This window comes from Mesotoga sp. BH458_6_3_2_1, assembly GCF_003664995.1.
Taxonomy (GTDB): Bacteria; Thermotogota; Thermotogae; order Petrotogales; family Kosmotogaceae; genus Mesotoga.
The window spans coordinates 1-57,671 of the sequence record NZ_JFHL01000013.1; the positions used below are offsets into that span (position 1 = coordinate 1).

Genomic DNA, 57,671 nt, shown 5'->3' on the forward strand with positions numbered 1-57,671 from the left:
AGGGCTTCTTTCCTAATCCACTCTTTCGTCGAGAAGTTCCTCAGACTTTCAATAAGCCTATCTATCTGGCCGCTGTTCTGAAGATCATCTACCCTCCCCAGATTAACCAGAACTTTCTGTCTAGTCTTATTCCCCACTCGTATATTCTCTACGAGCTGCAGGTAACTCCTGGTGGAACCGTCCTTGTTTTTGAAGTGCTTCAGTCTAAGAAACATGGCACCTATATTATATCACTAAAACTAACGACAAGTCAAGTAATAACAAAGTGACAAGCAAACCCACATGGCACCGCATTTCAAAAACGATTCCAGTGTCTACCACGAACTTATGCACCTTTCACAACTTATTCCTACCATTTATTCACTTTTGCTGTCAAAGTTGAGTCATTGCGGATGACATGTTCATAGTAGTTTCGTTGCCAAATAGATTTCCCGGGCGTGCCGCGAAGCTCGTTCGCTCGAACCGTTGCGGTTGCTTTGAAGCTCTCACGGGCGAACAGCCGTTCGCCCCTACAAAAGAACTGCATAATCGTCTGGAATTATAATCTGGTACCAGTCTATCGTAAGTCCCTCACTGCATCTTCCCGAAACAAATGTGCCTTTGCGCAAATCAATCCTATTCGGTTTTCATAACCCGGTTTTGATAACCCGTTCTTGCTAACCCGCATCTTATAACCCGATATTCACGTTTTTCTTGTCGGAGGACGGAGAACCGTTGACGGTCAACGTGGTTTCATAAGCGTTCAGCGGCTCTTTCGCCGCGCAGCGGACATTGCGACCTGGCGTGGTCTTCGCCAGCCTTGCGTCCTGACATGGTTCTGTCAGCATTGCGACCGCCGATGTTTTTCGGCGCATTGCGTTCAATGTTTTATTCCAGCATCTCCTCCTGCCGAGGCAACCTTGCGTTTTCCAGATGCTGTCTCTCATGCATTACTTCACCAAATCGATCTTGGTATAATCTAGAATCGCGTTACTGTCTGGATTTATGCGACTTCTTCTGGGGAGGTGCGATCTTGAAATCGAAAGTGGGTTACTCAACTGTCTATGCTATTCTCGGAATTCTCTTGGGAGCTCTTGCTCTTCTTAACTATCTCTTCCCGCTAAATCACATGCCCTCTCCAGACGGACCTCACAGCGTGGGGTTTCGTTCTTTCGAAGTGACGAATCCTGAACCGATAGGAGTTTCTGGAATCGATTACTCTGATTCCGCGAAGATACGTCTGGATATTTGGTATCCTGCAGATGGGGTTTCCGGTTATGAAAGAAAGGGTTGGATAAACAATGATCCGATTATCTTTGAAGGGTTCGAGGTTATGACCGGTTATCCAAAGGCTTTATTCGAACATCTATACAAAGTACGAACCAACTCATTCATAGGTGCACCGCCACTTATGGATTCGTCTAGTTGGCCTATTGTTATATTGCTTCTCGGTTGGTCGTCAATAAGTGAATTACATACCTCTCTGGCCGAGTCTTTGGCTAGCAGCGGATATCTTGTCGTAGGAATAGAGCATCCGGGCGCCTGTGCAGTAGTGACCTTTTCGGACGGTAGCGTCTATTATTTTTTGGGAAACGATCTTCTCGACGGATTGCTTGAAGGCACTAGAGAGAATAAACTCAGGCTTCTGTCAGAGTATCTTTCTCGTGACATAGACTACGTAATTGAGTTTCTAAAAGAGATGAATGAAGATCCTCATTCAGATTTCTTTGAAAGGTTGAATATGGAAGACATTGGTCTCTACGGCCATTCCGGAGGCGGGTGCGTCGCCATACGGTATTCGCTTTCAAACGAAGGAGTTCCGATGGTCTTGGCCGATCCTACCCTTGAGGGTTTCACCATTGAGGAACTGGGTTCAGGGCTTTCAAATCCAGTATTGCTGATGACTTCAAGCGAATGGGAATCTGGCGTCAATGGCGGATTTCTTTCAAAGATTTCGGAAGCCTCGGCAAAACAGAACTATTACTTGAGTATAAGTGACATGAGACATGTAGACTTCGCAATGGTCAGAAATCTCTCACCACTAACTTACTTCTTTGGCGAGACAGGAAAGTTCATGAACAACAAAGATGCGATGAATCGTCTTGACAGCGCGGTGAAGTTCTTCTTTGATAGTATTTTTTTCGGCAGAAGCGTTGAGGAACTTTTCAAGCTCTCGGATTCCGTGCCCGAATTCTCTTTAGATAAGATTAGTCTCTTCCAGTGAAGTTTGCTTCTCTTTCGATCATTAGTTCGGCCATCTCGAAATCGAGAGGCGTAGTTATCTTTGGGTTTGGAACGATCGAGTCAACAGTAAGCACTCTGCCACCAAACCCTACGAACAGCTGTGCATCATCAGTTGAGATATGAATTCCGTCTGTGACCGCTTTTCTGTGCGCCTGCAGGATTTCTTGAAACTTGAAGGTCTGTGGGGTCTCTGCCCGTCTAAGATTACTTCTATTTGGAACGTCGACCACCACTTCATCTTCCACCAGATATACCGTATCTGCTGTTTTTTCAGTTACAACTACTCCCGTTCCAGGAGTGACAAGCCTAAGAATCTCCGGAATCTGCTTTTTCGAAAAGAAAGGTCTTGCTGCATCGTGAATCATCACTATATCTGGTTTGATTGTTTCGCAGAACAAAAGCCCGTTTTGAACGGACTCTTGCCTTGTCTCTCCTCCAGATACGACACTTACTGAGTCCATTCCTCTTTTCTCGAGAATCTTCCTCGCCTGACCTAACCAGTCTTTGTGAACGACCAATACAATGAAATCAACAAAAGCAGATCCGTGAAATACTTCCACGGATCTGACGAATATCTCTTTTCCTGAAAGAGGCATAAACTGTTTTGGAAGAGAGGAATGCATTCTCAGCCCCAAACCGCCAGCTACTATTAGTGCCCCTGTTTTCATCTAAGTAAATGAACCACAAGTCCACTGCGCAGTTTTGGCTCGAACCAGGTCGATTTCGGAGGCATTATCCTTCCCTGATCGGCGACGGCCAAAAGTTCCTCCATCGAAGTAGGGAACATCGAAAACGCAACTGCCCAGCCATTTGCTATTCTGTTTTCAAGAGCACTCAGACCCCTAATCCCGCCGACGAAATCGATCCTCGAATCCTTTCTGGGATTATCGATCCCAAGAAGAGGACTTAGAAGGTTCTTCTGAAGTATATCGACGTCCAGGCTTGAAACGGGGTCCTTCGCGTCAAACGTGCCTTCTCTTGCGGTGAGTCGGTACCACTTTCCCAAAAGGCACATTCCAAAGTCGTGTCTCTTCAGAGGTTTAAAAGGACTCTCCGGAGCATCTTCAACTTCAAAGGCAAATTCGACTCTCTCTAAGAACTCCGACTCGGACAGACCATTCAGATCCTGAACTACCCTGTTGTAGTCCATTATCTCAAGATGAGAATGGGGAAATGCTACTGCCATGAAGAAGTTGTACTCTTCATCTCCAGTATGCTCCAGGTTGGATTCCTTCAGTAAATCCCTCACTCTGGAAGAAGATGCTGCACGATGATGTCCATCGGCAATATACATGCACTCGATTTCTTCAAATGCGCTCCTCAGCTTCGCCACCTTTTCCTCTTCCCTGACGGCATACAGCCTATGTTCAACATCGTTTTCATCGATGACTCGCATTGAGAGAGGCAATTGCTTGCAGTACTCCTGCAAGAGATAATCAAGCTTTTCATCTGCTCTAAATGTGAGGAAGACCATTCCCGTATTTGCGTTGACAGTCTTTATATGATTCACCCTATCTTCTTCTTTGTCCTGTCTTGTGAGTTCATGCTTCTTGATGAGATCTTTCTGATACTCTTCCACACTAGCTCCGCCGACTACTCCAATCTGTACATGATCTTTCATCTTTTGCCAGTAAACGTAATAAATCGGTTCCTCCTCCTGTACGAGGATTCCATCATTCAGCATTCTTTCGAAGTTCTCTTTAGCCTTCAAATATACCGACTCGGCATAATGATCTGATTCCATTGGAAGATCAATCTCGGCTCTGATGACATGCATGAAGCTCTCAGGGCTTCTCCCAATCTCTCTGGCTTCTTCAAACGATATCACATCATAAGGTGGGCAGTTGACCTTTTGCTCCATTCCATCAGCAGGTCTCACCGCCCTAAAAGGTCTGAAATCAGACAAACTCTATCCCTCCTCAACAAATCGCGTATAGTAATCTCTCTGGAGATCAAATATCTCTTCTCCTTCATCATCATATCCATGGTGAGTATAACCTATAACATGCAGCACGCCGTGTATCAAGATATAGTAGAGTTCTTCTTCAAAGGAGTTATCAAACTCGGCAGCCTGCTCTGAGATTCTGTCGAGCGAAATTACTATATCACCGATCGTCTCTTCCTCCAAACCGTACTGAAAAGAAAGAACGTCTGTAGGTTCATTTTTGTGCCTGAATTCCTTGTTTATTCTTTCAATTTCGGAATCATCTGTAAGCAGAATGTTCAATGTTCCAATATCTCTGTCTCCAAGCTCTGCGCTGATAACCTTATCCACGATGCTAGTTATTTTGCTCTCTTCTATCTTCTTCAGTGTTTTGTTTTGGATCAGAATCTCCACTGATCGACACCACCTTTTCAGTAGCCTCTTTCGGATACTCGATTCTCTGTTGATTCATGCTCATCAAAACTCTCGTGAAGGCTTCAATAATCTTTTCCAGATCATCCAGATCAAGACCACTCTGGTCAAGTTGTCTTTCATTGTAGATACCGTTGACAACCTCTTCAACAAGCTCCTGGGTTTTTGCGGGAGTGGGCTTCTTTATGCTCTTGAACGCCGCCTCGACCGAATCGGCCAGCATGATTATTCCAGACTCCTTAAACTGGGGCTTTGGCCCCGGGTACCTAAAATCATCGCTCCGCTCTTCTTGACCCAATGTCTTTGCCTTGTGAAAGAAGAATTTCTTTATTCTTGTCCCGTGATGTTCTTTGATAACGTCCTCCAGAAGAAGCGGAAGCCTGTACTTTCTAGCCTGCTCAATGCCTTGTTTTACGTGTTCATTTATCACAAGATTCGACATTGAAGGGGTAATATTATCGTGTGGATTCGTTCCTTCTTGCTGGTTTTCAGTAAAATACTGCGGTCGCTTCGATTTACCTATGTCGTGAAAATACGAAGCAACTCTCGCTAGTATGGAGTTCGCTCCGATTCTCTCTGCAGCGGCCTCCGAAAGGTTAGCAAGTGATATACTGTGATAATAGGTTCCAGGTGCGTATATCGATAAATTCTTCAGCAGTGGGTGAGAGAGATTCCCCAATTCTATGAGACCCGTGTTGGAGTAGATTCTGCTTGCGTATTCCAGATAGGGGACTATTCCAATAACGATTACCGAAGAGAGAATCGGATTGGCGAAAGCAATCAGCAGATCCACAGCATGTATAGGCTCTCCTTGGAGTATTATTCTGATTGCGTTAATCGCTAGGAATATCAAACTAACTTCAAATCCAGCTCTGGCAATTTCGATTCTTCTCTCTATTGCCCTTGTTGTAAGCGCTGTCGCCAGCACTACTACTGACAACAAGATGAAAGTCTCAAGTGAGTTATCGAGATTGGCAGATGCAAGGAACGACATAAACAGCCCGCTGCCAATTCCTTCCTGATAACCTATCAGTACGGTCACCATTGACACACTTAGAAATATAGGAGTCATCTCCGGCAATAATGCCTCATCTGCAAGTGAGGGCACGAAGGAGTTTACAAAAACCCCAAAAGCGACCACCGAAAAGAATGTTATCCTGTATGCCCTGTGAAGATTGAAGTACCTGTTACTCCTCACTGACCTTTCGGCAAAAATATACCAGAGGATCGCCGAGCCCACAAAATAGAGGAAGGGTTTTGAGGGAAGCGTAAGAAATGGCAACCGGTTCAACAGCGCAAGAAACACGGGAAAGACAACGAAATTGGTGAGATCTTTGACATTCAGTAGTCTCTCTAGAGGGAACTGGACTTTGGGGATATCGCTATTCCTCGACCTTTTCTTCTCGTTCATACTCATCGTAAGCCTTTATAATGTCTTTCACAAGGGGATTTCTCACTACATCCTGTTCTGTCAAGTAGGAAAACCCTACTGTAGAGATCGATCCCAAAACTTTCTGCACAACAACTAGACCCGATCCCGAATCCCTGGGAAGGTCAATTTGAGTTATGTCCCCTGTAACAACCACCCTTGATCCAAAGCCTATCCTGGTAAGAAACATCTTCATTTGCTGATAAGTCGAATTTTGAGCCTCGTCAAGGATTATAAAAGAATTGTTTAGGGTCCTTCCCCTCATATATGCAAGAGGAACTACTTCGATTATCGAGCTCTCTCTGTAGTAAGCGAGTTTCTCTGCAGGAATCATCTCCATAAGTGCATCGTAGAGAGGCCTTAAATAGGGGTCAACTTTGTCGAGAAGGGTCCCGGGAAGATAACCCAGCTTCTCACCAGCTTCAACGGCGGGTCGAGTCAGAATTATCCTCTGAACCTTGCCTGATTTCAGAAAATCAACCGCCATTGCCACAGCCAAATAAGTCTTTCCAGTTCCGGCGGGACCGATAGAGAAGACTAGTTCCTTCTCCTTCATAATTTCCATATAATTCTTCTGCCCGATTGTTTTGGGCCTTATTCTATTAGAGAGTAAAGCTGTCTCCTTTACTTCGTTGTAAACCCCCTTGAAACTCTCTCCATCTTCGTCGTGCTGCAGGTGTTGATCAACAATATACTCGAACTCCCTCCACTCTACAAGATGGCCGTCTCTGTTCATTTGAACTAGTTCATCTACAATCTTTCCGGCTATGTCAATTCCAGTACCGTCTTCGCCTTTTATCCAGATCTCATCACCTATAATAGAAATCCTTACATCAAGTTTTTTTTGAATGAACTTTGCTTTTCGATCGTACTCTCCGAAAAGCTCGGCGACTTCAACCCCCATGGGAAGACTGAGCTTTCGTACCGCCAAAAGAACACCTCCTACTCCAGAGATTATACATTAATATTCCGAGATAAGGAGGAATTCACGGATCGGTAACTCACTCATCATCGTCGTTTGGAGTAAGTGCCTTTGCAGAGCTATTTAGCTCTGCAAGCAGATCTCTGATTCTTCTTGTTGTGAGGCCAAATTCCCTGGCAATCTCATTAATGTCATTTTTCAGGACCTCTGAACGTTGCAGTAAGAGCTCTTGTGAAACGCTCTTGTAGACTTCCTGAAGAAAATCTTTGTAACTTGTACCATTTACCATTCTAGCAACTATTGCCTCCTCGGCCAGAACCTTGACGTTCTTCGACATGGAGGAATTGACGGAAGCTTGAACAACATCATTCACCGCCAGATACTCCTCAATCATGTTGATAAGTTCTCTCACATTTCCGGGATAATTATATGATAGGAATCTCTCCTTCAGGTCCTGCGGGATATTCTCAAACTTCACGAGATATCCCTTTTTCTCAAGAATTTGATCGAAGATCAGTGAGATATCGCTCTTCCTTTCTCTCAAAGGCGGGAGATCTATCTTCACAGCCGAGAGTCTGTATCTTAAATCATTTCTCATAGCCGAATCGTCGTACCTGTTGGTTGCAGTTATGAAGCGGACATCCACCTTTATTGGCCTGGTCGCACCTATTTTGAAGAACTCCCGGTTCTCTGTTATTGCAAGTATCTTGGCCTGCAGGTTCAGCGGCATGTCTCCAATTTCATCTAGAAAAAGAGTTCCGTTATTTGCCTGTTCAATAAGACCAACTTTTTCGGAAGTCGCTCCGGTGAAGGCCCCCTTCTTGTACCCAAAGATCTCGCTCTCCAGTAAGTTCTCAGGTATCGCGGCGCAGTTTATCGAATAGAATGGCCTGGAACCTCTGGGAGAGAGCTTAGCTATTACTTCTGCAAGTAGATTCTTTCCCGATCCAGTTTCTCCGAGAATCATTATTGAACCGTCGTAAAACATGGAGAGAACAAGCATTTTCTTCATTTGAATGACTCTGCTGCTATTCCCAATCATCTTATCTAGATGGTCATTGACATTCGAGATGATTTCTTGCACTATCTGCCTCGGACTCTTGTAACTGCTTACCACTCTATAATATCCCTTGAATTCCTGCAGTTCTTCAGAATAGCCCCTAATAATAAATGCCCTAATCGGGTTGTTGTTAATCAGAATTATGTTCGTAAATGCAAAGATCCAGTCATTAAGAACATCTTTGCTGTACTTGCTCGCGTCTATGAAAAGAATAGTCGGCATTTCCTTACCCAGACCGACCAGATAATCGAAATCAACGTCAAATAGACTCTCAAAATACTTTTCACACTGCATTGATTCAAGATTTTCGCCTACCATAATGGTTCTGTAAAGCAAAACTACACCCCCCGGGTTTTCGTGAAGCCTCTGTGATTATACAATGCGCCGTTGTGCTCAAGGAAGCAAAAGAGTGTGCTGGGTCACTTCGACGTCAAAGATAAAGCGAAGCACTTCTCTCTTTAACACAAGGTTGATGCGATATAATTATAAGAAAATAAGGAGGTAAAAATGGATTATAAAACCAGTTACCATAGATGGCTTGATAGCCCAGTAATCGATGAGGCTACCCGTAGAGAATTACTTTCAATCGCAGAAAATGAAACCGAAATAAAGGAACGATTCTACAAGGAGCTGGAGTTCGGCACTGCCGGGCTTCGAGGAAAACTAGGTGCCGGTGACAACCGAATGAACAAATATACCGTCGCCAGGGCTACACAGGGTCTGGCGAATCTCATTCTCTCGGGAGATCCAGAATACAGGAGAAGAGGCGTGGTAATTGCTCATGATTCTAGACATATGTCTCGAGCATTTGCCGAGATCGCGGCATCGGTGCTTACTGGAAACGAAATCAAGGTTTATTTGTTTGATGACATAAGACCTACACCTTTGCTCTCCTTTTCGGTTCTACAGCTCTCGACAATATCTGGAATCATGATTACAGCCAGCCACAATCCAAAAGAGTACAATGGCTATAAGCTTTACTGGGAGGACGGGGCCCAGGTTCTCTCCGATATTGCAGATCGGGTCTATGAAGAAATGCGAAGTACAGAGCTTTTCCTCGGACCAAAGATGATTGAACTTGATGAAGCTCGTACTAAAGGCCTGCTAGTTGAAGTAGGAGAGGAGCTTGACGATCTCTACATATCGAAGGTATTGTCCCTAACACTGAGAGACTCGGAAGAAGAACTGGACAAATCAATCAGAATAGTCTACACGCCTTTGAATGGGACTGGAAATGTTCCCGTGCGCCGTGTCCTGCGTGAACGAGGCTTCAAAAATGTATTTGTTGTTCCGGAGCAGGAGGAACCAGATCCCGATTTTTCGACGATCGGTTATCCAAATCCCGAAGACTTGAAGGCATTTACACTTGCCAGAGAGGTTGGGCAGGAGAAGCGGGCCGACATTCTCCTGGCAACCGACCCGGACGCCGATAGGCTTGCAGTAATGGTGAGGGAGAATGGCGATTTTGTTCCCTTAAACGGCAATCAAACTGGCGCGCTCATTGTTAACTACCTCCTTCTCTCCATGAAAGAGAAATCCTCTATGCCCGAGGATGGATTTATCGTGAAATCCATTGTTACAGGTGACATGGCCAAAACCATTGCGGACAGCTACGGAGTGAAAACTTATGAGGCTCTCACTGGGTTCAAGAATATCTGCGGTAAAGCCCTCGAAGTAGAAGAGAGGAGAGAGGGCAAATTCATCTTCGGCTACGAAGAAAGCATTGGATATGTTGCGGGCAATTTCGTGAGAGACAAGGATGCAGTTTCTTCATCAATGCTTCTTTGCGAAATGGCAGCTTACTTCCTGAGGAGAGGAAAGACCTTGCTGAACGTTCTTGAAGAGCTTTTCGTCAAATACGGAGTATTTGCTGAAAAGCAGATCTCCATGGTTCTAGAAGGTGTTGCGGGACAAAAGCGAGTGAGGAAAATAATGAAAGAATATCGAAAGGAATACCCAACTGCAATCGGCGATTCAAAGATTGTGAGATACATAGACTTTTTCAGTGCAACCGACAATGACATTCTCAGCGGAAGAACTGTCGAAACAGGGGTTCCTACATCAGACGTTATCAAGTTTCAGTTCGACGACGGCTCATGGTATGCAATAAGGCCTTCCGGGACCGAACCGAAACTCAAGATATACATCTATACTGGAGCGAAGGATAGAGACGAAGCCTTTGCCAAATTAGCATACATAGAGAAGTCAGTGCTTGGCAAGATACAATCCATATAGTGAACTTTTTTCTCTTTGACCGGAGGCGGCAACTTGAGAATTTCTAGGAATCTGGTAATGATCACCCTGGCCATATGGACCTTTTCATACATACTCGGAGTTATTCTCACTGAGCGTTTTGTTACAGATCAAAGCGGATATCTATTTTCAGCTGTTTCTAGGAGTCTTTTGTGGCCAATTCTGATTGTAAGTCACTTTCTCTTCCTCAGAAAGATTGAAAGGGCGGATTTTGATTATGTATGGCTTCTATCTCTCTATGCCATGTTCACCGGCTGGATACTCTTCTCCGTCGGAGGCGTTAAAGGCCTATCTCTGATTCTTTCGATTCCGATCGTTTTTCTTTCGGGTCAGTTTTTTAGACTGGGTAGAACCAGCTACGGTGATGTTATCAAGCACATTAAATCAGGCTATCTGGGAAGTCTTTCCTTTTCGTTCAGTCTTGTAATTCTGCTCACCAGTCTTTCATTCTTCTATTCCAAAGAAACGGCCTCAATTCTTTTGCTGTTTCTACTGATAATTCCTGCCTCACTTCTCACTCATTTCAGAGCAGACTTTTTTTCAGGAATCATCTTCGCCTGGTTCTCTTTTGCAATAGGTTTTATCAATATTGGATTTGCCAATCACGTTGCAGTGGCGGGGTTTTCACTTGGACCGATCTTTCTGCTCCTCGCAATCTTCTCCTGTATTCTCGCAAGTGAAGATCCGTCAAAAAGGGTCTTTGCCACCGTCAATCCGCGTGAGCCAGTAGATGAAGCCAGTCTTAGAATTGAGACCGATCCAGATGAATCTAGATTGAAATAGTGCCTCTTATTACAGTGACGGCCTTTCCAAGAATAAGAATCCTGCTATTTGGAAGCAGCTCGAGATCGAGTTCTCCTCTTCTGGAGGAGAGCTGACAGGCTCTGAGGTTTTTTCTCCCGAGTTTCTCGGACCAGAACGGTCCGAGAACCGTATGTGCCGAACCGGTAACCGGGTCTTCGTCGATTCCCACCCAGGGAGCGAAGTATCTCGAGTAGAAGTCGAACTTTTCGTCACCGGGCGAAGAGACGATCAGTCCCTTCACCGTGTATCCAAAATCACGGTTCTGAAGAAGACTGAAGTCAAACGACAAGTCCTCAAGTTTCGATTTCGAGGAGATTATGTAAAGCAGTTTTTCGGTAAGACTGGAGTAGTAGCACTCACCTTCCACACCAGTAATCCTCCCAAGCATTTCATCGATTCTAACTCTGTAAGGGTTATCAGAAGGGAAATTCATCTCTATCTTCCCATCAACGTACCTAACCCCCAGTTTCCCACTTAGTGTTTCGTAAGAGATCTCACCCTTGACTCCAAGCTCGGTGAAGTGTATCCAGGCAGTGGCAAGCGTCGCATGGCCGCACATCTTCACTTCAACCTTCGGTGTGAACCATCTCAAGCCATAAGTGTTTTTCTCGTCACCCGGTCTTACAAATGCGGTTTCCGAAAGATTCATTTCCGATGCTATTCTAGGATATAGTCTCTCATCGATCTCCTCATCAAGGAGACAGACCCCAGCGGGATTCCCGCCAAATGGAACCGCCGTAAATGAATCAACCTGGTATATCTTGAGCATCCAACCACTCCCTTCTAAAAGATTATACGTCAATTGTTAAACTAAAGATAACCAAGTTCAGCCCTGAATGGCGATCCACCAGAATATTTCTCCCACATTCATGTGCACCGAGGGGTGTTTAATGATACAATCTTATTGAGACAAATTCTCAATAAGGGTGATGTTGATGGTCGTTCCTCTGTCAAGAATGTGTGAAGGAGAAAAGGGCAAGATAAGAAAACTGGAGCTTCCTCCTCTTACAAGAGAGAGACTGTGTGGTCTCGGTTTCGTAAGTGGTGAAGAGATCCAGCTGGTAAAAGTGGCCCCCTTCGGAGACCCAAAAGTATTCAGAATAAAGGGAACAGACATTACCCTGAGAGAGGACATTTCGATGTGGATTCTTGTCGAAACCTCCTCCGTGCCGCTTTCATATGCTACAAATGGAGAATACTTCGTAAGTATCATTAATGGTGGAATGGGCTTCAGGGAGAGACTGCGGATGGTTGGAGTAGAAGTAGGCAAGAAAATCACTGTTACCGGCAATATCGGAAAGAGAATCGAGATAAACGCAAATGGTATCCGTTCCGCACTTTCGCGAGGCCAGGCAATGAGAATCATAGTTAGGGAGAGATAAATTCAGTCGTGGAAAATCATAGAGACGGAATCGAGTCAAGAAAATCTACAATAGCACTTCTAGGAAACCCAAATGTTGGGAAAACAAGTATATTTAACGCTCTTACAGGTTCAAGACAAATAGTTGCAAATTGGCCCGGCGTAACCGTTGAAAAGAGAGCCGGAGTAATGAAGCATCACAATCACACCGTAGATGTTATTGATCTGCCAGGCACTTACACTCTCGGTGCCACTAGTCTCGATGAAAAAATAGCTAGGGATTTCCTTGTGAATGAGAAGCCCGGTGTCGCAATGGTCATAGGTGACGCCGTCAATTTAGAAAGAAGTCTCTATCTTCTTCTTCAAGTGCTTGAGCTTCGCGGAGATGTTGTCCTTGCAGTAAACGCAGTCGACGAAGCGAGAAAAGCAGGCTTTGAGATCGACAGAAACGAGCTTTCGAAACAGCTTGGCATTCCGGTTGTCGTTACCTCGGCAGTCACAGGCGAGGGTATCGAAGAGTTGAAGAATACTCTTGTGAAGAGCACCAAGAGCGGTAGCCACGTCCACTATCTTTTCTCTGATGAAGTGGAAGCTCAGCTCAGGGATCTATCCGAGAGAATAAGGGGGAAACCTTCTCTGGCCGGGATTGACGAACGTTGGCTTTCGATAAAGCTCCTGGAAAGGGACGACGAAGTTCAAAAAATAACGGGAATAACTCTGGACTACGACTTCTCTGTGGAGATCGCTGAAACTCGTTACAAATATATAAAGAGAATCCTTTCCACATCAGTAAAAGGTAAAGAAAAGATAGGCTGGAATTTTTCCGAAGCAATAGATCACGTTATGACTCACAGATTTCTTGGGATTTTAATTTTCCTTGCGGTTATGTACATCATTTTCCAGCTGACCTTTACTATCTCAGGACCGTTATCGATTATGATTGAAGAACTGCTCGGAGGCCTCGGTCGCGCACTTGGTGGCTTAATCGGCATAGATTGGCTTCGTTCTCTCGTTGTTGAGGGAATAATTGGAGGCGTCGGAGCCGTCTTGGTTTTCGTGCCTAACATTTTCATTCTTTTCCTGGCGCTTGGAATTCTTGAAGAGACCGGCTATTTGCCTAGAGCAGCCTTTGTTATTGATAGAATAATGTACGCAATGAAACTCAGCGGGCGTTCCTTCATATCTATGCTCCTTGGATTTGGATGCAATGTCTCATCTATTATGTCGACAAGATCGATCTCCGAACCAAAAGAGCGAATAGTAACCATTCTTGTTTCACCTTTTATCTCTTGTAGCGCGAGGCTTCCCGTCTATGTTTTGATTGCAGGCACTTTCTTCGGCGCAAGAGCCGGTGTAGTGATTTTCTTCCTGTACGTTTTGAGCATTGTTATAACGGTCCTTTCCGCGCTGCTGATCAACAAGCTCTTCTTCAAGGGTGAGCCCTCCACATTGATAATGGAGCTTCCACGTTACAGAAAACCGAGGCTCAGTTCAATAATTCTCTATACCTGGAACAAGGGGCGTCACTTTCTCGAAAAGGCCGGTACGATAATACTTGGCGCCTCTGTTGTGATATGGGTTCTCAGTTACTTTCCCTCAGAAGGGACCGGGAGTTTCGCAGCTATGATCGGGAAATCACTTGAACCGCTATTCATACCCCTGGGTTACACGTGGGAAATGATAACCAGTTTGGTTTTCGGAATAGCAGCAAAGGAAGTCATCGTTTCATCGCTCACAACGTTCTTCGGAAATCCAAGCGTTACGGGAACCTCTCTTGGCGTTATAAGAACGTTGATTACACCCGAAGTAGCTTTGAGTTTTCTTGTTTTTGTACTTCTGTACGTTCCATGCATGCCAACACTTGCAGTGATAAAGAATGAAACCGGAAGCTACAAGTATGTATTCTTCTCCGTCTTCTACAGTCTTGCAGTTGCTTATATCGTTGCACTAATCGTAAGATTGGTTGGGGGACTACTATGAGAGGAAGGTCGATAACATTCTGGCTCATATTCGGTGGAGTACTCTTTGCAGCTCTCGCGATGAACTCATTCTATGGATTGCTTTTGACTGATCACGATCCGTTTCTTGCCATCATCATTGGCATAAACTCCGCTATCTACTTTTTCGGAATTGCCGAGAAGAAAAGCGATGTCAGAAAACGGTATTCGCATCTGTTGGTTGGAAGTTTCTTCGCCTATGTGCTCTCAATATACCAGGTTCTTGTGGTGTTTAGTGTCTGGCTGGAGGGGTTACTGATCTCAAGTTGCCTATTGACTATCGAAGCATTGAACCTCCCTCTCATTATATCCGGCTTTGCAATATCCTTTCTTTTTGACTTCGCAAAGAAGCAAATCGAGACAAACAATTTCTAAGAATTCGCCTTGTGGAAACTCTCAAACACTATTTGAGCTTAATATGGTAATATGATTTGTGTTGTGGAGGTGATTGCATGGCACTCGTTTACGTGGTCGATGACGAGCTGAATGTCAGGCGAATTGTCAAAAAGACCATGGAGAACGAAGACAACGAAGTCCATACTTTCGTTACAGCTGAGGAAGCCCTGGAAGAAATAGAGAAGCGGAAGCCAGACCTCCTATTTACTGATTTGAGTTTGCCTTCAATGAATGGAATTCAATTTCTCAAAGAACTGAAGAATAGAGCTTACTCAATACCCGTAATAGTTGTCTCCTCGGATACATCTCCCGAATCGATGAGAAGTGCATTCAAAGCAGGTATAGTTGATTTCCTGACAAAGCCTTTTACGCCCCAGGAAATCAGAGATGCTTTCGAACTTGCCCTCAGAGAAGAAGACAGCATATACAAGCGCGCACGAGAAATAAGAAGGTTGATCGAAGAAGGCGAGACGGGTAGTGCGGAATCGCTAATGAGCGAACTGTTCTCAGATTTTCCCGGCTCTCCGTTTCCACACTTTCTTTACGCTCTGCTGGTGGCAAAGGAAAAACCCAAAATAGCTATTAAACACCTTAAAGCCTCGCTTTCGCTTGATGAAGATTTTAAGGAAGCTTCAGACGAACTGAAGAAACTGGAGGAGTAGGAATGCCTTTCATGAAGGGTGCGATCAAGAAAGACGAGTACTATGTTGTTATCTTCGGATGTGGAAGGCTGGGATCTAGAATGGCCAACTGGCTCTCATCAATGGGCTGCAGTGTGGTTGTCGTGGATAGGAACGAATCTTCTTTCGACGCACTATCTTATGAATTCACTGGGTTCAATATACTCGGGGACGCGACAGAACTTGATGTTCTGAAGGAAGCCAAGCTCGACAAGGCCGATGTAGCTTTGGTACTTACCACAGATGACAACACGAATTTGATGATCTCGATGTCAGCAAAGGAGTATTTCGAAGTTCCCCGGGTTGTTGCGAGAGCTTATGATCCAAATAACATCCAGATGTTCTCGGACTTTGGAATAGAAGTGATCTGCCCGACTCTGTTGGCCGTTGAAAACGTCAAGAATGCGCTCTACTTCATCAGCGGTGATGAAAAATGAAAATCGTGCTGATCGGTGGAGAGAAGATAGCCTACCATCTGGCCAGAAGGTTCTTGAGCAAAGGTCATAACGTGATGATAGTGAACAAGAATGAGAGGTTCTGCGACGAAATGGCTAAGAAGCTCCGAGCAGTCATCGTTAGGGGCGATGGAAGCAAGAGATACGTTTTGGAGCAACTTGAGCTTGACCGGTCAGACCTCTTTGTAGCCTTAACGCCGTACGATCAGGACAATCTAGTTGCTTGTCTTACGGCCTCGAGAGTGTATGGAATAGAGAGACCGGTTGCCATGGTAAATGACCCGGACAACAAGGCCGTTTTCGAGAAGATGGGTATTAAGAGCGTTGTCAGTCCGACCGAAATCCTCGGAGTGGCTCTTGAAGACAGTCTCTTCAGAGAACATATCACGAACTTGCTCCCCTCATCTGAAAAGGTATCAATTCTCAGAATAGAAATGACTGAGAAGTCTCCCATTCTTGGAGAAGCGATCAAAGACATTCCGCTTCCAAACGAAAGCGTCATAGGGGCAATAATCAGGGACGACGAAGTAGTTATACCGAGGGGAAACACTGTGATTGAAATGGGTGATGTTCTTCTAGTGTTAAGTAGCCCAACGGTCCAATCTTCTGTATTCGAAACTCTTCTAGGAGAGGTGTAGATGTTTCAAAATCTTTTGAAACAGAGATATAGACTTGTCTTTGGATACCTCGGGAATCTCTTTGTATTCTTTCCCATTGTTTTGTTGATCCCTTTACTATATTGCATCGGGAATCCCGGTGTCTTCGTCGAGAGTCTCGCCTTTATAACCACAGCTGTGCTGAGCTTTGCCATGGGGCTGATGCTTAAGCTGACTATGAGAGTACGTCCCGGGTCACCGATAACCGTTCAGGAAGGGGCGATAGTGGTCCTTTTTTCATGGGTGATAGCTATTCTCCTGTCCGCTCTCCCGTTTATCATTGGCGGTCATCTGAATTTCACCCAGGCAGTATTTGAATCGACCAGCGGCTGGACCACCACAGGTTTGACCCTGGTAGATGTAAAAACGCTTCCCGAAACCTTCCTTCTTTGGAGAAGCATTATGCAGTATCTCGGAGGTGCCGGTATTGCGATTATAATGATGTCTGCAATTCTTGGACCGGCAGGGCTTGGCCTCTACAAAGCCGAAGGACGGATGGACAATTTAGTTCCTAATATCAAAAGCTCAACGAGAACAATCGCGGTGATATACGGTTCATACGCTCTGGCTGGAGTAATAATGTACAGATTAGCAGGCATGAGTTTCTTCGATGCGGTTAACCACTCATTGACCGCTCTGGCAACGGGAGGATTTTCGACCAGAACTGGGTCTATCGGAGAATTCAACAGTATTTCAATTGAAATCATAACTATCGTCCTTATGTTGCTTGGAGCTACTGGATTTGGAATTCATTACACGCTCTGGAAGAAGAATTTCAGAGCTTTTTGGAACAACGGTGAACCCAAGCTGATGTTCATTATTCTCGCACTTTTCACTCCACTATTGATGACTGGAACTCTAGCTGTGTTTTACTCTTCGGGAGCAGAACAATTCCGACACAGTCTTTTTCAGGCTGTGTCTGCGCTCACTGGCACGGGCTTCTCCACCGTTGACTTTGTGCCCTGGAACCACTACGGAATCTATTTGATTGTTCTGCTTATGATATTCGGGGGAGATCTTGATTCAACCTCGGGTGGTCTTAAGCAGTACAGATTGTTCGCCCTAATCAAAATACTCTGGTTGGAAATAAGAAGGTATTTCCTTCCGAAGGATGCGATCCTGAAGCAAGAGATATGGAAAGGCGAAACTCGAAGATACATAGACAACTCTCTTGTGAAAGAGATTCTACTCGTCTTCTCTCTGTACTTCTTGACCTATGCCGTAGGTACTGGAGTACTGATGTCATATGGTCATTCGATGGCTTTTTCGGCCTTCGAATACGCTTCGGCTTTGAGTACCGTGGGGCTCTCGGTAGGGATAACAGTCCCGGGCGCACCCACAGGAATCATCTGGACCGAGACAATTGGAATGTTTCTTGGAAGACTCGAGTTTCTAGTTGTCATATATGCTATAACTAAGTTGTTGAGAGACGGAAAGATTCTATTTAGAAGACGGAGGAATGCATAAAGTCATGATTAGCAGAATAAAAGGAACTCAGGATATTGCCTTTGAAGATATTGATTACTGGCACTTCGCCGAAGAGATAATCAGGAATATCTCTCATAAGTACGCATTCACTGAAATTCGAACCCCCATCTTCGAAGCGACCGAGCTTTTCAAGAGGAGCGTTGGCGAATCTACGGATGTCGTTCAGAAAGAGATGTACACATTTGAGGACAAAGGCGGCAGATCGATAACTCTGAGACCTGAAGGAACTGCAAGTGTCGCGAGAGCTTTCATTGAGAATTCCTTCATAAATCTTGGGTCACCTGTCAAACTCTTCTACAGCGGTCCGATGTTCCGTTATGAGAAGCCTCAGGCGGGAAGGTTGCGCCAGTTTCATCAGTTCGGTGCCGAGATACTGGGTTCAGAGAGCCCTCTGGCCGACTTCGAGATAATCGAGATGGCCTACAGCTTTCTCAAAGAACTGAAGATCAACAATGCGAAGCTTTTCATAAACTCAATCGGTTGCCCTGCTTGTAGAGAGGATTACAAGACCGCCCTCAAAGAATATTATAGCGACAAACTTGCCGGGATGTGTCCCGATTGTCAGCGCAGATATGAGACGAATGTTCTTAGGTTGCTAGACTGTAAGATCGATAAGGGACTGGTGCAGGGAGCTCCGGGAATTTTGGATTACCTTGATAGCGATTGCAGAAGTCATTTCGAGGAACTACAGTGGTATCTGGAAAGAGCCGGAATTGATTATGAAGTAGATCAGTTTCTTGTGCGCGGACTTGACTACTACACTCGAACTGCCTTTGAGATACGATCTTCTTCGCTCGGGAGCCAGGACCAACTGGTAGGTGGAGGACGTTACGACGGTCTGGTCGAATACATAGGAGGCAAGAGCTGCCCTGCAGTCGGTTTTGCAATAGGCCTTGAGAGAATTGTAATGCTTCTCAAATCCGAAAACGTGAGAATCAATGGACCCGAAACTTCTGAAGTGGCTATTCTGACTTTCGGAAGAGAGGAAAGCGTGAGGGGATTTGACTACGCCAAAAGGCTCCGCAAGATGGGTGTATCGACGTTCGTTGATGTGATGGAGAGAAATATGCGCAACAAGATGAAACATGCGTCAAGAATAGGGGCTAAGATTTCTCTTCTGATTGGAAAGGAAGAAATCGAAAGAGACATAGTGACAATTAAAGTGATGAATGATGGTTCTCAGTTCCAAGTTGATAGTGATTATATGGCAGATTATGTAGTAGATAAGTTAAGAGATATTTCGTAAAACTGGTAACTTAAGTTGTCTGAGAAAGGAAAGAGATAATAATCGTCTCTATTTACCTATAATCCCTTGATTTATCTTCCTGGAGTGTGATATGATCTACTTGAGTAGGAAATCATGCCCAGGAGGTTTTTGCTATGAACAACGAAGAAATACAGTCCTTTCTAAGTAACGACCCGACGATTCAAGACCTTCGTCGTTATGCGAAGATGATGGGAATCAATCTAAAAAGAACAATGCGTAAGAAGGATATTGCTCGTGCTCTGAAGAAATTCGCTCAGAAAAACAATCAGTACTCTAGCAGCGTTACAGTTAAGAGCCCCTCTGAGATTCTTCGTCCTTCAAAACCCGTCGATGCCCGAATTCCTTCATCTTACTCTCGCGACTTTGTCTCGATTCACCCTATTAATCCCTATTGGGTGTACGTAATGTGGGATCTATCGGAATGGACGGCCAGAAACCTCGAGAATTCTTCATCAAAGGTTCTTGTGAGAGTCAGTGATATCACCAACATAATCTACGATGGAAAAAACGCTCACAGATTCAGAGAAGCAGAGATCTCGGTAGATGCCGGTAACTGGTACTTCCAGGTCGATTTTCCAGATGCAGATTATATCGCCGAGATTGGCTACTATATTGACGGACATTTCAAGAGCGTATTGAAGTCCAGAATTGCGAGAACTCCCAGAAACTCGCCAAAATTCACAGACCATGAAATCTGGGTAGATTTGAAGAAGGGGTCGAGAAGAGAAGAAAAGGCTTCTCACGAGAAATTCACTTTCGGGAAGCACGCTAAGTCTTCCGGACCATCCGATAATCCCTCTTCCGATGAGTTCATAAAGACCATCTCGAAGAGCAAGAGTGGAAGGTGATTGTATGGGAAAGGGAAGATTCATTCTCATGCTCCACGCACATCTGCCATTCATTAATCATCCCGATTTTCCAAGCTTCATGGAAGAGAGATGGTTGTTCGAGGCGATTACAGAAACCTATATTCCGCTCTTGCAAGGTTTCAGAAGACTGAAGAGAGATGGAGTGAATTTCAAAGTAACAATGAGTATAACTCCGCCTCTAATGGAGATGTTCGCCAACAAAGACCTGCAGAAGAAATATCTCAATTATCTGAGTTCGTCGATCGAACTTGCTGGAAACGAAATTTCCAGGACCGTTTCGGAACATCCAGCCGCCAATAGGCTGGCAACACATTATCTTCGGGAACTCGAAGAGATAAGGGCCGTCTACAATGAATGCAATGGAGACCTTGTCGGAGAATTCGCCCAACTTCAGGAAACCGGAGAGCTCGAAATTGTTACCTGTAACGCTACACACGGCTTTCTGCCCTTGATGACGAATTTCCCCGAAGCGATAAACGCTCAAATTGAAATAGGTGTTGACTCATACAAGAAACACACAGGAAGAGAACCTAGAGGAATTTGGCTCGCAGAGTGCGGCTACGTTCCAGGCTTTGATTCTTACCTGAGAGAGCATGGCCTTTCTTTCTTCTTCGTGGATTCTCACAGTCTATGGTACGGTGATCCCGCTCCGAGGTATGGGGTATACAGACCGGTGGTCACTCCGGAAAACGTCTTTGCCTTTGCAAGAGACCCCGAATCGAGCCAGCAGGTGTGGAGTGCCGAGGTAGGCTACCCTGGAGACGCGAGGTACCGGGAATTTTACAGGGACGTGGGTTTCGACCGTGAGGAAGACTATATCAGACCGTACATAGATCCTAGCGGAGAGCGGTGCAATACCGGAATAAAGTATTACAAAATTACCGGTAAAGATGTTTCTCTAAACGAAAAAGGCTATTATGACATCGAAGATGCCAGAAGGGCAACTGTCGAGCATGCAAAAGATTTCGCCAACAGGAAAAGAGAGCAGATAAGAAGGCTTTCTTCTCAGTTCGATGGAGAAGAACCCGTAATTGTTGCGCCATTTGACGCGGAGCTATTCGGCCACTGGTGGTACGAAGGTCCCCTCTTCATCGAGGAGCTATTCAGAGAACTAAACGGGGATATTACGGTTGTACCTTCGACCCCGCCAGAAGTTATCAAATCGATGGAGCAGGCTCAGGTAGTTACTCCAAACATCTCCACCTGGGGAGCCAACGGTTACAACGAGGTTTGGCTCAACGGAAGGAACGACTGGATTTACAGACACCTGGACGAGGGCGCCAAGAGAATGATTGAACTGGCTAGAAAGTATGACAGAACTGACGACAGTCTGAAGATAAGGGCTTTGAACCAGATGGCAAGAGAGCTTCTTCTCGCTCAATCAAGCGATTGGGCATTCATAATAACTACCAACACAACTGTGGAATACGCAGTCAATAGGACCAAGACCCATATTGACAGGTTGCTCTCGTTGCACAGTGAAATCGAAAACAACTCTATTGATGAAGAAAAACTGAAGACACTTGAATGGGTTGATTCTATATTTCCGAGTATAGACTTCAGAGTCTACGCAAAGCAGGTTGGTTAGTTAAATCTGCCGTTTTTCTTGACATTGCGCCAATTACAAGAGCATACTTGCTATGGTATAATTCGTGAAGCCGGGGGAGGCATAAACCTCCCCCTATTGGTTGTAGAGTATTAGGTGCTTGGAGGGAGTTGAAAAGTAAATGCCAAACAGGAAATCGAGAGGAAATTCTAATTTCATGAAATCTATTCAGCGGCCGGTTGTCTGGGCAGTGGCCATACTCTTTGGAGTTGGAATAATCTGGTGGTCCGTTGCGCAGTATCTGGGAGGGGGCTCCCAGGGTAATCAACAGAATGCCGGCTCCGAAATTTCTTTCAGTGAAAGTGTGGGCGGTCTCACGAAGGACGGCACACCGCTCTCAGATTCTAACTACTGGATCACCTATTCAGAGTATGAAACGTCAGTACGCGATACGCTTACGAACCTAAGGAGTCAGGGGTACAATCTCGATCCATATTTTGATACGGAAAACTATCCCAGCGAGATGGGAATTAGATACGATATTTTCCAGTCACTTGTAGACCAGAAGACGCTACTTCTGTACGCGACTGAGAATGAGGTTCTCCCGACTACGGAGCAGGTAGATTCCGAAACCAAGAGAGTCGTAGATCAATACGTTGCCGACGAAGAGACAAAATCTGCGATTATCTATCAGTATGGTTCGGTTGATGCCTTTACTGAGTTAATAAGGGACTACGTGGCGACACAACTGCTCACAACAAATGTGACGAACAAAGCTATCCCCGACATGAATGAAAGATTCCAGAAATACGTTGAGGAGAACCTGGAGGATCTGAAGCTAAATTACGAACGAGTCGATGCCAACCATATTCTGGTCACAGATGAAGCGAGCGCGTTAGAGATTAAGACAATGATTGATAACGGAGAGATTTCATTCACCGATGCAGCGACAAGCTTCTCAATCGATACAGGTACCGCAGTCAATGGCGGTGCTTTGGGCGAGTTCAGTAGAGGACAGATGGTTAAGGAGTTTGAAGACGCGTCTTTTGATGCAACACCCGGTGTTGTAGTCGGACCTGTCGAATCACAGTTTGGCTATCACCTTATACTCGTGAACAGCAAAACCACTTTCGACAGTTTTGAGGAGTTCGCCAGTACATCTTCTTATCAATCAGAGCTCACCCAGTTCGAAAACGAAGAGTTCAACGCATGGATTTCCGAATACAGGGACAAGAGCAATTTGTCGCAAGAGATAAATGACCCCGATCTGCAAATGTACGCTAGATATGACGAGGCGATGGCAGATCCAGAAAAAGCCTCCGAGCTTCTTGAAGAGCTTGAAAGAGACTACTTTGATGAATCTGGGAACATACTTGTCGGAGAGTCTTTCCTTCCTGTTGTCTTCTACACTGAGCTTGCTGAAAGCGAGATAGGAAATCTCAGGAATCAGACACTTGACCTTGAGGATCTCCAGGATCTTCTTTTAGCGCTCCCGGCAACGGCGACATCCATGTCGGCTGAGCAAATCGAGATCGAGCTTGAGACGATTCCTTCAACAGAGACAGAGATTAGAGGTATTCTCCTTGAAGCAAAAAGAGCCAGAGAGTACATCAGCGAATTTGGTGTCGAGAGTCTTGAAGAGGTCGAAGAAATGCTTACCGAGAAACGCAAGACTTTCGATGACAAGAACTTGCGGTTCGAGAATTCCGTTAAATACCTGTATTCTGTAATGCCCAATTCGACTAGGGTCGTAAACTACATGTACCAGGTTGACGGTGACAATCCTGAGGTAGCCTACATGTACAACGAGAATTCTTACAACATGAATGTGAGGCCGCTACTGGAAAGCCCCGAGCTGCTTGACAGTTACCTTCAATACTATGGTCAGTATTTCGGTGCTCAGGCGAGGTCGCTTCTAATTGACTCGCCGGTTCAAAGCATAGAGAGCGATCTCAATCAGAAAGTCATTAATTCTACTGAAGCGGCAACCGATCTTAAGATCAGCGCTCTGTATCTACTTGTCGATATTTACGAGAAAATGGCCGTATCACAGGAGAACGAGCAGATGATGCAGATCTACCTCATGAGTGAAAAGCATTATCTCGAAAAGCTCCTGGAACTCTACCCTGAGGACGAGACAATTGGATCGCTAATCGAGACAATCGAATTCCAGATTTCCGAGCTGAATGCTCAAGCCAGCGCCGACGCGACTCAGACGGACGAAGCAACGGACGTTGACATGCCTCTCGACACAGGTCTAGACACCGAAATCGGCTCAGACGGACTGAATGTTCCATTTGAAAACGAGACACCTTCACCAATAGGAGATGTCGATCTGGACGTAAGTTTCGAGAGTGAGGCTAGCGGGACAGTTAACTAGTCACGAAAAAGGGTGGCGAAAGCCACCCTTCTCTGGCTGGGGCGGCAGGATTCGAACCTACGGATGTCAGAGCCAAAATCTGATGCCTTACCAACTTGGCTACGCCCCACAGCAAATAGATTCTAACATCGACTATTTGTGGTGTCAATGATTTGGAGTGATTCTATGGCTAACCACGAGATTTTCGTAAAGGAATTAGGTAAGAAGATTCCGGTAACCGAAGAGACTACCTTCTATGAACTTTCCAAAATGTGTGACAGCTTCCACAGAGCTCCAATAATGGCCGCAAAATCTGGCAATTCTCTTATAGAGCTTTGTAGAAAAGTCAACGGTGAGCAGGAAATCGAGTTCATTGATCTCTTTTCGATCGACGGGATGAGAATCTACACGAGGGGAACTCTCTTTATTCTCTTTATTGCGATCAGGGAGCTATTCGGAACTGCCCAGCTAAACGTTCACCACTCAAGGGGCCCTGGTCTTGTGTGTGACATCGAAGGGGTCGAAATCTCTCCTGAAAACTTGAAGAGGATTGAGACGAGGATGAAAGAACTTGTCGAAGAGGATGCAGTTTTCGAGAAAGGGACCCTTGGTAAGTTCGAGGCGATAAGGTCATTTGAAGAAGACGGGCAGATAGATAAGGCTCTGCTTTTCAAATACAGGAAAAAGTCCACTGTCAATATCTACAGGTGCAAGGGATACTTGAATTATTTCTACGGTTACATGCCTTTTTCAACCGGCACAGTGAAGAAGTTTGCGCTGATCCCTTACGGAGATTACTTTATTCTCAATCTTCCCGGTACGAGAGAACCCGTTAAACTACCGGAATTTGTAGACCAGCCTAAGATTTCCAGCGTCTTTCTTGAGCACGAGAGATGGGGAAAGATCCTCGGTGTGAAGACTGTGGGAGAACTGAACGAAATAATATGCAGGGGACCGAAGGAAATCAGAGAGATAGTGAACATTGCGGAGTCCCTTCATGAGAAGAAAATCGCAGCGATTGCAGATCGCATTTCCGAACACAGGGAGCCTAGCCTTATACTAATCGCTGGACCCTCAAGCTCGGGCAAAACGACCTTTTCTCAGAGACTGATGCTTCATCTGAAGGTCCTGGGCATGAAACCTGTCCAGATATCTGTGGACGACTATTTTGTAGATAGAGAAAAGACTCCAAAGGATGAGAACGGAAACTATGATTTCGAATCGATATATGCTCTAAACATTGATCTTTTCAACGAACAGATTTCGCAACTTCTCAATGGAAAAGAGGTATTGCTTCCAAGGTTCGATTTTATCCTGGGAAAGAGCGGATTTCACGACACACCGATCAAAATCACCGAGGGCCAACCTGTAATAATCGAAGGAATACACGGTTTGAATGAGTTGCTAAGCAGATCGGTCCCTCGCGAAAGAAAATTCAAGATCTACGTCAGCGCTCTTACTCAGATGAACCTCGACAATCTGAACAGAATACCAACTACAGACGTCAGACTGCTGCGCAGGATTGTGCGTGACAACAGGTTTAGAGGGCACTCTGCGCTTGACACAATAAGAATGTGGTCCAGCGTGAGGAGAGGAGAGGACAAGTACATATTCCCCTTCCAGGAAGAGGCAGACGTAATGTTTAATTCCGCGATTGTTTACGAGCTGGCTGCGTTGAAGGGATTTGCGGAACCTTTACTTGTTCAGATAGATGATTCAGTACCCGAGTATCTCGAAGCAAAGAGGCTTTTGAGGTTCATAGATTACCTGCTACCTATGACAAATCTGGAAGATATTCCAAGAACTTCAATAATTAAGGAGTTCATAGGTGGAAGTGTGTTCAGTTCCTGAAGAGGTGGGGGCATGCAAGGAGTAGACGTAGAGACCAGAAAGGCGGTCCTAAACAGACTGAAAAGAATCGAGGGCCAGATCAGAGGCTTGCAGAAAATGGTTGAAAACGACAGGGTTTGCGGAGACATCCTTACCCAGGTTTCGGCCGTGAACTCCGCTTTGTCAAGAGTATCCGAGATGATTGTCAAGGGCTACGCGAGAAAATGCGTTATCGAAGCTAATGAGTCTGGACAGATCGAGGAGCTTGACAATCTCATTGAAAACATAATTAAGCTCAGAGGAGTCTAGATGATCGAATACGGTGACAACGTACTGATTCTGCTCGAAGATGAGGAAACGAGGTACTTCTCTGAGGTGAAGAAGGGCGGCATTCTCAAAACGCATTTTGGAAATCTCATTATGGATTCCCTGGTTGGAAAGGAATTCGGAGAGAGAATAAACCTAGGTCTTCGAAATGCTTACCTTATCAAACCATCTATGATCGACGGGATTTTTTCTCTGAAAAGATCTACTCAGATAGTTTATCCAAAGGATATGGCATTCATCTTATTGACCCTGGACATAAAACCGGGAGATGTAGTCTACGAAGCCGGAACCGGAACCGGCGTGATGACTTCAATTTTGTCCCGGCAGGTGGGCGAATCGGGCAAGGTCGTATCCTTTGAGAAAAGATCGGATTTTCTTGAGAAGGCTAAGAAAAATGTCAGCCGTCTGGGCTTCATCGAAAGGGTATCCTTCGTAGCAGGGGAGATCGCTGAATGCGATATAAGGCAAAGGGCTGACGCCTTCTTTCTCGATGTACCGGAACCTTCTACTTCTCTTGAAACTTCGATAATGATTCTCAAGGGAAGTGGACGAATTTGTGTAATCTGTCCTACAACCAACCAGGTTCAGGAAACGATAGAAATTCTCAGAAATCTCGGAGTTATTGATATTCAGGTGTGGGAGATAATGGCCAGGAACTACAAGACAAATCCCGAGAGGTTTCGACCGGAAGACAGAATGATTGGTCATACAACATACCTGGTGTTCGGCATAAAAGCTGAAGGGAGGAAGTTTAATGTCAAGAGGGAAAGCCCTTAAGATAGTTGCGTCGATTTCAGTACTGGTCTCAGTATTTTTTCTAGGGGCGTTTACGTCCATGACGGAAGATGAGGTTTTCGAGAAATTCAGTCCTGTATTTCAGATACTCAGCTACATAGATCGCAACTATTACGATATTGAAAAGGTAGATTATGACGCGATTTTAAATGAGACTCTGACAGGAACAATGCGTGGCCTTGACGATCCTTTTGCATGGTATTTCGACCCTGTCCAGACAAAGGAAAACGAACTGGATACAACCTCAAAATACGGTGGAATAGGGTCTACCGTTCAGTATAATATTGAATTCGACTGTCTTGAAGTAGTGGCGCCTATGGCTGGGAGCCCTTCTGAGAAGGTCGGTTTGAAGACGGGCGATTTGATTCTCACAATAGACGATGTCCCCGTATCTGATGTCGGTTACTACGGCGCCGTCAACATGTTGAGAGGCGACCCCGGTACTGATGTGATGCTGGAGGTCTATAGAGAGTCCGTCTCAGAACCCTTCTTCGTGGAAATTACAAGGGCGTTTATAGAAATTAGGAGCGTGAAGAGCGAACTGCTAACTGTCGAAGACTTAGAAATCTCTTACATACAGATAACAGGCTTCAACGCACCCACTTACGATGAATTCCAGGATGCTCTAAACCTTAGCAGAAACAGCAAGGCCTACATAATTGATCTCCGAAACAATCCAGGCGGACTTCTGCAAAGTGTTCTGAACATCTCGTCACTCATGCTGCCCAAAGGGCAGAGAGTGATAACGATAAGGTACAGAGATGGGCAAGAAGAGGTATACAACTCCTGGGGATCAAGATACAACACCTACTTCGCCGATAAACCAATTGTGGTCCTTGTCAATGATGGAAGTGCTTCAGCTTCAGAGATATTGACTGGTGCTCTGAAGGATCACGGACTTGCAACGGTTATTGGTACCAAGACCTTCGGAAAGGCCGCCGTTCAAACTGTATTCAATCTTTCAAACGGTGGAGAAATCTGGCTCCCCACTGCCCACTATTTCACTCCAGATGGAAATGATATCCATCTTCAGGGGATAGAACCTGATATCGTTGTAGAGCCCGGAGAAGACGTCCCCGGAGAAGATGGACGAGAGCTGACACTGTCGAAGGCATCAGTAGATGTCGAAAATGACCTTCAGCTATCAAAAGCTCTGGAGACGATACTTGAGCAATTAGGAGCGAAGACTGAGAATTGAAGATCGCAAGTCTGCCAATCATAATCTCGCTGATTGCTCTAGTTTGCGGGCTTTTAGTCATAGTCTATGTCAATTTTGAAGCTATTCAGAATGTCGGGAGACGCAGTGCAGCTCCCGACTTCTTTCTTAGGAATAGATTCTTGCCCGTTCTCGAGGGTTTCAAAGACCATCTTGAGGCCGTGAGAGAATTCAGTTCAGTGCTTGAACAACTCGAGAGGGAAAGAGTTGGTCCCTGGATTATGTCGACTGAAAACGGTGTCAGGACATTTATATCTCCCTATTCCGAGGTCTTCTCGAAACTGCAGACTTTGTTTGTTATAGAGACTGGTAAGAAGGGCGTCAGAGAAAGAGAGACTGTTGACATCTTAGGAAACACAGTGACAAAATGGGAGTCTATTGACTACGGAATCTTCATACTAAGCTACGTCCCGGGCTACACATTAGTAATGGAGTCTGACTATAACTCTTTCCTGGAAGACGGTTTTGAATTTGACCGCGTGCACTTCATAAACGCTTTCAGCCCGGGAAGGTTCGTCTCGGATGTTTTCTCAGGTGCAGGACCGGTTGTAGTCCTTAGAGAAGGTACTTCTGTTAGTCAATTGTTCCTGCAGACAGTAGAACGCTATTCAATACCTTTTCTTCCCGTCAGGCATTTCCTGATAAGAAAATGAGGATCTGACAAACGCCGATTCAAAATACATGCAAGCCGTACGAAAGTTGGTATACTAGAGTTGGCTCTTCTATGGACAAGGGATAATTGACGGTGAGTGATGATTAGTTGCAGAGATTGAGCGAGTTCGTAATAAAACACCGCGCGGCAGTAATAGTGTTTTTCTTCATCCTTGGTGCATTCGGTGCCTATCTTTCGATGAAGCTTAGCGTTGATTCAGATCTGCTAAAGATACTTCCGCAGGACGATCCGATTGTGAAGCAGTACAATCGCTTCATTAGCGGTGACACATCTGGAGGTGTCACCTACGTAGTTCTTCAAACGCAGGACAAGACAGAGAAGGGAAAAGAAAATCTGGCGGCTGTTGCAAGAGAAATCTACGATCGAGCGGCTGAATTTAAGAACATCGAATCCTTCGTGAGATTTGATCTCATGTCGGATCTCGGACCGCTGGGACTGCTAATGGTCGACCCGGCCGAACTTGCTTCGATGAGAAACCGTGACCAAGATCTCACAAGGACAGTGCAGATGCTTGTCAACCATGATTTTTCTGCCATTCGCAGCCTAGGACAGATGCTAATTGGATTTGAAGAACTTAAGACTCTCGTCGGTGATGACTCGACTGAAGATGATTTCTTAAACTTCGTAAGAATACCTGAGTCTGTTCCAGTAAATGATCCAATGGTTCTGGTGATGGGCATCAGGCTAGATGGACCTTCCTCAGACGTTTCGTATGTGAAAAGAGTTATACCGGGCTTGAGGGAGTGGGTAACTGAGATTTCCAAGTCATACGGTGTTTCCTATGGAATGGCAGGAGACCACTTTGGGACCTATGACTCGCACAAGCAAGTTAACGATGACTTCATTCTCACCACAATACTCTCACTGACTGGAATCTCTCTTCTCTTCTTTTTTGCGTACTCGAGTCTGAAGATCACTCTGTGCGTCTTTTCTTCTCTGGCAATCTCTATGTTCATTACGCTTGGCCTTTCATATATGATCTTCGGTTCGTTGAATATTATCACCACTTTCGTAACGGCCATAACCCTTGGACTGGGAATTGACTACGGAATTCACATGATCACGAGATTATCGGACGGAGCTACAAGAGAAAAGGATCCGGTATCCCTTCTTCATAACTCTTACAAAGCGCTCATAAAACCTCTATCCGCAAGTATGATCACGACTGCGCTGGTTTTCGCGATTCTTGCTGTTATCAACTCACCAGCGATTAGGGAACTGGGGATTCTCTCCGCAATCGGTATTGTCGTCTTCTTTATCGTAATGACAGTCTATCTCCCGGCAATTTCGATCAAGACCGTAATGAATCCGGGAAAGAAGGCAAACATTCATCTGCTAGACAGATTCTTCCTGAGAATAGCGAAGGTAATATTGAGATTCGGCATCGTTTTCGGAGGAGTTGTCTTCATGCTTATCCTTATGCTCAGCTATCTTGGTCTGAACAATATCAGAAGCTTTTCCTATACTCCACCCGGATTAATGTCAACAGACTCAGAACAAATCGCAGTTCCCACCCTAATTGAAAGAACCTTCGGTGGAAGCATTATAAACACAGTGCCATTTATACTTCCAGATATTGATTCTCTAAGAAGGGCGCATGAGGAAATCGATCACAACCCGAACTTCAAGAGCTCCTTCTCAATACTCTCTGTTATCGAAGGAGGAGAGGGAGATTACATTAACCAGATGCAGCAAGTTACAAGGGAAATCGATGCGCTGAGAAACTCACCGTTAATTGAGGCCGTCTTCAAGAAAGCAAATTATTATGACTTCGTTGTAGAACTGCTTGACAAAGCGGAATCCATCGAAAGCTCGAATGATCTTATTGACCTTGCAACCGAGATAATACCGGAAAGCCTGAGGGATCAGCTTCTCTATAAGGCTGCCAATGGTGAGACGTATTTCGTTCTGAACTCCGAACCATCATCGACAATCTATAGAAACAATGTTATCAAGATTATTTACGACAGTCTCAGTCCTGAACTCAGAGATTCTTTCGGAGGATATCCCAAGGTCTTCCATTACCTGATGGACCTTGTGAGAATCGTCTCCCTTCCGATATGTCTGATTGCCTTCGTAGCAATCTTTGTCGTCGTTTCTATCGAAAGAAAGTCCGTTATAGATGGCCTCAAGACATTCGTTCTAATGGTTGGAATTCTGATGTCGATGTTCGGTTTGATGGAATTGATGGGAATTGAAACGACTTTTGTCACTGTAATCTCTGCACCGTTGATAATTGGAATTGGTGTAGACTCACTTGTTTACGTTATACATAGTTCTAGGGATAAGAAGAACGCAGAGCTGGCCAGAACCTTCAAATCAATAACCATGTCTTCGGCAACGACCATGCTAACCTTTTTCTCGTTCATTTTTGCAAGGGGAAAACTCCTGAGCACATTCGGCATAAGCCTCGGTTTTGGGGTTCTTGCCGCACTTGTTGTTGCAACCTTTCTAGTTCCTGTGCTACCATGGAACAGCAAAAAGAAGATCGGAGGTTGAGATATGCCATTACATCTTCTGGTGGCTTACTATGTAGTTGATCATGCGTTTGTAAATAATCGAAAGCTTGCAAAGATGGACGATAAGAAGTTCTGGATGCATTTCATCTGGGTCGTTCTGATCTTCCTTGCCTTTACTTTCGATGTTTTTCTATCGAGTCCTCTTGGAATACTTTTACTGATACTTTCTATCGGCCTGACAGTTACTGCTGACATGGGCCGCAAGAGGTTGTCAAACCCTTTGATCGAAGTCATTGCGTTCTTCCTGCTGCTTTTTTTCACCTTACTGGGAAGAAGCTTCCTTGTTGAATCATTTGTAACTGTGGAGTTTTCCTGGTATCTTATGGGAATGCTTATGGTAACCGTAGGTGTCACGTACTTTCTTCGAGGGACCATACTTTCGGAAGAGGCTACCGACTCAATTGGAATCGCTGAGAGAATGTCCATATTTATCTTCATTCTTGCAAATCACTGGACTTGGGCGATTATTTCCGTTGTGGCCGGATTGGCTTTCCGTGCAGTGTTTTCTAAGGACAGCAAGAAGGAGTGGATCATCAGCCCAGTTGTAGGAATAGTTATCTCCTTTCTCTGGCAACTGTTAATGAGGAGTCTCCTGGCTTGACCTATGCGATTGGAGATATTCACGGTTGTCTGTCGCCGCTGAAGAAACTCATCAAAGCAATCAAGCTGAAAGATGACGACACCCTTGTCTTTATTGGAGATTATGTAGATCGTGGTCCCAATCCCAGAGGGGTCCTAGACTTCCTAATTGCACTTTCAGTTAACCATCGCTGCAATTTCATCAGAGGAAACCATGAACAGATGTTCCTCGATTACTTGAGAGGCGCCGAGGGGTCCACAATATGGGCATACAACGGTATGGAAACGACAATCAGGAGTTACGGCAGCATCAGGTCGGTTCCCGATTATCATATCGAATTTCTAAATGAAACTCTCTTATACTACGAAAAGAGCAAGTTCCTCTTTGTGCACGCTGGGGTACGGCCTGGCATCCCGCTAAAAAAGCAGAGTCCAAATGATCTTATGTGGATTAGAGAGCCCTTTCTCAGGAGTTCCAATCCACTGAAGAATCGCACGGTGATCTACGGCCATACTCCTCTGATAAGTGGTCCTCTCGTTCAAGAAGGAAAGATCGGGATCGACACCGGATGTGTTTACGGCGGCTACCTTACCGCTTACAGGGTTGAAGACAACTTCTTTTTGTCGGAAAGGTCATGATCTGATCTCACCTACTCAGAATTAAAAAGAGCGGAAGATTTCTCTTCCGCTCCGTAAAACGACTTCTAATATTTCAGGGATAAATGCCTCTCAGTTTTGTAGCATGTGCAACTTTCTCAATAGAATCAACGTAAGCAGCCGTTCTCATGTCGATGTTGTACTTATTCATTGTAGATGCTACCGAACCGAACGCCTCTCTCATGATCTTGTGGAGAGCTCTCCTCACGTCTTCAACATCCCAGAAGTAGTGCTGCAGTCCCTGAACCCACTCGAAGTAGGAGACCGTAACTCCACCGGCATTAGCGAGGAAGTCGGGCACAACAAAAGTGTTTTTCGCCAGAACGATATCTTCCGCATCCGGGGTCATAGGACCATTTGCACCCTCAACAATTATCTTGGCTCTGATATTCCTTGCATTCTTCTCAGTTATCGCATTCTCGAGAGCCGCAGGAACAAGGATGTCAACATCGAGCCCGAGAAGATCTTCATTGCTTATCTTCTGACCCTTTGGATAACCGTCGATTACTCCGTTGTTCTGATCTCTGTATGCCATAAGATCGTCAATATCGAAACCGTCAGGATTGTATAGTCCACCTGAAACGTCACTAATGCCCACAAGCTTCGAACCCATCTCTTCTGATATCAGTTTCGCAGCGAAAGAACCAACGTTGCCGAATCCTTGAACGGCTACCCTTGATTCCTTTGGATCCATATCTTTGTACTTCAGCGCCTCTTCGGCAACTACCCTGACTCCTCGGCCGGTAGCTTCCGTTCTCCCCTTGGAACCTCCAATTTCTAGAGGTTTTCCGGTGACTATCCCTAGGACGGAATGACCGACATTCATGGAGTAAGTGTCCATGTACCAGGCCATTATCTGGGCGTTAGTGTTCACATCCGGCGCAGGAATGTCTTCTCCTTCACCTATTATTATCTGGATCTCGGAGAAGTATCTTCTAGAAAGTCTTTCAATCTCGCTTATAGAGAGCTCCTGAGGATTGACGCAGACGCCACCTTTTCCGCCTCCGTATGGAATGCCAACCACGGCACATTTCCACGTCATCCAGAAAGCAAGAGCCTTCACTTCATCAAGAGTAACGTTCTGGTGGTACCTAACGCCGCCCTTTGCTGGACCTCTCGCGATATTATGCTGCACCCTGTGTCCCGTGAAAACCCTGATCTCTCCGTTGTCCATTCTGACAGGGAAATTGACCGTGAGTTCTCTCTTCGGAAAAGACAAGACTTGTCTCATGCTCTGGCTAAGATCCATTACATCGGCAGCTTTATTGAATTGCTTCAGTGCATTTTCAAACAGACTATTTTCTGCCACAAGATTACCTCCTCGAAAATTGGTGTCATTCACTTGAATTTTATGACCGGATTGAATACTTCTCAAACCCAAGCAAAGGCAAAAGACAGCATTTACGACTAATTAGCGAATCCTAAGTAGCCTTTTCGGTGTTAGTATCCGTTATGCTAATTACCAATAAAAAAGGCGAGGATAACCTCGCTCTGGTACCCCCAGAAGGAATCGAACCTTCATTTGCGGATTAGGAATCCGCCGTTCTATCCGTTGAACTATAGGGGCACAATGAGCAAATTATAGCATCACGTTTCTTCCTTTTCAATCACGTTCTGATAAAATTGATTCAGTCAGGGAGCAGGAAAGCTGCTTCGGAGATCAATTTCACTTTAGGTTGATTATCGTCATACCGATGATTTCGAAGTGAAAACCAATGCTTTCCGGTATCTCTAATTCATGAGAGGTGAACCTAGTTGAACAAAGACGTTGCACTAGAATCTACTGTCATAGCTCATGGTCTTCCTAAAGGAATAAACTTCGAGACTGCCCTGAACATGGAGAGAGCCGTAAGGGAAAACGGAGGCACTCCGAGGACTATCGGAATACTAGGTGGAGAGATAGTTGTCGGTCTCACAAATGAACAGATAAGGAAACTTGGTACGGCATCGAATGTCTTGAAAGTCGGTACTGCTGAGATCGCCTATGCGACAGCAATGAAGAGAGACGCAGCAACGACGGTAAGCGCCACTATGGCAATTTCGAGAATTAGCGGAATCTCAGTTTTTGCCACCGGAGGAATTGGCGGAGTTCATAGGGACATCGACTGGGATGTGTCTCAAGACATAATTGAACTTTCGAGAACGAGAATGATAGTGGTCTCTGCAGGCGTCAAGAGCATACTGGACGTTCCGAAAACGCTTGAGTTTCTCGAAACCTTTGGAGTAACGATAGTAGGTTACCGAACCGATTCCTTCCCCCTTTTCCACTGCTCGAAAAGCCCATACAAAATCAACTTGACGATAAGTACGCCTGAAGAGGCCGCTCAGATTCTGAAAGAAAAGGAGAGACTAGGAATTGAAGGAGGAGTGCTGGTCGCAAACCCAATACCAGAAGAAGATTCAATGGACTTTGATGAACTCAGAACCCTTATAGAATCGGCTCTTAAATCTGCAGAGACGAATGGCATTTCCGGAAAGGCGCTTACTCCATATCTTCTTGGCAGGCTGGCAGAGCTCTCAAGTGGCAAGACACTCGATGCGAATATTTCCTTGTTGATAAACAACGCCGCTCTGGGAGGTCGAATCGCCGGTAGTCTGGGAGCAGAACAATGACAGATTACTCGCTGAAAGGCGGCCTGGCTTATTCGGTGGAAGATGGAAAATACCTCCGAAGAGACTTATACATAAGTACGGGAGTTCTCTCCCCGACTCCCTCCGAAGGGGCACTGGAAATAGACATTACCGGAAAGTTCGTTTACCCGGGATTTGTAGATTCTCACGCTCACCTCATAGGTACGGGAAGAAAGAGTCTCGAAGTAAACCTAGAGGACTGCAATTCAATTGAATCACTTGCAGAAAGACTGGAAGTCGATCGTGAAGTGGTGCGGGCGCGCGGTTGGGATCAAGAAGTGCTCGGTTTCATGCCTGTAAGGGAGGTACTTGATTCCATCACAACGAGGCCCGTGATACTGACCAGAAGGTGCGGTCACATCGCCACTGTAAATTCGCCTTTGATCAAGCTCTTCAGTCTTGAAGGGCTTCACGGACTGGACGGATCCGATATCGAGCTCGGACTCCTGAAGGAGCGAGCCCTGGAGGAACTTGATCGTAAGATCAAACTGTCACCCGGAGAAGTGGAAAGGGCAATTCACGCAGGAACGCAAGCCTTCCTCAAGTACGGAGTAACAGCTGTTCACAGCGACGATTATCACGGAATCGATTACGAACTGCTTATGCAAAGCCTCTCCAGTACAACTAATATGAGGATTTACGAGAAGTTCTGTGTATCAAAAGAAGAACAACTTGACTTGATCAAGCTTGGGCAGCAATTCGAAACCCCTTTCTTCAATCTTAGAGCCGCAAAGCTGTATCTTGACGGCTCCCTCGGTGCACGAACAGCGGCGATGATCTCACCTTATCACGATTCCCCTGCCGAAAGGGGAGTCTTATATATGACCGCCGATGAGTTAAGAGTAATTGTTAAGAAAGCCGACAGAGAGGGAATCCAGGTTTGCGTCCATGTGATAGGGGATCGGGCGCTTGAAGAGGCTTTGAAAGCCTTCGAAGGTTCGGTAAGCGAGTCGTTGAAGCACAGATTGATTCATGTCCAAATTGCTTCTGAAGAACAAATAAAACGGATGGCAGATCAAAAGCTAACGGCCTCGATTCAGCCGATATTTGCTGATTCCGACAGAATCATCGCACCTGAGAGATTCGGTCCGCTCCGCATGAAAGACGCCTACCCATTCGGAAAGCTGAGAGACATGGGAGTGACACTCGCAATATCAACCGACTCCCCTGTTGAGGGCACTTCAGTGATTCGCAATCTCACTTCGGCCGACAGATTTTTTTCAAGAAGAGATAGCATCCAGATGTACAGTTCAAATGGACATATTCTCGCAAACAACACCGATTCAATTTCCCTCAAATATGGGGATAGGGCAGACCTATTTGTAATAAATGTCGACTTACTGAAGGCAACTCAAGATACTCCCGCAGAAATGACCTTTGTTGACGGGAGGTTGGTTTACAGACTTTGAACAAAAACGGGCTCCGGAATCAAAGTCCGTATTCTACATAAATAATTCTTCATCTTTATTTACGATTAGTCACTTATATGTTAAATTTAAGCAAACTATCTTGAAGAATAGCAGTAAAACTGCTAGAATTAGTACAGAAAAAGGCGGCATATAGCCGCCATGTCTGGTGGGCTCGGGTGGAGTCGAACCACCGACCGCCCGGTTATGAGCCGGAAGCTCTAACCAAACTGAGCTACGAGCCCAGGCACAGAATTGATTATAATATTCCTCATGGCTTGTGTCAAGAGGTTCAGGAGATGGTCCAATGCTAAACAGCAGCTCTGTGGGTCTTCAGATATCTGCAGATCCGGTTCAGGAAATGACTGTGAAGTATCCTCGAGTTCTTGTGATAAAAGCCGCATTTTCTCTTTTGAAAGACGGAAAGGCGATTGAACATAGAGATCTGGAGAAAACACTGCAGACCTTGCTATCGGGATAAGATTCGAACTTGGCTTTGAACTTACGATTTCTTCTTGCGTTTGATGTGAAATGAAAGATTCATTATGTCGGAGGGTGTCAAGCCCGGGATCCTCGTTGCCTGACCTATAGAAGCAGGTCTGGTCTTTTTCAGTTTCTCTCTTCCTTCGGTTGAAAGATTGGAAACTTTATCATAATCGAGATCTGCGGGAATAAGATCCTCATCGATTTCTTCAAGTCTCCGGACCTCCTCCTTAAGCCTTTCTACATAACCGCGGTATTTGATCTCTATCTCCACCTGTTCGATCACATCATCATCGAGAATCGGTTCGGGATCATATACCGAGATATCTCTGTAACAGACGCCAGCCCTCTTCATCAATGCTGAAAACTTCGTGGCAAAATCCAGTCTTGTGCTTCCCTTGCTCAGCAGCATCTGATTCAGACCTTCGGACGGCCTAACCGTCGTCTTGTCAAGCCTGTCAAGCTGCGCTTTTATCTCCAGTGTCGATCTGACCACTTTTTCTCTAAACCACTTTGGAATCAGGCCATATCTCCAACCATACTCCGAGAGCCTAATGTGAGCGTTATCATGCCTTAGAAGCAATCTATATTCTGCCCTGGATGTGAGCAATCTATAAGGTTCATCAACTCCTTTAGTTACAAGGTCGTCGATCATGACACCAATATAAGCTTCTGAGCGGCCGAGAACGAGCTGCTTCTCTCCCATCAATTTCGCAGATGCATTTATGCCTGCTATCAGCCCCTGTCCTGCCGCCTCTTCATAGCCACTGGTACCATTCACCTGACCGGCGAAATAAAGATTCTCGACCCGTTTGCTCTCAAGTGTGGAAAAGAGCTGAGTCGGATCTATATAATCGTATTCCACTGCATAAGCAGGCCTGACTATCTCAGCTCTCTCAAGTCCCGGGATCGTCCTTATCATCTCCAGCTGAGTTTCATAGGGAAGGCTTGTGGAAAGGCCATTCAAATAGCATTCGTCACTCAGGGCGCTTTCAGGTTCGATGAAAAGCTGGTGGCTTTCTTTAGAAGAGAATTTGATTACTTTGTCCTCTATTGAGGGACAGTATCGCGGCCCTCTGGAATCGATAAGTTTAACATCACCATATAGCGGAGAGAAGTGAAGATCTCTCCTGATGATGTCATGAGTTCTTTCATTTGTCCTGGTGATCCAGCACGGATGCTCGTCGCCAAGAACGAATGGCTCAGAGAAATACGAGAAGGCCAGCGGACTCTCGGCTGTTCCCTGACGTTCCATCCTGCTGAAATCGATGGACCTACCCGCGATTCTTGCGGGAGTACCGGTTTTGAAGCGTCTCACTTCGAATCCTATCGACTTAAGAGAATTAGTCAATTCTGTGGCGGGGAACTCGCCCAGCCGGCCGGCCGGGAATTCATGCGGCCCAATGAATATCTTCCCACCCAAGAATGTGCCGGAAGAGAGTATCACTGAGCGGGCAGAATATCTGAGCCCGAAGTGAGTCACTACACTCGTAACACGACCCTTCTCGGTTTCAATAGCCTTCACGATTCCACTCTGCAACTGGAGGTTTTCCTGCATTTCCAGCGCTCTTTTCATAATCTGGCTGTATCTGTTCTTGTCCACCTGCGCTCTCAACGCCCTAACGGCAGCTCCTTTACTGGTGTTAAGAACCCGAATGTTGAGTGATGCCCGATCGGTCGATTTTGCCATCTCTCCGCCAAGAACGTCGACCTCTCTCACAACAACCCCTTTCGCCGGACCTCCCATTGCCGGATTGCACGGAGTCCATCCAACGGTATCAAGGTTGATATTTAGAACAAGTGTTCTCATACCCATCCTGGCACTGACAAGAGCAGCTTCAATTCCTGCATGGCCGGCACCTATGACAATTATGTCGAATTCGTAATCTCTTTTATTTGATCGCATAACATCACTCCTCTATCATTGTATTGTACACAGAGAGGAGGCACTAAATTGAGAAAAGTCTGTTTCGTTGATACTACGATGAGGGACGCTCATCAGTCACTTCTGGCCACAAGGGTCACAACTAGCGAATTAGCGAAGATTGCCCCTCTTGTCGATCAAGTGGGTTACCATGCCGTTGAAGTCTGGGGTGGAGCGACCTTCGACTCCTGCGTGAGATACCTTGATGAAGATCCCTGGGAACGACTCGATGTCCTTAAGGAGAAATTCAAAAAGACGAAGCTTCAAATGCTTCTCAGGGGACAGAATCTACTGGGTTACAGGAACTACGCGGACGATGTTGTGGAACTCTTCGTGAAGACTATGTCAAAACATGGCATAGATGTCGTAAGAATCTTCGATGCTCTCAACGACTTCAGAAATCTCGAACAATCAGCAAAAGCAATTAAGGCAAGTGGGATGCATCTCCAGGTGGCAATGTCATACACAACCAGCCCCGTTCACAATATCGACTATTTCGTGGAGATATCCGATGAAGCCGTGGAGCTTGGCGCAGACTCCCTTTGCATAAAGGACATGGCCGGCCTCTTGAAACCTGGAACGGCAACCACGCTTGTGAACGAGATTAAGAAGAGACATCCAATCCCTCTGGAAGTGCATTCTCATTTCACTACGGGAATCGCAGACATGACTTATCTAAAGAGTGCAGAGGCCGGAGCTGATATTCTCGATACCGCGACCTCTTCAATGGGATTTGGAACTTCACAGCCCGGTGTTGAAAGTATCTGGACGGCTTTGCACGATGTCGGGCTTGCAGATCGACCCGACTATCCGCTCCTGAAAGAGATAAACGACTACTTTGCCGGTGTTAGGAGAAACCACAGTGGTACCGACGCTGGCTTCACGATAAACACCTCAGTATTGGAGAATCAGATTCCCGGAGGAATGTACTCCAATCTGATCAATCAGCTTAAATCACAGAATATGAGTGACAAATTCGAAGAGGTTCTTGATGAGGTACCGAGAGTCCGCGCCGATCTCGGATATCCCCCACTAGTAACTCCAACGTCTCAGATAGTAGGTGTTCAGGCAGTCTTAAATGTGATGAACAAAGAGAGATACAAAACCATAACGAAAGAAGTCGAGAGATATATAAAGGGCTTCTACGGCTCTCCACCTGCAGAAATTGAGAAATCCTTGAAATCCCGTGTCATGGGAGTCGAAGAGTCGATTTCACACAGACCTGGCGACACTCTCGATCTCGAAGTGGAAAAGGGCAGGAGCGAGCTAGGTCTTTTGGCACAAAATGATGAAGACCTTCTGATCTACCTACTTCTTGGCGAGGTTGGGAAGAAATTCCTCGCTCAAAGATACCAAAACTCATTACGGGTCGACTTTGACGTTGCGAAAGACTTCAAAGAGGGAATAACTGTATATCCGGTTTGATTTGTAGTATTAACAATATTTACCTGAGCTGACGCACCTTTAGAGCTATTGGCGGAACATTAACAAGGATTGGACGCCTTCACGAGGAATGAAGGCGTCTTTTTATTCCGTAGCAGCAGTAACACAGCTTAAATAAAACGGAACTTTCTGATACAATTTATTCAGGGAGTACCCCTATTCTACTAAAGGAGGGTTCTAAAGATGAGAAAGCTTACAGCTGTTCTTGTTTTGCTAATTGTGATGTTGTCGTTTGTAAGCGCAAAACTGGTAATTTGGTCCTCGGAAAATCAGATTCCGGCACTTGAGAAGCTCGCCGCCGATTTCGAAAGCGACTATGGCATCCAAGTGGAGATTCAGCAGGTAAATTTTGGAGACATAAAGTCTAAGTTCCTCACAGCGGCTCCTGCCGGAGAGGGTCCCGATATTATTGTCGGTGCCCACGATTGGGTCGGGGAGCTTGCGATCAACGGTCTTATAGAACCAATTCCATTTCTTCCCGAGGCCGATCAATATTACGATGTTGCACTAGATGCATTTAGCTACGGTGGAAACCTCTACGGTGTCCCCTATACTGTTGAAGCGATTGCAATCATCTACAACAAGGATCTAGTATTTGAAGCACCGAAAACAATCTCAGAGCTCGAAGAACTGGCTTTCGAAGCTTCAGACGATGAAGTCGTGGGCTTGATCTACGCAGTTGGAGATTTCTATCACTCTGCTCCTTTCATACTGGGAAGAGGCGGCTATATCTTCAAGGAAACCGCTGCGGGCCTTGATGTAACCGATATTGGCCTGAACAATGAGGGCGCGGTTGCGGGCGGAAACCTAATAAAGTCTTGGTTCGACGAAGGTCTAATCCCTGGCGGTCCAAATTACAACCTTATGGACTCTTTGTTCAAAGACGGACTGGCCGCATTCATCGTTAACGGTATATGGGCGACCCCAAGCTACCGTGATACAGGTATCGACTACGCTATTCTTCCTTTCAGCGAAATCACATTCGATGACGGTACAACTCCGAGACCATTCGTCGGAGTACAGGGCTTCATGATAAACTCGAAGTCTTCAAGCAAACTTGAAGCCACTGAGTTCGTAGTAAACTACATAGGGAGCTTCGACGGTCAGTACGGCATGTTCCTCGGGGAAAGAAGGGGAACTGCAAGGGCAGACGTCTTCTCCTTCATTGAAGCCGACGCAGGTCCAGAGCTTTATGACGTTCTTCAGTTCTCTAAGAGCGCTTCCGTAGGAACCCCAATGCCTAACGTGCCCGAGATGGCTAGCGTATGGGGAGCCATGGCAGACGCACTCGGACTTGTAATCAACGGACAGGATACCGTGGAAAATGCTTTCAATTCGGCAGTTGAGAAGATAAAGACCACTATAGGAAACTAACTAGTATTACTTTTCGTATAGTTCGCATCTCTAAACTTGGTTAGGCTGAGCGCGGGTTACCTCCCGCGCTTTGGTTCTAATTGCCTGGAGGGATTACCTTGAGTGTAAGGCGATTTGTAATCTTTCTCTTTCTTCTCGCCATTCTTGCAATATTCAATGCCTTTTCTTTGTGGAGCATATATCTGCTGTACGCCGATGGAAATTTTGGTTTGATGGTCACTATGGTCGTCTTGACCTTGCTCATCGACATAATCGCTTTGAATCCGAAGGGTTATCCGTACAGATACATGATTCCCGCTATGATCCTACTCTTCATCCTCACCCTATATCCGATGTATTACACATTCAGAACTGCCTTCACAAATTACGGGACCGGACATCTCTTCACCAGGCAACAGTCGATTCAGAAACTTCTCAGTGATTACTTCTACATCCCTGAGAATCCAGAGGAATTCGAGTTCTCGATTTATATTGAACTCGATAACTACAATCCGACAGACAGATTCATCACTTTGCTCAATTCCAAGGAAAACGGGAGCCTGTTTGCCGCTCCGCGTCCCCAGGCAATCAGTAGAGACGCCGAGGGCAACATATCGCTTGCGACAGCCAAGATGTATGAGGTAAGCGGGGACAGCTTCTCGATTGGGAGCGTCAACTACACTCTATCAAGATCCCCAGACGACAGGATACTCGCAATCCGGGCAGATTCCGGTGAGCGGTTCATATACTTCTATTCTCCTCAGGACAGTTCTACGAGGCCAAACGCATCATTCTATTTCAGTGAAATAAGAGGAATTTGGCTGCGAAATGCGGAGTTCACTGACAGTGAGGGGAATCAAGTAAGGCTGTTCCCAAACTCTCTCTACACTACCTTTGCAACAACGGAAAGGAAATACGCTTTGAGGGCCGAAACGACCTTCTCGGCTGGAAGAGCCGTTCAGGAGACCGTTGTGTATAACAGACAGACAGAGAGAACTCTCGTTGAAGAAGGTGGGTTCTTCTACGATATAGACGAAAACGGCAATGAGTTCGCCGTTGAGGGATACATATCGGATGTCGGCTTCTGGAATTTCGTGAGGATGTTCCAAGACCCCAAGATAAGCGGTCCGTTCTTTCAGGTCTTTGGTTGGACCTTCACCTGGGCGGGTTTGAGTGTGCTCTTCTCATTCACAATTGGGCTCGCTCTAGCTATTACGCTAAACGATCGAAGACTGAAGGGGAAAAAAATATACAGAACACTGCTAATAATTCCCTGGGCCGTACCCGCGTTCATTTCCGCTCTGGTATGGCGCAACGGTTTCTTCAACGAGACCTATGGTGTGCTGAACAGGTTCATAGTCCAGGGGCTATTCGGGATGGAACCCATAAAGTGGTTGAACGATGCCTTCTGGGCGAAAGTCTCTGTCTTGCTGGTCAACACCTGGCTGGGATTTCCTTACATGATGACTGTTAGCCTGGGAGCTCTTCAGAGCATACCGGAAGAGTTTTATGAGGCTTCCTCGATAGATGGTGCAACGAAATTCCAGCGATTCAGAAAGATCACCTTCCCCCTGCTTATGGTTACCATTGCTCCTTTACTTGTTGGTAGCTTCGCATTCAACTTCAACAACTTCACGGGAATCTATCTTGTTACGCAGGGTGGTCCGGCCATTGTGGGAGCTTCGACACCGGCGGGAGCAACGGATATCCTGATCTCATACACATTCAAGCTGGCCTTTGAGGGGAGAGGTCAGGATTTCGGTTTTGCAAGCGCTATCTCAATAATCATATTCATAATCGTAGCAGGCTTCAGCTGGATAAACTTCAAACTATCCGGTTCCTTTGAAGAGGTGAGCAGATAATGGCCGTTGAGAGAGGGAAATATTGGCTAAGACACATCGTCTTGATCGTCATCGTTGTGGTGGTCCTCTTCCCAATGGTCTGGCTCGTAAGCACATCGATAAGGAGAGATCAGGCAGCATTCTCATCGAACCTCTTCTCCAGCAGGGTTACTTTCCAGCACTACAGAAATCTCCTCTTTCCAGAGAGAAGTGTGGGAAGGTTAATTCTCGATCTGCAAAGCGCCACATACGCCACCGGAGATTACAGGGGAAGAAGTCAGGAGGACCTGAAGAAAACTGTGGAGAGGTATCTCGCCAAGTTCGACTCACTAATGGATGAAAGTGTTGACAAGGTTGCTGCAGTCGAAGAAGGCACGACCTCTATAGAGAATGCATTGATAGATAAGGAAAGCAAAATCATTGAGGAAATGAACGAACTGAGACTCAAAGACAAGAACCTTTTCGAAGAAAGGCTGAAAGAGATCGGCGATGTCGGTGAAGTTAAGACAGCATATGCGATCGGCGAAATCCTTCAAACGACGTCCCCATCTCTGGAGGGGGACTATCGATTCTATCTGGATTTGCTTGGTGAGAGAGCAGCCCCGATCTCTGATTCTCTTGAAAGATACAGGGAACTCTATGATGAAGTCTTTGTTCACAGGAACGAGACACTGAGCGCAATCGAGACTCTCGAGTTTGAGAATAAAGTCGAAGTAGTCCATTCCCTGGAGTCAATTCAAAACTACATATCTCTCTCTGAAATAGATTACTCGGAATGGAGAAAGGTTGAATGGCTAAGAGTAATAAACAGATATCTCAGGGACGTTGAATCATCGCTGCCAGAAGACAGGGCCGCTGAGTTGAGTCGAACTAGAACAAGTCTCTACGATTCTTTCAAGTCGGCAGGTGAGGCTTGGGAAGCTGCAACAGCGGCTGCTGAAAGCGTATCTGAGGAGTTGTCCTCTCTTGCAGGAGAAGCTTTTGGAGCAAAATACTATGAATACATCGAGGCAAACGAAAGGCTGTCGGTTGTGGAGAGCAAAATAGAGTCGGCTAAAAAGTCACTTGTCGTCTCAGAATCTGCATTGGCAGAGCTGGAAGACTCGCTGCAGGTTGCCATGCCTACACTGGTATCGGAAACGAGAAAGCTGTCTGCTTTGATTCTTCCACTGCAAATCGTAATCTCGAAGGGTATCGAAAACCGAACAGCCGTCACAGAAGCTAAACTCACGGCTTCATTGAATGAGGTTATTTTTGCAAGGGAGACCATCGATACTGTTCAAGGACAGTTATCGGAAATGGAGAATGTCCGGGAACTGTCGGCAGTTCTTTCCGAACTGTCAGGAGAAATGGCCTGGTTCTCAGACAACAGAGAAACTCTTTCAAGCGCCTCAGGAAACTCTGAAGTCTCAAATGGGATAGATGTAATAAATACCGCTCTTTCGAATCTCTCGCGTATCCTTCCGGTACTAAAGGCTAGTGTCTCGGAGTACGTTGAAGTCTCAGAAAACACAACAGAACTCAGGGCGGAACTGAAATCTTTGGAAGAGGAAAGCGAGCTTCTCGATGAAAAGATCTCCTCACTTCAGGAAGAAGCAGACATAGCAGAGGATGAATACGCAAAGGCTCTGGAAGCGATAAACGTAAGAACGGCCATGTTGTCTGTGGAAGAGGAGATCAACTCGCTGGATGAAGCCAGAGATTATGTACTGAGTCTCACAGATGTTTTGAATGACTATTTCAAAATAAGGTCTTCAAACCGCTACAGGGCACTTGCCTGGTACGATGATTTTGCCAGGGCTAACGTGGAGGCAAAAGAGGGAACAGACCTGTTGAATCAGCTGATTTCCAGCATGAGGTCTATGAAGTATGAACTCGCTTTGAAGGTAAACAACTACATAGATCTTAGATTTCTCGGAACTTCAGTAACGCTGGAAGACTTCGGAAAGATGCAGGAGACGTACAATTCCCTCTTTCAACAAGTAAACGCCAAATACCAGCGTGCCTCCAGGCTTATATCCGATCTGATCGAGAAACCTGCCTCTTATTCATCTTCATACTCCGAAGATTTGAGAGAGATAGACAAGGCCCTTTTCAGAACCAATCAGATCTGGGCTCAAAAGGAGAGTACCTACTTTTATTTTGTCAGATGGCTGTTGAATTCGGTAATCGTTGCTCTGTCCGTGTCGCTCATCAGCGTCGCTGTTGCCTCTCTTGCAGCCTATCCGTTCAGCAGGATGCGATTCCGTGGAAGAAAACAGGGGCTACTCGGTCTGCTGTTGATCCAGATGTTCCCGACGATAATGTTCATGGTTGCACTATACGCATTGCTACAGTTCATGGGGAGCGTGATTCCCTTCCTGGGGCTTAACACACTCGGTGGGCTAATTTTCGCTTATTCCGGCGGAATAGCCTTCAACATCTGGCTGATCAAGGGGTATTATGACACAATCTCAAACTCGCTCGAAGAGGCCGCAATGATCGATGGGGCCACAAAATTCCAGGCCTTTTCAAAGGTGATTTTGCCGCTTGCCAGACCGATTCTGGCTGTTGTGGCTATTCTTACATTTATGAACATCTTCAACGAGTATTTGATTGCCAGGATACTCCTCCAGGATATGAACAAATGGACTTACGCGGTAGGGCTCTGGCAGTTTTCGGGAAGATTCGAGACAAGCTGGGGTCCATTCACTGCAGCGGCTCTCATCGGGGCAGTTCCGATGGTGATCTTCTTCCTGGTGTTACAGGATTACATCGTTGGAGGGCTTACACAAGGAGGAGTGAAAGAGTAGTTTCACTCGACGTGTTCTTCCCTGCAGACATATAATGAATCAGCAATGACGAATTCTGAGCCCTTTCCGGCTGTAAGGCCGGAATCGGGCTCTTTCACAAGAGCAGTTTCGAAGACAAGTGCTGGTTCTGCGTTTGTCTGTAAAAAAGCCGAGGCAGAGATCGTATATAATTGTAGAAATGATTATGAACCCAAGCCAATATTGATTTTCGGAAACAAGCATTTCTTAACGAGTCTCGCCTTGCTTTGGTGTGCAAAGAGTGGAAGGAGTTTCCAATGGAGTTCATCTATCCACGATACGACAATAATTCTATAGTAAACCTATCGGCGGCTATTCTTAAGCATTTCGGTGCTGAGATACCCTCAGGGGTGAAGGGGTACTCTTTCACTGAGAACGGACTGAGTCTTGAAGGAATAGAGAAGCTTGCCGTGTTCGTCGTAGATGCAGTCGGTTACTTCAATCTCTTGAAAGTGCTTGAGAGCAACCGCTTCAAATACTTCACCAGAGAGGACGTGAGAATGCTTACATCAGTCTTTCCTTCGACCACTTCGAGCGCTCTCACCTCGATATTCACAGCATCGGTACCGGGAGAACACGGAATACTGGGTTACCTGCAAAATATACCTGAGTACGGCGGGCTTGTTAATATGATCGAATTGACTCCTTACACTCAGGACAGAGACAATCTAACCAGACTGGGCTTCGATCCTCTTAAGTACAATCAGAGACCAACCGTCTTTGAATCTCTTAAAGAAGTGGGAGTAAGAGGATACCACCTTACTTCGAAGAGCTTCGTGAACACAGGCTTGACGAGGATGCATTCGCGCGGAGGTATAGCACGGGGCGTTCACGGCCTCGGCGATATGTTTGAAGAGTTAGATGGCATTCTTTCATCGGAAGAAGGTTCAAACTTGACCATCGTCTACTGGGGACTTATCGACACATACGGGCACAGATACGGACCAAACTCCCTGTCGTATATTTCAGAGACCGCACTACTGCTCTCCGCAATTGAAAGGTTTTTCCAAGAGAGGGTTCAACAAAACACGGCTTTCTTAATCACGGCCGATCACGGTCAGCTTGAGACCCCCTGGGAACACGAGATCTGGTGGTCAAAGTTCGATCCTGTCTTTGAGGAGATGTACTCGATGCCCGGAGGCGAGCAACGGATGTCTTACATCTATTCTCTCGACAGAGAAAGGACCAGGATGAAGATGGAAGAGGAGTTTGGAGACTATGTAGAGATTATAGAACCATCGGGAATAAATGAGATTAAGCTCTTTGGAAAACCTCTGACTAATACTCTCAGAAAGAGAAGAGGTGAGTTGATAACTATCTCTAAGGGCGATTATTCGTTGTGTTTCAAATACACCGGGCAGGAACACTCTCTCAAAGGGAGGCACGGGGGACTGACTCCTGAGGAAATGTTTGTTCCACTGATTCTTCTGAGAAAAGACTAATGTTATCCTTCGGACTTCTTCTCCCAGTTTATCTCGGCTATTGACTTCTGAAGATATATCGGCTCCAAACTGGAGTACTTTATTGTATCCCCGCCAGAGAACTTCTCGACCGCAACGTCCCTCATTACAGAGGGATCGCAACGCTCCACATGACTAATTCTGAAGCCGTCAAATTCAGGATCCATATCGCCATCTAGGAAGAGCTCGATCTCTGAAGCATCGATTCGGGATACGAGTTCTGCGGTACTTGTGAAACTCGTCGCTCCAAACGGAATTCCCTTTCTGTACTCTCTCCAGTAATAGTGCCCCTCTCTTCCACGTCTCAAGACAACGAATCTCTCGCTATCGATCGGCCTTGCAAGAATGTCAAGAGAGTTGAACTGGACGGTGGGAAGATCAAAGGGAAAGGCCATTCCTTTTGCCGTTGAGATACCGACCCTCAGTCCCGTTAGCGAACCGGGCCCTACCCCAACTCCAATAAAATCGAGTTCCGAGGCCTTGAGATTCAAGTTGTCTATTGACTGTTTAATAATTACGGCCAGCATCGAGCCGTATCTGTCGACCTCTTGCGCTTTTATATCAATAACTGCCCTGCCATTACTGACAGAGAGAAGAAGGGTTCTTGAAGAAGTGTCGAAACATATGTACCTCATCGCATCTCCTCAATTGAGATTCTTGAAGCCCTCACCGAAGACTTCAGAATTGTTTACAATTATCACAAAGGCCCGTTTGTCTGTAGCTTTCACAATGTGCCTCAACTGTCCGATCTCTCTCCGCCTTATCGAAACCATAAGGACCGGCCTCTCCTCGCCGGAGAAACCACCGGTGGCCTTAAGCATTGTCGTACCGCGCTCCATCTCTTTGATGATTCGATTCTTGATCGCTTCACTTTCCTTGCTTATCACAAAGGCCGTCCTGGTGTTCCCCACACCCTCGATTATTCCGTCTATTGTCTTGCTAGTGGTGAAAATCGTGATAATTCCGTACATAGCCGCAATTGGGCCGAACACAACGACCGCAAGCATGGTTATTAACGAATCGCTTATCAGTAGACCCGTACCGGTACTGAAGCCCAGATACTTGGAGAATATCATGGCAAGGATATCCGTACCACCGGTCGAGGCCCCTCGCCAGAGAACCAAACCCATTCCCGCGCCTGCAATTACACCGCCGTAGATTGCCACTAGAAGAAACCCATCTTGAGTCGTAGAGGCATCGAAAACGGGGAATTTCATTCTCTGAAGGATATCGACACTCAAGGACATTAGAACCGCAGAGTATATTGACTTTATTCCAAAACCCACTCCCAGAATCACGAAGGCAAGAAGAAAGAGAGCGATGTTGTACACAAACATCTGGGCGCCCACCCAGAGTCCAAAGACCCTGAAAACAATTATTGCCAGCCCACTAACCCCACCGGCAATGATGTTGTTTGGGATCATGAATGACACTATTGATACTGCGGTCAGTACTGATCCGACCGTGATCAGAAAGTAATCAAGAAAAGTCTTCCTGCTCAATTCAATCTACAACCCTCGAATTCTTGAGCTTTGCAATTTGCTGTAGAAGTTTCTTCTCCTTGCTTGAAGGTTTGCCAATATTGACTCTTACAGTTACCAGGAGATCTCCGCGCCTACCTCCAGATACACTGGGAACGCCGAGATTCTTCATTCTGAAGACCGTGTTGGGACTTGTCCCCGCCGGGACTTTTAGGGTCTCCGTTCCTCCCTCGGGAAGCTGAACCTCTGACGTGGTACCCAGAGCCGCTTCAACATAGTCTATCTCTTTGCTGACATAAAGATCATTCCCGCTACGCCTAAATTCTGTGGGCATTTCGACCCTCACACTGACGTAAAGATCGCCATACGGGCCTCCATTCTGTCCTGCATTCCCATGACCACCAATCCTTAGGGTTGCACCATTTTCAACACCGGCGGGAATAGTCACACTGACCTTGTGTCTCTCCTTCTCAAAGCCTCTTCCACCGCAAACACCACATCGCTTGTCTATTATTCTTCCTGAACCATTGCAGGTGTTGCAGGCATGAGTATTGCTGAACATACCAAAGAATGATCTATGCTCTTCCTTCACGTAACCGCTGCCGTTACACGTAGGACAGGTTCTATAACTTGTGCCACCCTCTGCACCCGTTCCGTTACAGCTTTGACAGACCTTGTTCCTGTCGTACTCGAGAACTACTTTCTTCCCCAGGATTACGTCTCTCAGCTCAATAACGACCGACGCGTGAATATCCTCTCCCCTGACCGCTCTCGGACCCTGAGATCTGCTCGTAGCACCGGATCTGTTTCCTCCAAAGAAAACGTCGAAGACATCCTGGAAATCCCCAAAGATGTCATCGAAACTCCCTCCGGCATTACCCGGAGTCCTCCCCGAACCGCGGCTGAAGGAAGAGGGGTCGCCAACATATCCGAAACGGTCGAACATTGCCCTCTTTTCCTTGTCGGAGAGAACCTCATACGCCTCCTGGATTTCTTTGAACTTCGATTCTGCATCCTTCTTACTGGATCCCTTATAGGCGTCAGGATGCCATTCCTTGACCAGTTTCCTGTAGGCCTTTCTTATATCTTCATCGGAAGCGTTTCGAGAGACTCCGAGAATCTCATAATAATCTTTTCTTGACTGAGCCATCTATATCACCACCGAAGGCTCTCATTCGAACTCGGAAGAGTTGTTTACGGCAACAACGACTCTAGCAGGCTTGAGAACCTTACCATTCAATTTATATCCGCTTTTCACAACACCAAACACGGCCATGTCCGGAACCTCTTCTGAAGAAACGGTCCCCTCGACCTCATGGGAAAAGGGGTCAAAGGGCTTACCGATCTCGGGGATTATTAGGGAGAGCCCTTCGTCAAACATTAGCCGCTCGATAGATTTGTGAATCAATCTGATACCCGAGACTAGACCCTCGCTTGAATCTTCTGTGTTTTCCAGGGCACGTCCAAGATTATCGTATACATCTATTAGTTTGAGAATCGTCCTCTCTTTGTGTCTCTTTGAATTCTCTTCAGACTCTCGAATCAGGGCATTTCTGTAGTTGATGAATTCCGCTCTAAGTCTCGCATTCTCTTCCTTAAGAGCTCTTATCTCATTCTTCAAAACTTCTGACTCGTCTATCTCTGACTCTTCTACAGAGGCATTTGGCTTTTCATCGCTCACTTCTTGGGCATCCTTCATTCCTTCTATTTCTGACTCTTCGCGGACTTCGGATTCCTGTATCTTGTTCTCTCCAAGTCTTTCTTTCTCATCGAATTCCTTTCTGATTTCTTCAAGATTCTTCTCGTCTCTGTCTTGCATCATATTGCTTTCCTCCTATCTATTCGAAAAAACCTCTGATAATCTATTTATTGAAAAGCTCAAGTACGCGTTTATCTTCTCGTAGTAGGTCAGCTTTGGCGAAATAATGAAGACATATCCTATCTTCTCATTCTTTCTTGTATATGGGGAGGCAAATACTGCGAAGTTCTTTAGTTCATCCCTTCCAACTTCATCGCCTATGAAGACCCTGTAATCATCAAATTCACCAAAGGAACTCAGCAACAACTCAAGATTCCTCGGATTTTCGACAGATTTTACCAGCCCAGAGATATCTGAAGAATCTAGATGGTCGTTCGAAATAATGAACTCGAGGCCGTACTTGTAGTACTTCTCTTCGTCTTCCTTCTCAAAAATGCTCTGTAAGAAGTGTATAATATCCTGCAATCTTCTGTCGTGCCACTGGTCGTATCTAAGCTCGACATTCTTGATTCCCTTTCTTATCTCACCGATCGTCTTTCCCACAACGGCCATATTTACGTACTTCTGAAAACTCGAAATATCGAAATCGCTGGTTCCCACAAAGACAGTAGTATTGAGGCTGACTCCAAGATCGGTGACTATTGACACATTGAGGTAGCCATCGGTTATCTTCGAAATCGCTACGCTGTTAACAAGTAAGCTATCAAACTTGGGTTTCTCAATCACCACGAATCCCGACACGGCACGGGCAAGTATCCTTGTCATCCCCTGCAAGAGATGCTCCACATCACCGACAATGCTTGTCTGTCTTATAGCTATCGCAACATTGCTTTCCTGAAGATCATCCGTGATAGTCCTTACCGAATCAAGGTAGAACCTAAACCCCTTGTCCGTCAGAACACGGCCCGCAGAGGTGTGCGGCTGGTATATGTATCCGAGAAACTCGAGTTTTCTCATATCATTTCTTACTGTTGCAGAACTGAACTTGAGATTAGAGTGCTCCAGAACCTGCTTAGAACTCACAGGTTTTCCAGAAGAGATGTATTCTCTAGAAACGCAGTATAGCACCCTTATCTGCCTGGGATTCAGTTCTGGGCCACCTGTTCGTTTTTTCGACACTTAGCACTCCCTCCCATAGACTGCTAATAAATGTTACCATATGCCGCCTCTGTTGTCAACTTCAGAGACCGATGATACAATCAATAAGAGCGAAAGGGGTGTGATCAATGAGGTTATCTCAGGTCATAGAACTCCTCGGCAACAGTGTTCTTCAGGTGGTGAATCCCGGCAACATCGATCCGGAATTTGATCATATTGAGAGTGACTCAAGGGTTCTTAGAGAGAAAAACCTCTTCATATGCATCAAGGGCACGAGTTTCGATTCACATCTGATTGCGAGGGAACTTCAGAGGAAGGGCGCGGTCGCTTTGATTGCGGAAATGCCGATAGAAGACGAGGAAGTGAGTGTTCCTGTTGTTTATGTTAAGAGTTCTCGTTTTGTAGAGGCATTGCTTACCATGGAAGAGTACAGCCATCCTTACAGAAAGCTAACCACTATCGGTGTAACTGGCACAAACGGGAAGACAACCATCACGACCCTGATCTACCATGTTCTCTCTTCATTTGAAAGAAAGGCATCATTGATAGGCACCGTAAGAAATGTTGTGGGTGAAAGTATATATTCGAACCCAAAAAACACGACTCCCGGGCCCGTTGAACTGGCGAAACTTCTCCAGCTTTCCGCCAAGATGAAGAGCGAGTATTTCATAATGGAGGTCTCTTCTCACTCGCTTTCAATGAACAGGGTAGAGGGAATGCGCTTCGATGTTGGAATAATAAGCAACGTGACCAGAGATCACCTGGATTTTCACCCCACCTTTGACGACTACTACAGGTCTAAAATGAGGATGTTCTCTTTGTTGAAGGCAAATGGTATCGCCATCGCAAATGGTGACAAGGTGAACATTGCAGACATCCACATTGCCAGAAACAGAATCACTACTTACGGTTTTGGCGATGAGTCGGATTACAGGATCGAGAATCTGGATATTTCGCGAACGGGAATGGATTTTACGATACAAACTCCTTACGGCTCCTCGCACAGAATATATTCGAGACTGATTGGAGAACACAATGCTTACAACATTGCGGCCGCCATTGCCGCTCTAAATTCACTTAATTACGACCTTGATCACATAGCAAAAGCAATCTCCTCTTTTGGAGGCGTCCCTGGAAGATTCGAGTTTGTCGAGGAAGCAACTAAATACGGCTTCGATGTTGTAATTGACTTCGCGCATACGCCAGACGCTATGGAAAAACTTCTGAAAACTGCCAGAAGGCTGACTCCGGGAAGGCTAATTCTTGTCTTTGGAGCCGGTGGTTCGGCCGACAAAGGAAAGCGGCCGTTGATGGCAGGGGTCTCTTCGAAATTCAGTGACGTGGTTATTCTAACTTCCGACGATCCAAAGCTTGATGACCCTGTAGAAATTCTCCAGGATCTTGAAAGCGGTGTGGACAAGTTCAAGCCGTATCTGGTCATTCCCGACAGACGGGAGGCAATATCAGTTGCACTTACGCTGGCGAACCGCCAGGATATGGTTTTGATAGCCGGACGCGGTCATGAAGACTTTCAGATTCTACGCGACAGAAAGGTTCCCTTCAACGACAAACTTGTAGTGAAGGACATACTTGAGAGTAAGTTCCGGAGGCACATTAAGAAGTGACACCGAAATCGGCGGTTGAAGAGTTTTTGATTCACACAGAAGAGAGACCGATAGTAATTGATTCAAGAAGAGTGTCGGACGGTGATGTCTTCGTGGGGCTGGAGGGCGAACGTGTGGACGGTAACGACTTCGTTGACGAAGCCCTTTCGGCAGGAGCTTTCCTGGTCTTCGCTAATAGGTCATCTGCAAGCAGTAGAGTAATAACGGTTGACGATACTAAAGAACTATTGATGGAAGCGGCGAGAAAAGTCCTGTCTCGAGCAAAACTCAAGAGCAGGATCGGAATCACTGGTTCCAACGGGAAGACCACAACGAAGGAGATAACGGCGCATCTTCTTTCAAAACTTGGAAAGACCTTCAAAACGGCCGGTAACTTGAACACTGAAATTGGGCTGCCTTTGTCGCTACTCGAAAACAGGAGAAGGCTCCTCTCATCTCAATATGGAGTCTTCGAATTCGGGACAAGTGCTAGGGGAGACATAAAGAGACTTGTCGATCTGGTGGAACCAGATCTTTGCGTACTTCTCAACGTCGGAACTGCTCATGTGGGGAACTTCAAACACCCAGAAGAACTGCTGCTGGAGAAGCTCTCAATATTCGATTCGAGAAGGCTTTCCAAAGCAATACTGGGAGGGTGTGATGAAAGGCTTAGAGAGTTTGCCGCCAGCTTAACGGTCGAGAAAGCCCTCTTTGGAAGAAGTGACGCCGACTTTTCCATAATTGACTTCTCATACGACGGGTGCGACACGATGCTACACTTCGACTGTCAAGGTGATCGTTTTGCCAGACTAAAAGGCGTTTGGAGCTATGGCCAGCTAATGGATCTTGGTGCCGCTTATCTTGTGACACTGTTTGCGGGCCTCCCCGAGCCTTCTATCTTCCTTAATGACTTCAGATTACCTTTCAAGGACAGATTTTCTGTCGAGACTCTCCATGGAATCACCCTGATAAGTGATTTCTACAATAGCAGCCTCGAATCCTGGGAATCGGCATTGCTATCGATTGAGAAACTCCGGCACTTAAGGAAGATCGCGGTTGCAGGTTCAATACTAGAACAGGGTAAAGAGGAGACGCGAACTCATGAGAAACTTGGAAAGCTCTTGAAGAGTTTCGACAAAACGGTCCTGTTCAATCAGGACAAAGCAATCGAAGGGGCTTCAAAGAATATTGAGCCTTCCCTGGTGAGCAGCGAAATTAAGGAAGTGGCTTCCTGGCTACAAAGAAACGTCATGCCAGGAGATCTGATCTTCTTCAAAGCCTCAAGAGCAGTAGCTCTGGAGAGAGTTTACGAATCATTTCTGGAGCTGATTCGAAATGCCTAAAGAAGCCTTCTCCTTTCTTCTGACCTTCCTGTTGAGCGCACTTGCCATCGAACCCTTCAAGAGATACCAGCGAAGGAAGAGGATCGGTCAATATATTCGAGAGGAAGGGCCGGATCTTCACAATTACAAAACCGGAACGCCCACGGCGGCGGGGATCATTCTCCTTCCCATCGCGCTCGCTGTAGCTTTGATCTTTTCCTTCAGAGTCGAGATCCTGATCGTGATACTCTCCGGCGTGCTCTTTGGCATTATTGGACTTGTAGACGACCTTTCGAAGATCGTTAAGAAGAACGCGTCTGGCCTGAGCGGCAGAAAGAAACTACTGCTGCAGTTGTTGTCGGCCTCTATAATTGTCTTTCTTATCCAGCTTGTCAATCCGCACACTTACATGGCGCTTCCGCTTCTCGGGAAGATTGACTTCGGTTTTGCCTACTATCCTATCTCGGCAGTAATAATAGCTGGAATGAGCAATGCAGTTAACCTCTCTGATGGAGTTGACGGACTTGCCGGTTCGATGTTTATTTTCTCACTTGCTCCGATGCTCATGCTTCCTGTCTGGCAAAACGGAATAATCGCACCGATTTGCGGTGCTCTCGCAGGGTTTCTATGGCACAACTGGTTTCCAGCCACTGTTTTTATGGGAGATACCGGATCGATAGGATTGGGTGGAATGATAGCTGTCATGTTTTCCGTGGACGGCCGGGAAGGCTATCTCCTCTTCTTTGGCATGATGTTCCTTGTCGAGATGTTCAGCGTCATCATCCAAGTTTTTTCCTTTAAAATCTTTGGAAAGAGGGTGTTCAAAATGTCTCCCATACACCATCACTTCGAACTTTCAAACTGGAAAGAAAGTAAAATTGCCTTCAGATTTTCGTTGATCGCTTTCATTGGAGCAGTCTTTGGACTGCTCACCTGGTAGGTGCGTTTGATGCTGAAAGGTAAGATCGGGTTCGTGGGATTCGGGATATCTAATCAGAAGCTCCTAACTACTTTTGTTGAACAAAGGGATCCACTAGCTCTGTTTGTTTCCGACAGTGGCACTATAGTGCCAGAAGCAAAGACGCTCATGAAAGAACATTCTATAGAATTTGAAGAGGATGGGCATACAGATAAGCTGTATGAGTGCGATTCTTTCATCGTTTCACCCGGCGTTTCACCCTTTTCCGAAGTTGGCAGTAGAATAATCAACTCGGGCAAGTACTTTACGACCGAGCTTGAAGTCTCTCTAGACAGACTGTGGTCGAAGCCCAGGGGAACCGTGATAGGTATTACCGGAACAAATGGAAAATCTACAACCGTAACTATGTTAAACCACATCATCTCCGGAAAGAGACGAAAGGTCTTTCAGGGAGGAAATCTGGGAGATCCTCTTGCCGGAATTGCAGGCGAAGACTTCGATTACTACGTTCTCGAAGTCAGTTCATTTCAGCTTAGATGGTTTGCAGAGGAGCAGAAGCGTTTTCATCTCTCTGCGATCATAAATCTGGGAGAAGACCATCTCGACTACCATAAAGGCATCGATGATTACTTCAAATCCAAGCTCCGGCTTGCAAAAATGACCGAGGGTGTGACTCTTCTTCCAGAGAGAATTCTAGATAGTCATAAAGAGTCTCTTGCCGGCTGCAAGCTTCGATTGTTTTCGATGTCGGACTCGGGAGACGATACTTTCGACAGGGAAAACTTGAGAATCTCCGGTGCAGAGTTCAAGACGGCAGATCTTCCATACCTCGGTCTACATAACTTCGAGAATACACTGGTAGTTCTGATGATCTCACAACTCATCGGCCTATCGGCCGAAGATGTTTTCCAAGAGCTGAAAAGCTACTCTTTTCTCTCTCACAGGCTCGAGCTAGTAAGAGAGTTTGAAGGTGTGAAGTACTACGACGATTCGAAGGCGACCAACGCCCACGCAGTCAGTGCCGCTCTGAGAAATTTCGAACTGTCGAAAACAATTCTGATTCTCGGGGGTCAGGAGAAAGATGAGACATATGTCGAGTTGATCGAACAGTTAGGTCAACTGAAACACGTTGTCATGATGGGAACCTCAATGAGGACATTATCTGCTAAACTTCAAATGAGGGGAATCCCCTTTTCTGATGCGGGGAACATGGCCGACGCAGTTTCCATAAGCAAACGGATTTCCCAAGACGGCGATTGCGTGGTTCTGAGCCCGGCAGGGTCTAGCTTCGATCTTTACAGGAATTACGGAGAGAGAGGTAATCATTTCAGAGAGATTGTAAACGCATTGGAGTGATCATGAAGAGAACGTATCTAATGCTGGCGCTGTATTCAAGTGTCTTCATTATATTTGGACTAGTC

At 45.9% G+C, this 57,671-nt stretch carries 49 protein-coding genes, 3 tRNA genes and 1 pseudogene (1 of these 53 running past the window's edge); 35 read left to right on the forward strand and 18 right to left on the reverse strand.

Features of this window, described 5'->3' with window-relative positions; translation table 11 throughout:
* Positions 1-215: pseudogene (locus tag Y697_RS14835) on the reverse strand (IS1634 family transposase); the annotation flags it as partial.
* Positions 216-1,012: 797 nt separating this feature from the next.
* On the opposite strand from Y697_RS14835, the gene Y697_RS07045 reads away from it, so the two are divergent.
* Positions 1,013-2,203: a hypothetical protein gene (locus Y697_RS07045; protein ID WP_259462366.1), complete on the forward strand. Its 1,191-nt coding sequence runs from the start codon at positions 1,013-1,015 to the stop codon at positions 2,201-2,203.
* On the opposite strand, the gene ispD is transcribed toward Y697_RS07045, so the two are convergent.
* From ispD to Y697_RS07075, 6 genes are all read right to left on the reverse strand, one after another.
* The gene (gene ispD / locus Y697_RS07050) at positions 2,187-2,891 is read right to left on the reverse strand and encodes a 2-C-methyl-D-erythritol 4-phosphate cytidylyltransferase (RefSeq protein WP_121550942.1); all 705 of its coding nucleotides are present in this window, start codon (positions 2,889-2,891) and stop codon (positions 2,187-2,189) included. The two genes, Y697_RS07045 and ispD, sit on opposite strands and share 17 nt — an antisense overlap.
* Positions 2,888-4,129, reverse strand: coding sequence for a DUF1015 domain-containing protein (locus Y697_RS07055; protein ID WP_121550943.1), 1,242 nt, complete (start codon positions 4,127-4,129; stop codon positions 2,888-2,890). Before Y697_RS07055 ends, ispD begins: the two co-directional genes overlap by 4 nt.
* A gap of 3 nt (positions 4,130-4,132) precedes the next feature.
* On the reverse strand, positions 4,133-4,561 hold the full coding sequence (ybeY, locus tag Y697_RS07060; RefSeq protein WP_121550944.1) for an rRNA maturation RNase YbeY: 429 nt from the start codon (positions 4,559-4,561) through the stop codon (positions 4,133-4,135).
* On the reverse strand, positions 4,503-5,996 hold the full coding sequence (locus Y697_RS07065) for an HDIG domain-containing metalloprotein (protein WP_121550945.1): 1,494 nt from the start codon (positions 5,994-5,996) through the stop codon (positions 4,503-4,505). Before Y697_RS07065 ends, ybeY begins: the two co-directional genes overlap by 59 nt.
* Complete coding sequence (locus tag Y697_RS07070) at positions 5,962-6,939, reverse strand: PhoH family protein (RefSeq protein WP_121550946.1); 978 nt, start codon at positions 6,937-6,939, stop codon at positions 5,962-5,964. Before Y697_RS07070 ends, Y697_RS07065 begins: the two co-directional genes overlap by 35 nt.
* 70 nt (positions 6,940-7,009) lie before the next feature.
* Positions 7,010-8,326, reverse strand: coding sequence for a sigma 54-interacting transcriptional regulator (locus tag Y697_RS07075; RefSeq protein WP_121550947.1), 1,317 nt, complete (start codon positions 8,324-8,326; stop codon positions 7,010-7,012).
* A gap of 171 nt (positions 8,327-8,497) precedes the next feature.
* Here Y697_RS07075 and Y697_RS07080 point away from each other — a divergent pair, with 171 nt between their 5' ends.
* Both Y697_RS07080 and Y697_RS07085 read left to right on the forward strand, forming a co-directional pair.
* Positions 8,498-10,225: a phospho-sugar mutase gene (locus tag Y697_RS07080; protein ID WP_121550948.1), complete on the forward strand. Its 1,728-nt coding sequence runs from the start codon at positions 8,498-8,500 to the stop codon at positions 10,223-10,225.
* A gap of 33 nt (positions 10,226-10,258) precedes the next feature.
* Positions 10,259-11,026 (forward strand): hypothetical protein, encoded by a 768-nt coding sequence (locus Y697_RS07085; protein ID WP_259462367.1) that lies wholly within the window; start codon positions 10,259-10,261, stop codon positions 11,024-11,026.
* On the opposite strand, the gene Y697_RS07090 is transcribed toward Y697_RS07085, so the two are convergent.
* Positions 11,013-11,816 (reverse strand): PhzF family phenazine biosynthesis protein, encoded by an 804-nt coding sequence (locus tag Y697_RS07090; protein ID WP_121550949.1) that lies wholly within the window; start codon positions 11,814-11,816, stop codon positions 11,013-11,015. The two genes, Y697_RS07085 and Y697_RS07090, sit on opposite strands and share 14 nt — an antisense overlap.
* A gap of 166 nt (positions 11,817-11,982) precedes the next feature.
* Between Y697_RS07090 and Y697_RS07095 the strand changes: the two genes are divergently transcribed.
* The 11 genes from Y697_RS07095 (at position 11,983) to Y697_RS07145 (ending at position 24,141) form a co-directional block, all read left to right on the forward strand.
* On the forward strand, positions 11,983-12,429 hold the full coding sequence (locus Y697_RS07095) for a FeoA family protein (RefSeq protein WP_121550950.1): 447 nt from the start codon (positions 11,983-11,985) through the stop codon (positions 12,427-12,429).
* Positions 12,430-12,437: 8 nt separating this feature from the next.
* Positions 12,438-14,387: a ferrous iron transport protein B gene (gene feoB, locus Y697_RS07100; protein ID WP_121550951.1), complete on the forward strand. Its 1,950-nt coding sequence runs from the start codon at positions 12,438-12,440 to the stop codon at positions 14,385-14,387.
* On the forward strand, positions 14,384-14,779 hold the full coding sequence (locus Y697_RS07105) for a hypothetical protein (RefSeq protein ID WP_121550952.1): 396 nt from the start codon (positions 14,384-14,386) through the stop codon (positions 14,777-14,779). Before feoB ends, Y697_RS07105 begins: the two co-directional genes overlap by 4 nt.
* 77 nt (positions 14,780-14,856) lie before the next feature.
* Positions 14,857-15,462, forward strand: a complete 606-nt coding sequence (locus Y697_RS07110) for a response regulator (RefSeq protein ID WP_121550953.1) — start codon at positions 14,857-14,859, stop codon at positions 15,460-15,462.
* A 2-nt stretch (positions 15,463-15,464) separates the two neighbouring features.
* A complete protein-coding gene (locus Y697_RS07115) occupies positions 15,465-15,917 on the forward strand; it encodes a TrkA family potassium uptake protein (protein ID WP_121550954.1) in 453 nt (150 codons plus the stop codon).
* Complete coding sequence (locus Y697_RS07120; protein ID WP_121550955.1) at positions 15,914-16,573, forward strand: TrkA family potassium uptake protein; 660 nt, start codon at positions 15,914-15,916, stop codon at positions 16,571-16,573. The genes Y697_RS07115 and Y697_RS07120 overlap by 4 nt, the downstream gene beginning before the upstream one ends.
* The gene (locus tag Y697_RS07125; RefSeq protein ID WP_121550956.1) at positions 16,574-18,058 is read left to right on the forward strand and encodes a TrkH family potassium uptake protein; all 1,485 of its coding nucleotides are present in this window, start codon (positions 16,574-16,576) and stop codon (positions 18,056-18,058) included. It abuts the gene before it with no gap.
* A 4-nt stretch (positions 18,059-18,062) separates the two neighbouring features.
* Complete coding sequence (gene hisS / locus Y697_RS07130; RefSeq protein ID WP_121551009.1) at positions 18,063-19,325, forward strand: histidine--tRNA ligase; 1,263 nt, start codon at positions 18,063-18,065, stop codon at positions 19,323-19,325.
* Between the two features lie 134 nt (positions 19,326-19,459).
* Positions 19,460-20,194, forward strand: coding sequence for a DUF4912 domain-containing protein (locus Y697_RS07135; protein WP_121550957.1), 735 nt, complete (start codon positions 19,460-19,462; stop codon positions 20,192-20,194).
* A 4-nt stretch (positions 20,195-20,198) separates the two neighbouring features.
* Positions 20,199-21,803 carry a glycoside hydrolase family 57 protein gene (locus Y697_RS07140; RefSeq protein WP_121550958.1) on the forward strand — a complete coding sequence of 535 codons (1,605 nt, stop codon included), beginning with the start codon at positions 20,199-20,201 and terminating at the stop codon, positions 21,801-21,803.
* Between the two features lie 139 nt (positions 21,804-21,942).
* Positions 21,943-24,141: a peptidylprolyl isomerase gene (locus Y697_RS07145; protein ID WP_121550959.1), complete on the forward strand. Its 2,199-nt coding sequence runs from the start codon at positions 21,943-21,945 to the stop codon at positions 24,139-24,141.
* Between the two features lie 33 nt (positions 24,142-24,174).
* On the opposite strand, the gene Y697_RS07150 is transcribed toward Y697_RS07145, so the two are convergent.
* A tRNA-Gln gene (locus Y697_RS07150) sits at positions 24,175-24,250 on the reverse strand.
* Between the two features lie 56 nt (positions 24,251-24,306).
* Here Y697_RS07150 and Y697_RS07155 point away from each other — a divergent pair.
* From Y697_RS07155 to Y697_RS07190, 8 genes are all read left to right on the forward strand, one after another.
* Positions 24,307-25,971, forward strand: coding sequence for a nucleoside kinase (locus Y697_RS07155; protein ID WP_121550960.1), 1,665 nt, complete (start codon positions 24,307-24,309; stop codon positions 25,969-25,971).
* 12 nt (positions 25,972-25,983) lie between these two features.
* Positions 25,984-26,259 carry a metal-sensitive transcriptional regulator gene (locus Y697_RS07160; protein ID WP_121550961.1) on the forward strand — a complete coding sequence of 92 codons (276 nt, stop codon included), beginning with the start codon at positions 25,984-25,986 and terminating at the stop codon, positions 26,257-26,259.
* Positions 26,260-27,054, forward strand: coding sequence for a tRNA (adenine-N1)-methyltransferase (locus Y697_RS07165; RefSeq protein WP_121550962.1), 795 nt, complete (start codon positions 26,260-26,262; stop codon positions 27,052-27,054).
* Positions 27,032-28,270: a S41 family peptidase gene (locus Y697_RS07170; protein ID WP_121550963.1), complete on the forward strand. Its 1,239-nt coding sequence runs from the start codon at positions 27,032-27,034 to the stop codon at positions 28,268-28,270. Before Y697_RS07165 ends, Y697_RS07170 begins: the two co-directional genes overlap by 23 nt.
* Positions 28,267-28,941, forward strand: coding sequence for a hypothetical protein (locus tag Y697_RS07175; protein ID WP_121550964.1), 675 nt, complete (start codon positions 28,267-28,269; stop codon positions 28,939-28,941). The genes Y697_RS07170 and Y697_RS07175 overlap by 4 nt, the downstream gene beginning before the upstream one ends.
* A gap of 107 nt (positions 28,942-29,048) precedes the next feature.
* The gene (locus tag Y697_RS07180) at positions 29,049-31,460 is read left to right on the forward strand and encodes an RND family transporter (RefSeq protein WP_121550965.1); all 2,412 of its coding nucleotides are present in this window, start codon (positions 29,049-29,051) and stop codon (positions 31,458-31,460) included.
* Positions 31,461-31,463: 3 nt separating this feature from the next.
* Positions 31,464-32,081 carry a hypothetical protein gene (locus Y697_RS07185; protein WP_121550966.1) on the forward strand — a complete coding sequence of 206 codons (618 nt, stop codon included), beginning with the start codon at positions 31,464-31,466 and terminating at the stop codon, positions 32,079-32,081.
* Positions 32,078-32,698 (forward strand): metallophosphoesterase family protein, encoded by a 621-nt coding sequence (locus tag Y697_RS07190; RefSeq protein ID WP_121550967.1) that lies wholly within the window; start codon positions 32,078-32,080, stop codon positions 32,696-32,698. Before Y697_RS07185 ends, Y697_RS07190 begins: the two co-directional genes overlap by 4 nt.
* A 73-nt stretch (positions 32,699-32,771) precedes the next feature.
* Here the strand turns inward: Y697_RS07190 and Y697_RS07195 are convergent, their stop codons facing one another.
* Positions 32,772-34,025 carry a Glu/Leu/Phe/Val dehydrogenase gene (locus Y697_RS07195; RefSeq protein ID WP_121550968.1) on the reverse strand — a complete coding sequence of 418 codons (1,254 nt, stop codon included), beginning with the start codon at positions 34,023-34,025 and terminating at the stop codon, positions 32,772-32,774.
* Positions 34,026-34,208: 183 nt separating this feature from the next.
* Positions 34,209-34,283 (reverse strand) — tRNA-Arg (locus Y697_RS07200).
* A gap of 188 nt (positions 34,284-34,471) precedes the next feature.
* Here Y697_RS07200 and Y697_RS07205 point away from each other — a divergent pair.
* Positions 34,472-35,329: a pseudouridine-5'-phosphate glycosidase gene (locus Y697_RS07205; protein WP_121550969.1), complete on the forward strand. Its 858-nt coding sequence runs from the start codon at positions 34,472-34,474 to the stop codon at positions 35,327-35,329.
* Positions 35,326-36,756: an amidohydrolase gene (locus Y697_RS07210; protein WP_121550970.1), complete on the forward strand. Its 1,431-nt coding sequence runs from the start codon at positions 35,326-35,328 to the stop codon at positions 36,754-36,756. Before Y697_RS07205 ends, Y697_RS07210 begins: the two co-directional genes overlap by 4 nt.
* Positions 36,757-36,920: 164 nt before the next feature.
* Here the strand turns inward: Y697_RS07210 and Y697_RS07215 are convergent.
* A tRNA-Ile gene (locus tag Y697_RS07215) sits at positions 36,921-36,998 on the reverse strand.
* Between the two features lie 62 nt (positions 36,999-37,060).
* Between Y697_RS07215 and Y697_RS14660 the strand changes: the two genes are divergently transcribed.
* Positions 37,061-37,234, forward strand: a complete 174-nt coding sequence (locus Y697_RS14660) for a hypothetical protein (RefSeq protein ID WP_183083755.1) — start codon at positions 37,061-37,063, stop codon at positions 37,232-37,234.
* Between the two features lie 21 nt (positions 37,235-37,255).
* Here Y697_RS14660 and mnmG read toward each other — a convergent pair whose 3' ends face one another.
* Complete coding sequence (gene mnmG / locus Y697_RS07220; RefSeq protein WP_121550971.1) at positions 37,256-39,142, reverse strand: tRNA uridine-5-carboxymethylaminomethyl(34) synthesis enzyme MnmG; 1,887 nt, start codon at positions 39,140-39,142, stop codon at positions 37,256-37,258.
* Positions 39,143-39,190: 48 nt separating this feature from the next.
* Between mnmG and Y697_RS07225 the strand changes: the two genes are divergently transcribed.
* The 5 genes from Y697_RS07225 to Y697_RS07245 all read left to right on the forward strand — a co-directional run bounded on the left by Y697_RS07225 (position 39,191) and on the right by Y697_RS07245 (position 48,049).
* Positions 39,191-40,585, forward strand: coding sequence for a pyruvate carboxylase subunit B (locus Y697_RS07225; protein WP_121550972.1), 1,395 nt, complete (start codon positions 39,191-39,193; stop codon positions 40,583-40,585).
* A 201-nt stretch (positions 40,586-40,786) separates the two neighbouring features.
* Positions 40,787-41,977, forward strand: coding sequence for a maltose ABC transporter substrate-binding protein (locus Y697_RS07230; RefSeq protein WP_121550973.1), 1,191 nt, complete (start codon positions 40,787-40,789; stop codon positions 41,975-41,977).
* A gap of 98 nt (positions 41,978-42,075) precedes the next feature.
* A complete protein-coding gene (locus tag Y697_RS07235; protein WP_121550974.1) occupies positions 42,076-43,818 on the forward strand; it encodes an ABC transporter permease subunit in 1,743 nt (580 codons plus the stop codon).
* A complete protein-coding gene (locus Y697_RS07240; protein WP_121550975.1) occupies positions 43,818-46,589 on the forward strand; it encodes an ABC transporter permease subunit in 2,772 nt (923 codons plus the stop codon). The genes Y697_RS07235 and Y697_RS07240 overlap by 1 nt, the downstream gene beginning before the upstream one ends.
* 248 nt (positions 46,590-46,837) lie before the next feature.
* Positions 46,838-48,049 (forward strand): alkaline phosphatase family protein, encoded by a 1,212-nt coding sequence (locus tag Y697_RS07245; protein WP_259462368.1) that lies wholly within the window; start codon positions 46,838-46,840, stop codon positions 48,047-48,049.
* Positions 48,050-48,051: 2 nt separating this feature from the next.
* Here Y697_RS07245 and tsaB read toward each other — a convergent pair whose 3' ends face one another.
* Genes tsaB through hrcA form a run of 5 tightly spaced genes read right to left on the reverse strand, consistent with a single transcriptional unit; the run spans position 48,052 to position 52,426 of the window.
* Positions 48,052-48,702: a tRNA (adenosine(37)-N6)-threonylcarbamoyltransferase complex dimerization subunit type 1 TsaB gene (gene tsaB, locus Y697_RS07250; protein ID WP_121550977.1), complete on the reverse strand. Its 651-nt coding sequence runs from the start codon at positions 48,700-48,702 to the stop codon at positions 48,052-48,054.
* Positions 48,703-48,711: 9 nt separating this feature from the next.
* On the reverse strand, positions 48,712-49,569 hold the full coding sequence (locus Y697_RS07255; protein WP_121550978.1) for a YitT family protein: 858 nt from the start codon (positions 49,567-49,569) through the stop codon (positions 48,712-48,714).
* Between the two features lies 1 nt (position 49,570).
* Entirely contained in the window at positions 49,571-50,698 is a 1,128-nt protein-coding gene (gene dnaJ, locus Y697_RS07260; RefSeq protein ID WP_121550979.1) for a molecular chaperone DnaJ, read from the reverse strand.
* A 21-nt stretch (positions 50,699-50,719) separates the two neighbouring features.
* Positions 50,720-51,370: a nucleotide exchange factor GrpE gene (locus Y697_RS07265; RefSeq protein WP_121550980.1), complete on the reverse strand. Its 651-nt coding sequence runs from the start codon at positions 51,368-51,370 to the stop codon at positions 50,720-50,722.
* 12 nt (positions 51,371-51,382) lie between these two features.
* The gene (gene hrcA / locus Y697_RS07270; RefSeq protein WP_121550981.1) at positions 51,383-52,426 is read right to left on the reverse strand and encodes a heat-inducible transcriptional repressor HrcA; all 1,044 of its coding nucleotides are present in this window, start codon (positions 52,424-52,426) and stop codon (positions 51,383-51,385) included.
* A gap of 107 nt (positions 52,427-52,533) precedes the next feature.
* Here hrcA and Y697_RS07275 point away from each other — a divergent pair, with 107 nt between their 5' ends.
* The 5 genes in view from Y697_RS07275 to Y697_RS07295 are tightly spaced (at most 9 nt apart) and all read left to right on the forward strand, a layout consistent with a single transcriptional unit that may run on beyond the window.
* The gene (locus Y697_RS07275) at positions 52,534-54,030 is read left to right on the forward strand and encodes a UDP-N-acetylmuramoyl-L-alanyl-D-glutamate--2,6-diaminopimelate ligase (protein WP_121550982.1); all 1,497 of its coding nucleotides are present in this window, start codon (positions 52,534-52,536) and stop codon (positions 54,028-54,030) included.
* On the forward strand, positions 54,027-55,352 hold the full coding sequence (gene murF / locus Y697_RS07280) for a UDP-N-acetylmuramoyl-tripeptide--D-alanyl-D-alanine ligase (RefSeq protein ID WP_121550983.1): 1,326 nt from the start codon (positions 54,027-54,029) through the stop codon (positions 55,350-55,352). The genes Y697_RS07275 and murF overlap by 4 nt, the downstream gene beginning before the upstream one ends.
* A complete protein-coding gene (locus tag Y697_RS07285; protein WP_121550984.1) occupies positions 55,345-56,271 on the forward strand; it encodes a phospho-N-acetylmuramoyl-pentapeptide-transferase in 927 nt (308 codons plus the stop codon). The genes murF and Y697_RS07285 overlap by 8 nt, the downstream gene beginning before the upstream one ends.
* Positions 56,272-56,280: 9 nt before the next feature.
* Positions 56,281-57,606, forward strand: a complete 1,326-nt coding sequence (gene murD / locus Y697_RS07290; RefSeq protein WP_121550985.1) for a UDP-N-acetylmuramoyl-L-alanine--D-glutamate ligase — start codon at positions 56,281-56,283, stop codon at positions 57,604-57,606.
* 2 nt (positions 57,607-57,608) lie between these two features.
* Positions 57,609-57,671, forward strand: partial view of an FtsW/RodA/SpoVE family cell cycle protein gene (locus Y697_RS07295; protein ID WP_121550986.1) — the 5' portion only. The gene runs 1,047 nt beyond the window's last position; 63 of the gene's 1,110 nt are visible here — the first part of the coding sequence; the start codon lies at positions 57,609-57,611; its stop codon lies beyond the right edge, outside the window.

Coding starts and splice junctions, on each gene's coding strand:
- murD (WP_121550985.1), top strand. CDS start 56,281: ATGCTGAAAGGTAAGATCGGGTTCGTGGGATTCGGGATATCTAATCAG.
- Y697_RS14660 (WP_183083755.1), top strand. CDS start 37,061: ATGCTAAACAGCAGCTCTGTGGGTCTTCAGATATCTGCAGATCCGGTT.
- mnmG (WP_121550971.1), bottom strand. CDS start 39,142: ATGCGATCAAATAAAAGAGATTACGAATTCGACATAATTGTCATAGGT.
- Y697_RS07165 (WP_121550962.1), top strand. CDS start 26,260: ATGATCGAATACGGTGACAACGTACTGATTCTGCTCGAAGATGAGGAA.
- ispD (WP_121550942.1), bottom strand. CDS start 2,891: ATGAAAACAGGGGCACTAATAGTAGCTGGCGGTTTGGGGCTGAGAATG.
- Y697_RS07185 (WP_121550966.1), top strand. CDS start 31,464: ATGCCATTACATCTTCTGGTGGCTTACTATGTAGTTGATCATGCGTTT.
- Y697_RS07115 (WP_121550954.1), top strand. CDS start 15,465: ATGCCTTTCATGAAGGGTGCGATCAAGAAAGACGAGTACTATGTTGTT.
- Y697_RS07230 (WP_121550973.1), top strand. CDS start 40,787: ATGAGAAAGCTTACAGCTGTTCTTGTTTTGCTAATTGTGATGTTGTCG.
- Y697_RS07265 (WP_121550980.1), bottom strand. CDS start 51,370: ATGATGCAAGACAGAGACGAGAAGAATCTTGAAGAAATCAGAAAGGAA.
- Y697_RS07170 (WP_121550963.1), top strand. CDS start 27,032: ATGTCAAGAGGGAAAGCCCTTAAGATAGTTGCGTCGATTTCAGTACTG.
- Y697_RS07155 (WP_121550960.1), top strand. CDS start 24,307: ATGGCTAACCACGAGATTTTCGTAAAGGAATTAGGTAAGAAGATTCCG.
- hisS (WP_121551009.1), top strand. CDS start 18,063: ATGATTAGCAGAATAAAAGGAACTCAGGATATTGCCTTTGAAGATATT.
- Y697_RS07105 (WP_121550952.1), top strand. CDS start 14,384: ATGAGAGGAAGGTCGATAACATTCTGGCTCATATTCGGTGGAGTACTC.
- Y697_RS07120 (WP_121550955.1), top strand. CDS start 15,914: ATGAAAATCGTGCTGATCGGTGGAGAGAAGATAGCCTACCATCTGGCC.
- Y697_RS07135 (WP_121550957.1), top strand. CDS start 19,460: ATGAACAACGAAGAAATACAGTCCTTTCTAAGTAACGACCCGACGATT.
- Y697_RS07065 (WP_121550945.1), bottom strand. CDS start 5,996: ATGAGTATGAACGAGAAGAAAAGGTCGAGGAATAGCGATATCCCCAAA.
- Y697_RS07095 (WP_121550950.1), top strand. CDS start 11,983: ATGGTCGTTCCTCTGTCAAGAATGTGTGAAGGAGAAAAGGGCAAGATA.
- Y697_RS07145 (WP_121550959.1), top strand. CDS start 21,943: ATGCCAAACAGGAAATCGAGAGGAAATTCTAATTTCATGAAATCTATT.
- Y697_RS07275 (WP_121550982.1), top strand. CDS start 52,534: ATGAGGTTATCTCAGGTCATAGAACTCCTCGGCAACAGTGTTCTTCAG.
- dnaJ (WP_121550979.1), bottom strand. CDS start 50,698: ATGGCTCAGTCAAGAAAAGATTATTATGAGATTCTCGGAGTCTCTCGA.
- Y697_RS07285 (WP_121550984.1), top strand. CDS start 55,345: ATGCCTAAAGAAGCCTTCTCCTTTCTTCTGACCTTCCTGTTGAGCGCA.
- Y697_RS07090 (WP_121550949.1), bottom strand. CDS start 11,816: ATGCTCAAGATATACCAGGTTGATTCATTTACGGCGGTTCCATTTGGC.
- Y697_RS07080 (WP_121550948.1), top strand. CDS start 8,498: ATGGATTATAAAACCAGTTACCATAGATGGCTTGATAGCCCAGTAATC.
- Y697_RS07140 (WP_121550958.1), top strand. CDS start 20,199: ATGGGAAAGGGAAGATTCATTCTCATGCTCCACGCACATCTGCCATTC.
- Y697_RS07125 (WP_121550956.1), top strand. CDS start 16,574: ATGTTTCAAAATCTTTTGAAACAGAGATATAGACTTGTCTTTGGATAC.
- Y697_RS07240 (WP_121550975.1), top strand. CDS start 43,818: ATGGCCGTTGAGAGAGGGAAATATTGGCTAAGACACATCGTCTTGATC.
- Y697_RS07210 (WP_121550970.1), top strand. CDS start 35,326: ATGACAGATTACTCGCTGAAAGGCGGCCTGGCTTATTCGGTGGAAGAT.
- Y697_RS07110 (WP_121550953.1), top strand. CDS start 14,857: ATGGCACTCGTTTACGTGGTCGATGACGAGCTGAATGTCAGGCGAATT.
- Y697_RS07160 (WP_121550961.1), top strand. CDS start 25,984: ATGCAAGGAGTAGACGTAGAGACCAGAAAGGCGGTCCTAAACAGACTG.
- tsaB (WP_121550977.1), bottom strand. CDS start 48,702: ATGAGGTACATATGTTTCGACACTTCTTCAAGAACCCTTCTTCTCTCT.